Here is a 53,856-nt window from a genome sequence, read left to right on the forward strand (position 1 = left end):
GGCACCAAGACCGTGACGACGCAGACCGTTCGCCCGCCTTGATCGGCGATCTGGACCGACAGAACCTGGCCGCCGCTCTGCGCGGCGGCTTGCGCGGCGGCGGCGGAGCAGCCGCCTTGGGCCAGAAGCTCCGGCCGCTCATAGGTGGCGGCCGGAGCATGCGTCCAGGCCGCCGCCGATCCCGACGCGGACCAGTTCGCGGAGGCAGGCGCGGCCGCCGCCCAAAGCGAAAGGCCGGCGATGAGAAGGGAGAGAGGCGTTCGACGGGTCATCGGCTTTCCCGGTTCATGTCCCTCTTCTTCTAGGCGCCCGCCGCTGAATGTCGAATGAATGTCGGAAATTCGCCTCTTTCCGTCAGCGGATTTCCGATCGCGCCTGGAAGCGCCCGAGGATTGCCACCGCCGCGCCGATCGCCGAGGCCAAAGCCGCCAGTGTGCCGGCCAGTTGGTCCTGCGAGAGCCCGTCCAGTTCGAAGCCGCGCAGCGCCGCGAGGCTCGCGCCCATCGAAACGAGCGCGCCCCAGACCGTCTTGGATTTCCACCAGTCTTTGGTGTCGTTCATATATCCTCCTGAAAGTGCTGTTTCATGCCAATGTTGCAAAAGAGATGCGCCTCGCCTCGCCAGGGCCGACACTGGCGCTGACCTGCGCCACGGCGATGTCGAGCCGTGTGCCGCCGGATGCGAGCACCGCGCGCCAGACCGAAGCCTCGACCCGCAAGGCCGGCTCCCCGGCGTCGAGAGCGAGGTTCGAGCCGCCTTCGGCCGACAGGGTCACGCGATAGGCCTCGCGCTCCTCGCCGAGCGGCATGTCCGCCTCGTCCCAGCCTTCGACAGCGGCTCGGCTGCGGCGAACCCATTGGAGCGACAGCGTTCCGTCCGCGGCGATCCGCCCCGCCAGATGGCAGGGTGACAAGGGCAGAAGCGCGCGTCGGCCGAGCGCAACCGTCTGCCGGTCGGCCGCCTCGTCACCCAAGGGTCGGCCGGAGGGCGCGGCCAGCCAATGCCGCTCCATCCCGAGGCCTGAGACAGCAGTGGGAACCGGCACACAGGCCCCGTCCAGGAGAACGAAAGCCGCGCCGTTCGGATGCCCGGCCCGCATCGCCGCTTCCGTTCCGTTCAACGCGCGCAGCAGATGGCGCAGCCGGAAACGCCCCGGTTCGATCTCTTCGGCCTCGCCGAACTGGATCACTTCCCAGGCCCCCGAGGCCGAGCGGATCGCCGCCCGATTTGCGCCCGCCATCAGCGCCGGCTCCGGCACGGAGGACAGGCCACCGAAAGCGAGTTCCACGACAGGTGCATGGGTGCGGTCGAACACGCCTTCGCGCCCCGCCCCGAGCGGCTGGGCCAGCGCACCGAGCGTCGCGGGTCTCCCGATGCGGGCGAAGCTTTGAAACCCCGTATCCGTCACGGAAGCGAAGAGGTCGAGCGGCACGAAGGGCCGGCTCATGGCCGCCACCGCCGCGCCGCCGATCCCTTCGATCTCGGGCAGGTCCATCCAATGCACCACAGGGCGGGAGGCGAAGGCGGGCTGGACGGAAGCCGGAGCCTCCGCATTCCCCGCCTCCACCGGACGCGGAACGAGACTGCGAAGGCGGGACGCCTCGACGCGTCGCATCAGGCCATCCTCGATCCGCTCGATCCGCCAGACGTGCTCGCCACCCGGCAGACGAACATGGTCCCCCGGAGACAGGCTCAGCGCTGCGGGAGACAGCGCGAAGTTTGCAGTCTCGCGCTCGCCTGTTTCCCGGTCGAGAAGATCGGCGGCGAGCCGCCGGGCCTGCCCCTCCGAGAGAACGATCGGCAGTTCGACGTTGACCTGCTTCGGTCGATCGGCATCGCCGAGGGCCGCTTCCGCCACGCCCGATTGATAGGCCCGCGCCGGGTCGCTGAAGCCGACCAGCACTTCCTCCGCCATCTCGCTCGGCTCGGCTCGGCGAACCTCCAGGGGCGGCGCATCCCCCTCGTCCGCCAGCGCCTCCAGCAAGACGTCCCGCCCCCGCCGCGCCATGGAGCGAAACCGCAGGCGACCGCCTTCCGACCGTGCTTCGACGCCCGCGAGGCGCAGCAGTTCTTCCAACTCGGCCCGCGCCGAGCCCGGCCCCGGCACGAGAAAGCCGCCGAGATCGCCATCGACCTCCGCCGTATCCCCCAACGCGAACCCGTGATCGTGCAAAAGATGATCGATGAGCCCGTCCAGCGGCGCGCGGCCGAGACGGCCGGTCAGCCAATGGCCACGCTCCCAATTGCCGCCATCGGCCCAGACATCGGCCCGGTCTGGAAAGGCGGGAGCCGGCCGCGCGTCCCAACACCAGACATGAATGGCCTCCGGCGGCACCATACGACCGCCATAGATCGGCGACACCGGATTGTTCGCCGCCTCGAAGCCGGCCGCCGCCGGGTTCCAATGGCGCAGATGCGCTTCCAGAAAGCGGCGCTGCGCGAGATCGTCCCGCCCGCCGTTGGAGAAATGCGGCCAGGCGCTTTCCGCCGATTTCGGATCGTAGAAAACATTGGGCTGGTTCGCCCCTTTGTCGATCGCCGGGCAGCCGAGTTCGGTGAACCAGATCGGCTTCGACATCGGCACCCAGGCCGTCGGTTGCGCCTGCTCCACGCCGCCGCGTCGCTCCACATGCGGGTTCGACCACCAGCTTTTCAGATCCTTGGCACGGAAGACCCAAGGCTTGCCGAGCCCGTCGCTGATCGGGCTGCGCTGCCCCGCGCGCCGCGCCGCTTCGCTCGGATAGAACCAGTCGAAATATTCGCCGCTTGCGACCCCCTGCCCCAGCGCCTCCCGATCATAGGGCGACGGCATTTCTCCCGCCGCGTCGCCGTCGCGCCAGTCGGCGAGCGGCAGGTAATTGTCGATCCCGACCGCCCCGATCGCCGGGTCACTCCAGAGCGCATCGAGCTGAAAGAACACGTCGCCCGAGCCGTCCTGCGGCTGGTAGCCGAAATATTCGCTCCAATCGGCGGCATAGGTGACGAGCGTCGCGGGCAGAAGCGCCTTCACCTCCCGCGCCAGCGTCACCAGCCCGTCCACGAAGGGAAAGCGTCCCGCCTCGTCGCGCAGAGACGTGAGCCCGCGCATTTCGGAGCCGATCACGAAGGCATCGACCCCGCCCGAAAGCTTGGCCAGATGCGCGGCATGAAGGATCATGCGCCGGTAGGACCATTCGGGCGCGCCGGCATAGGTGACCTCGCCTCCCACCACGGCGAAGTCCGAAACCTTCGCTTGCCCCAAGAAGCGCTGGATATCACCCCGTGCCGCAGCCGTCCGATCAGCCGAGCCTTTGCGACCCGGTGCCAGATCGAGCGTCATCCGGCCGCGCCATGGATAGGGTGACTGCTCCGCCCCACCATAGGGATCGGACTGTCCATTGCCAGCCGGCACGTCCATCATCAGGAAGGGATAGAGCGTCACCTTCAGCCCGCGCCCGCGCAATTCGGCGATGGCCCGCAGTACGCCCGCATCCGACGGCGTGCCGCCATAGGCCGGCGCACCTTCGATCTGGCTGACGAGACGCGCCTCGTTTCGCGCCGCGCCGCCCCCGCGCCAGGGCACCGTCTCGTCGCGCTGGCGCACCTCGACGCCCGGTCGCACGCTCGCATGGCCGACACGCAGATCATCCGCGAACCAGCTCACCACCAGCGCAGCGCGCTCCAAGCGAGGGCAAAGCGCCGTCAGCTCATCCAGCGAGGCGGCGAGATCGCTCGGGCCGTGCAGCATGTTGCGATTGATGAGCCGATCCTCGCCGGGGCCGACCCGCTCGCGCACGGCCAAGGGATCGAGCCCATGCTCCGTCGCGCCGGGAATGATCGTGATCGCCCGCAGCCCTGCTTCCAACTCGCCGACCGGGCGGATCACCTCGCAGGACATCTGCGGGATGCGGTTGCCCCAACGCTCCAGCGGCAGGCGCTCGAACACGAGGTAGGCGAGCCCGCGATAGGCCGGCGCGTTGCCGCGCCCCTGCCGCGCCTCGATCAGCGGGTCGGGGTCCTGATCCTCCGTCCCCTTGTGCAGGCGAAAGCTGACGAGCGAGAGGTCGAGCTCCTCGCCATCGGCCCAGATGCGCCTGATATGGGCGATCGGCCCTTCGCACAGGCCGATCGCGACATTGCCGAAATAGCTGTAGGTCGTCACCTCGCCGCGCCCGCGCGCGGACCCCTTGCCGCCCGTGCGCTCGGTGGTCGCCACCTCCTCGAAGCGTGTGGTCCAGATCACCTGCCCCGCGATCCGGGCCGTGCCGTAGAGACGCGCGACGCCCGCCCCCTCGTCGGCCTCCATGATGCGGCTCGCCGTCAGGCGCGGCCCCTGCCGCTTCGTGCGTGCGCCGAACAGCGCGCCGTCGATGGCCGAGCCGCCGAGCGCCCCGATGGCCCGCCCCGCCATGGCGCCGAATGGCCCGCCGATCAGGCCGCCGAGCGCGCCGCCGGCCGCCTGCAAGAGGATGGTCGCCATGGATCAACTCCGCTCGATGAACTGGAAAAACCCCGCGATCCGCCCGGCCCAGCCCGGCGTCAGCGGCGAGGAGACGACCGAGGCGCCCTCATAGGCATGGATCAGCCGCAGGCTTGAGCCCGTGCTCTCGTCCAGAATGCCGCAATGCTGCGCCGGGCGGCCGGGCCGCCAGCGAAACAGAACGAGATCGCCCGGCGCGGCCGACGCGCTCTCCACGGGATGAAAGTAGCGACGAGCCGCCTCCATCATCGGGTCACCCTCGCCCACCTCGGCCCAGTCGGTGCTGTAGGGGCCGGGGCGCTCGGGCTCCGCGCCATAGACCTCGCGCCAGACCCCGCGCACGAGGCCGAGGCAGTCGCAGCCGACGCCCGCGCGGCTGCCCTGATGGCGATAGGGCGTGCCGAGAAAGCCGCGCGCGGCGGACAGAACCCGCGCCCGCATCAAGGCACCACCGGCGAGCCGTCATGCAGCCCGTCGCTCTTGGCGATGTTCAGCGCCGCGTCCGCGCCCGGCAGATGCGGGAAGCCGCGAAAGTTCACGCTGTTATCGAAGCGATCCCGGCAGGTCGCAAAGGCCCGGTCGCAGCCGGCCACCAGACGCAGCCGGCTGCCAGCGGCCGGGACCTGCGCGGGCGTCCGCGCGAGGAACGCCAGCAGCGTCCCCGCCTCCGCGCCCTCCGCCAGCCCCCGCAGCGGCACCGCCTCGCCGCTCGCCCCCAAGAGAAGCCGACCCTGCGCAAAGAGCCCCTGATCGGCCCGCGCGATCGGCTCCAGCGGCCGGATCAAGAGCCTTTCTTCATTGCCCGACACGAGGTCGACAAGCCGCGTCCAGGGGCCGAGATCGACGCCGCAGCGCTTATCGCCCAACACGGCGTCGCAGCGCCGACGATAGGTGCGCCCGCGCTGCCGGTCGAGCCGTGCCGCGAGCCCGCGCAACTCGGCACGAAACCCGGCCGGCCCGCACGTTACCTCGCCAAGATCGGCGCGGTCCATCAGGACGTGATGGGCGGGTTCCTGCCAATCGACGCGAAACGTCTCGACACTCGCGCCGTCGAAGAGACCGCGCTCAACCTCCTCCTCGCGGATCGCCTCGTCGGCAAATCCACCCTCCACGGCCTCCGTTCCTGCGCCGAGCCCGCGTGCAGCCTCGCTTTCGCCCGATGTCCAGCCCGTGCGGGCGCGAAACAGCGTGCCGGCGAATCGGAGGTCTTCGTCATGATCGGTGAAGCCGAACACGGCTCCGTCCCGCCGGGTCAGACGCCAGGCGCTTGCCAGCGTCGTCGCCGGCTCTCTCAGCCGGGCTTGAAAGGCGTCGGACAGCACTCTCACGGACGGATCTCCACGAGCGGAATGGATGGGATGTCGCCGGCTTGGAAAGCCGCGAGATTGACGGCAAGATGGTCGATGTCGAAGCGCACCGGCACGTCGAATTCGAAACCCGCCGTGATGGCGCTGCCAGCCGCCGGCGAGGCTTTGAGCGTTACGAGACCCGTCGCCGTGTCGATGTCGGCCTCGACCGGCGCGCCGTTCAATGCCAGTCGAACCGTTCCGGCGACGGGCTTTCGGATCGGCCTCGCATAGGCCCCCTCGCCCTCGCCATAGCGCTTCACGAGTTGAAAGCTTGCGGTCGCGCCGTCCCCGGTTCCGATCCGCTGATCGAGCGCTGTCACCGCCTGCCCCCAGCGCGCGGACGAGGCGTCGAGCGGGTCGCGAAAGCGAAAGCCGACGAGCCGCCCGCGCCGCGCCTCGAAGAAGTCGAGAACGCGCATGAGATCGCCGAGGCTCTTCACGCCCGACCCCGCGTCGTAGCGCCGCCAGGAATGGCGGCCGCGCTGGTTGCGGTTCTCATAGCCGGTGGAGAGGCGCACGATGTCGGTTCGCCGTTCCGGCCCGCCCGAGGTGCCGAAGGCGACCGAAAGCGGAAAGCGCTCCTCGCTGAAAGAGGCGATCCCCATTAGAGCCCCCGCTGCCCGCGCAGCGCAGCGCGCGCCAGCATAGCCTGAAGCTGCGTCTCGGCCTTGCGGAAGCTCGCAGCGTCCGGCGTCGACACGTTGAAGACGACGGATGTCACGCCGCGCCGGCCGCCCTCGACGGCAACGCCGAGCGAGCCGTCCGCGCCGCGCTTCAACGGCATGATCGCCTCCGCCCCGGCTTCGCCCATCAGTCCGACCTGCCCGCCCGCCGGAAAGAAGCTTGGCGCGCGCACGACGCCGCCCTTGGCGAAGGGCACGATGCCGCCCGCCTGCCCGCCGCCCGGTGCAGAACTCGCGCCGCCGGCAAGCCCGGAGAGAACCTGCCCGAACGCGTTGCCGGCCAGTTGCGTCAGCGGTTTCAACGCCGCGTCCAGCGCGATCGCCGAGATGCGTCCGCCCAGCCCCCGCAAAACGCCGTCGAGCGAGCGCCCGCCGCCGACCGCGCCTTTCAGCGCCGTCGAGAGCGCCGCGCCGAAACGGTCGGCGCGGGCGGAGAGATCGGTCAGCGCGCGCTCGAAGCCGCTCGTGTCGGCTTCCACCGCAATGCGCATCGTATCGACGGCGTCCCCGCCGTTTCCAACACTCATGTCATCTCCAGTCGGGATAAAGGGCCAAAAGCTGGTCGAGCCGCTCGCGGCTCGGCGCGGCCGCACGGGTTCGGGAAAAAGGCGCGACGAGGGCGGCGAGTTCGCGCGGCGTCAACGCCCAGAAGTCGCGCGGGCTGAGGCGAAACGTGCCGAAGCAGAGCGCCATCGCCTCGTCCCAGGGAAAAGCCGCCGCGTCCGGCTGCGGCCCGGCCGGCGCGGCGGCGCTCAAGGGCGGGCGGTTGTGTCTCCCCCCAGCCCGAAGGCGGCTTCCAGAAGCGCGCTCGCTGCGCCCACCGCGCCCGCCGCGCCGCCCTCGAAGCGCATCGCGCCGACTTCCGCGTCGCTCACCGCCTCGCCCGCACCGCGAAGCCCTGCGCCGATGATGCGCGTCAGGTCGAAGGCCGACAGCCGACCGGAGCCGAAGCGCGCCGCCAGCGCCGAAATGTCGTCCAGCGCGAAGGCGGCTTCCAGTTCGGCCAGCGCGCCCAGCGTCAGGCAGAGCACGCGCTCGCGCCCGTCGATGGTGGCGGCGACCTCGCCGCGCCTGCGATTGGCCGCCATCACAGCGCCTCGAAACTGAGCGCGCCAGCCGATTCCAGCGTCAGCTCGAAGGCGACCTCGCCATTGTGCTCGCCGGAATATTCGAGCGCCGTCACCTGAAACGGCCCGCTCACCCGGCCGAAATCGGGAATGATCGCCTGAAAGGCCCCGATCCGCCCTTCGAAGAAGAGCTTACGCACCGCCATGTCGGAGGCCGCGTCCTTGAAGATGCCTGCACCTGACAGCGCCGCGCGCTGCACGCCCGCCCCGCCCAGAAGCTCGCGCCAGCGCCCGGCGCTGTCGCTATTGGTCACGTCCACTGTCTCGGCATTGAATGAGATGCGGCGCGAGCGAAGCCCCGCCACGGTCTGAAACGTGCCGCTGCCCTCCGCGTCGAGTTTGAGAAGAAAGTCCTTGCCCCTTTGCGCACCCATGCGAACCGTCCGAATTCGAGCAACAAAAAAGGGCGGCTCGAAAGCCGCCCTCGCGTGAGATGAAACTGAGTGGAGCGATTAGGAGGCCAGCGGCTCCGTCACCGCGCGGAAGCGCATGATGCCGTGATAGGTCGGCGAATCCGCTTCCTGCCGCGCTTCGGCGAATTGAAGCTGGAGATTGACCAGCCGATGCGTTTCCAGCGGCAGCGTCGCGTCGTTCAGCCGTTCGGAGATCGTGTTCATGATCTCGTAGGTTTCCTGTTTCGACCCGCCCTTCGCCCAAACGTGCAGAGTCAGGATGTGCTCTGCCCCATCTTCGGTGCCGGTGGACCAGTCGATCACGGCCGTGCGGCCGAGCGTCAGATAAGGGAAGCTCGCCTTTTCCGGCACGTGGTCGAACACTTTCGGCCCGCCGAGAAGTCTGGTCAGCGCCGGGTCGCCCGTCAGTGCGCCGACGATGGTCGTCTGCAGTTCCGCGCTGGGATGCGACATGCTCCAAAACCCTTCCGATGTCGGCGATCACACCTGATACATTTCATAATATGCCGTGACAGGGCCGCCTGCCATGACCAATTCGTTAATTTTTCGTGAGGGTTCGGACGGCGTATCGGAGGCTGCTGCAAAAGCTGCGGCGCGGCCCTCCTCCTCAATCCGCGCCGCCAGCCTCGCGCGTAGCGCACGCGCCATCGCCCGTCGCAGCGCCTCCTTGCGCAGCGTCGCGCGCACCGCCCCGATCACGCCTCCTCCTCGCAGCGGCAGACAAGCCAACGCCCGGTCTCGTCGGGGTCGTGCAGGCTGCGGATCACGAGCCGCCGCCCGCGCAGGCGAAAGGCCATGCCGCGCTCCAGCCCTGCCCGAAAGCGCAGCGTGACGCGGTGCGTCAGCATGCCGATCCGCTGGCCGAAGCGTTCCTCCATCTCGGCCTTGAGCGGCTCTACCCGCACGGAGGTTTCCGCCACCTCCACCCATGTGTCGCGCGCGCCGCCGAACGCGTCCGTGACCGGCTCGTTGCGCTCGATCGCCGCGCGCTGCGTGAGAAGGCTCGGGTCGAGAAACTGCGTCGCCATGTCAGAGCCTCGGCGCGCGAAAGGGCGACATCAGCGCCCGCGCCAGCGGCGGCATGAAGGCCGGCTGCAAACCGGAGCCGACCGCACCCCGCGTCTCAAAGCTCGCCGCCGCCAGCCTGATGATGGCGAGCTTCAGCGCGTCCGGCACCTCGGCCTTCGCCTGCCCCGCGCGGATTTCGACCTCGACCCCGTTCTGCGCGCGGTGCGCGAGGCCAGGCGGCAGGATCAGCCTCGCGCCGAAGGGCATGGCCTCCAGACGAAATGAGGCGATGTCGAGCGGAGTCGCGACGCCCACCTCGTCATAGCCCACCGCCCCAATGAGCGCACGCACCGGCCGGCGGCGGATCGCGATCTCGTCCTGCGCGGGCTCCACCTCGAAGGCGAGCCGCACGCGCCGCTCGGTCAGGACCAGCCCCGTTTCCGCCTCCACCGCCTGCCGCGCCGCGCGAAGGCAGGTGCCGGCCAGCGCGTCCTCGTCGTCGCGGTCGAGACGTAGGAACGTCTTCAGCTCGGCCAGCGAGACCGGCTCCGTGCTCGCGGTTTCCAGTTCAATCCAGATCATGTCGCGCCAGCCTCCTAACTCCAAAGAAAAAGGCCGGGCTTGCGGCCCGGCCTCCTGCTGTTTTGTCGCTCAGCTCAGTTGGCGGAGAAGCGCAGATATTTCGCTGCGTCGAAATCCTGAATGCCGCCGCCCACGCGCTTGGTCGTGTAGAACAGGACGTAGGGCTTGGCGGAATACGGATCGCGCAACACGCGCACGCCCTGCCGGTCCACCACGAGATAGAAGCGCGAGAAGTCGCCGAAGGCGATGGCGTTCGCCCCGGCCGTCATATCCGGCATGGCCTCGGCCTCGACCACGGCGAAGCCCATCAGGCTCGCCTTGCCGCCGACGGCGACTGGGGGCTGCCAGAGATAATTGCCCTCCGCGTCCTTCAGCTTGCGCACGGCGCTCTGCGTGCGCCGGTTCATCACGAAGGAGGCGTTCTGCCGGTAGCCGGCCTTCAGCGCATAAACGAGGTCGATCAGCGCGTCGGAGCCGGACGCCGCGGCGAAATTGCCGGCCGCTCCCGAGGCCACGGTGCCGACCTTGCCCCAGGCCCATTGGGCTTCCGGCACCGTATCATAGGCCATGAAGCCCTTGGGCTTGGCCGCGCCGTCGCCGGTCACGAAGGCCGTGCCCTCCTGCGTGGCGAAGGCCTGCTCGACCTCCTCGCCGATCCACGCGTCGATATCGACCGCCGTGTCGTCCAGAAGCGCGTTGGTCGCCGCCGGCATCGCGTAGAGTTCCATGGTCGGGAACACGAGTTCGCCGAGCGCGGGCTGCGCCGTCTGCGGCCGCGCATCCGCTTCGCCGACCCAGCCCGTCTGCGCGCCGGCCAGCGCGAAGGGCTTCTTCAGAACCGCCGCAGAGACGGTTCGAATGCCCGCAATGGCGCGGATGGGCGAGACATTGGCGAGGCGTCGGCCGATCTCGGCCTCCGTCTCGGGCGGCACGAGGAAGCCGCCATCGGCGCCGACCAGGCCGGACATGGCCTTTTCCTCCAGCCGGCGCATTCGCCCCTCGTCGCCGGCCCGAACATAGGCCTCGAAGGCGGAGCGATGCTCGCTCGGCAGCGCCTGCCCGCCCTCGCCACCAACAGGCGGGCGCAGGTTGCGCAGCACCAGCTTTTCCATGCGCTTCTCGTGCTCGTCCATCGCCTTGGACAGGCGATCGACCTTTTCCTCCGTCAGCGGGTCGGCGCCCATGCGGCGCTCGAGCTGGCCGAGCCGTTCGTCATTGGCCTCGCGGAAGGCGTCGAAGGCGCGCATGAGCTCGTCGAGCGCATCCGCGCCCTCCGCGCCTGTGCCTGCCTTGGTCTCGATCGCGCCGTTCATCATCGTCTGCATGGAAACTCCTTGAGAGAAGCGGAAAGGGTGGCCTCCGCGATCCGCCGTGCGGCGTCCGCGAAACGGGGAAGGAGATCGCCGCGCGCTTCGCGCACCCGCGCCGCTTCCTGCATGGGGAAGGTCACGATGGAGATCTCCAGAAGGTCGATGTCGAGAAGCAGCCGCCGCGCGCCGCCGTCTCGAAGCGGCCGGCTGTGCCGGGCGCGAAATCCGATCGAAAGCCCGTCGAGCGCCTCCTGGCGCAGAAGGGCGAAGGCGTCGCGCCCCTGCGCCGTGTCGAGCGCCAGACGCCCTTCGGCATAGAGGCCGCGCGCATCCTCCACGAGCTTGGTCCAGACACCGATGGGCTGAGCCGGGTCGTGCTGCCAAAGCATCCGGATGCCGCCCGGCCCCCGCTCCCGCAAGGCGCGGGCGAAGGCCCCTGCCCGGATGCGATCGCCCGACAGGTCCGTCCGCTCGAAGACGCTGGCATGACCTGAAACGAAGCCGGCCGGCCGGTTGTCTCCCGGCGCACCGCGCCGGATGGTCGGCACGCTCCTCACGCGCCGCCCCCGCGCCGCCCGGCGGCGGCCATCAGGCCGTCGGCGAAGCGCTGGAGCACACCGAGCGCCCACCAAGCGCAAAGGCTGGCGGTGGCCGAGCCGATCAGCGCCATCTCCGCCGCGCCGATGCGCTCGGTGAAGCCCAGATGATCGGACAGGGCGAGCCCCGCCGGCCCGCCGAAGACGAGGCCCGTCACCGCGCCCGCCAGAAACCGCACCGCCGCCTCGCGCCGGCCGGCCGGCAGGAGATAGGCGACGGAGATCACCGAGCCGCCCACCGCTCCGGCGAGCTTGGCGATCCAGAGCGTCAGCGGCGAAACCATTTCGCCCGTCATCGTGTCCATGGTTGATCCTTTCGGGAGGTCAGCGGCGGCGCGGCCCATAGCCGACCGCCTCGCGCTTCTCGTCGTCGTCGAGGAAGCCGGCCGCGCCGAGCCGCGCCCAGAGCGCCTCGCGCTCGGCCGAAAGCCCTTCGATCCGGTCGGCGTCGAAGCCGAGCCGCAAGCGCCGGCCGGGCTCGAACCCCGCGCCCAGCCAGTCGCCCAGCGCCGCCAGAAGGCGGGCGAGAAGCGGCAGAACGGTCAGGCGAAACAGGGCGCGGTTGGCTTCCGCATAGTTCGCATAGGTCGCATCGCCTGGGATGCCGAGCAGCATGGGCGGCACGCCGAAGGCGACGGCGATGTCGCGCGCCGCGCCGTTGCGCGCCTCAATGAAGTCCATGTCGCGTGGGCTCAGCGCCATGCTCTTCCAGTCGAGCCCGCCCTCCAGAAGCATGGGCCGTCCGGCGCGCGCCGCGCCGGCATAGCCGCTTTCCAGTTCGGTCTTCAGCCGGTCGAACTGGTCGGACGACAAGGAGCCGCCATCGCCCGGCTGATAGACCAGCGCGCCGGAGGGCCGGGCCGAATTGTCGAGAAGCGCCTTGTTCCAGCGCGTCGCGGCATTGTGCAGGTCGAGCGCCGTCTGCGCGGCCTGAAGCGGCGCGAAACCCTCGCCCTCGCCCAGCGGATGAAACAGCCGGATCGCCAGAACCGGCGCCATGCCCTCCTCGGCCTCGAGGCTCATCCGGCGCAGGCTGGTGCCGGCGCGATATTCCACCGCCTGCGGCCAGCCATCCGCCCCGCAGAGAACGCGCACCCGGTCGGGCCGCAGCGCGTGAAGCTGGCGCGGCTGCCCATCGAGGGTCAGCGCCTCGGCATGCGCCGTGCCCGAAAGAAGGAGATGCCCGCAAAGCGCTTCCAGAAAACCGGGCCCGTCCTGCGCGGGGTTCGGCCGGCGCAGGAGATCGAGGATCGGATGCGTCTCCACCTCCTGCGCCCCGTCATAGAGCAGCACCGGCACCGCTGCCGCCGTCTCGGCCACGAGCCGGACGCAGCGATAGACGATCGGGTTCTGCATGAAGCCGGCGCGCGACAGGCCGGCATAGGAGCGCTCGCTCCATTGCGCCGTCTCCGTCGCCCCGCCGAAGACGAGCGAGCCGCCCGTCGATTTGCGTTCGGGCACGCGCGCGCCCTCGCCGCGAAGGCGCGCCAGCGCCCGCAGCCGTGAAGCCAGTGTCATGATGTCTCCGCTGTGAAAGGATGGGGCGCGCCGTCGGGCAGCGGCCCGGCCGCCTCAAAGGCTGCGAATGCGGGGCATCTGCGCCGGCGCGGTCAGTGCCGTCACGGCCCAGACCAGCGCGTCGAGCCGGTCCGGCGAGCGTCCGGTCGACAACCCGTCCGGCCCGAAATCGCACATCTCGTCTTCCAGCTCGGCCAGACTGCCGACATGGTGGACGCGGTTCTGCTCGTAAAGCGCGGCGACAGGCTCGGCCCGCAGCCACTTGCCGCGCATGGCCCGGACGCTCGACACCGGCACATGGGGCGCGACGGCCTGGATCACCGATGTCACCATGTCGCCGCCCTGGTTCACTTCGACCACGAGCCGGTCGGCCTCCAGCTCGCCGAACAGCGCGACCGCCCGCGCCGCCCATTCCGGCGGCTTCAATCCGCGCCGGCTGCGATCGGCCAAGACATAGACCTGCCCGTCCTCGCCGAGCCCCGCCGCGACGATGCCGCAGGCGTCCGAGCGATGGGTCGCCGTGGCCGGCGGATCGACAGCCACCACCACGCGCCGCAGCGCGGGCGCGACGCGCCGCCGGTTGCGGTCGATCGTGGCGCGGTCGAACAGCGCGTCCTCACGCCCTTCCACAAGCTCGCCGTCGAGTTCCTGCCGTCCGAGCCGCGAGCCGCCATAGCGCGCCTGCATCGCCTCGAAGAAGCCGGGCGCGAGATGGGCGCGGTTCTCAACCGTACGCATATGGGTCACGCGCGTTCCGGGCTCGGCCATCAGGCGTTTGAGAAGCGGCACGGCGCGCGGCGTCGTGGTCAGCGCCATGCGCGGGCTTACGCCCAAGCGCAGGGCCAGTTGCAGATTGTCGAAACAGTCTTCCGCATGAGTCCATTTGGCGAGTTCGTCGCCCCAAGCCGCGTCGAACTGATAGCCGCGCAAAGCGTCAGGGTCTTCCGACGAGAAGATCTGCGCCACCGCGCCATTGGCAAACACCAGCCGGCGGCGCGTTGCCTCGAACACGGGCGGCGTCTCATAGTGTAGCCCGCGCAGCCCGCTCTCGCCCTCGATCATCACCTCGCGCGCGTCGCCCAGCGTTTCGGCCAGAAGCGCGATCCGTCCGTGAACGCGGCCGGCCAGCGGAGCGAGGCCCAGCGCCAGCGCGCGCACCCACTCGGCCCCCGCCCGCGTCTTGCCCGAGCCTCGGCCGCCGATCAGCAGCCATTGTCGCCAGTCGCCGGGCGGGGGAAGCTGTGCCGGCCGGGCGAGCGCGGCCCATTCCGGCATGGCGCGCGCCAGAACGCGCCGGGGCTGGCGACCGATCTCCGCCTCCACCTCCTGCCAGAACTCGCCTTCGCTCAAAGCTCCCAGTGCCTCGTCGCCGCTCAAGCGCCGGCACCCGAAGCACCCAGCCCGTCGAACAGGCTCGCGCCCACCGGCCGGCGCGCGTCGAGCGCGCGCAGGCGCTTCAGCATTTCTTCGCGCAGCCGCTCGGTGGCGGCATCGTCGCCCTCCGCCTGCGCGGTCAGGCCCAACGTCTCGATCTGGCGCAGTTCCAGAAGCTTCTCCAAACTCCGCGTCAGATGGCCGATCGCCTCGATCCGCGCCTTGGTGTCGGCCGGGCGCAATGCGCCGTCCGCTTCCGTTTCACCCTCCGCGCCCCGCTTTCGCTTGGCCGGCCGCGCCGCCTCCAGCGCCGTCATTTCCTGCGTCAGGGCCCGCAGCAGCCGATCCGACAAAAGCTTGCCGGCTTTGGCTCGTCCCGCCATGCCACCCCCTCGAATGCAAAAAAGCGGCCGCTCCTGCCGGAACCGCCGCTTTTGAACCCACTCTCTCGATTGTGTCTGAAGACTACCAGAGCACCGTGACGCAGTCAAGGACTATTTTCCTATTTGAGAATCATCGCCCGATGGCGCACCGGCATAGCCATCGCCTGGGTCCTCGCCCGGCCAGTCGGCCAGATGATCCTCGTAGTCCTCGGGCTCCAACCCTTCCTCGCTGACCGTCTGGCCCTGAACCGAGACGCCCGCCAGATGCACGGTCTCAGGGTCGCCCGAAATCAACGGGTGCCACCATCGAAGATCCCGCCCTTCCGCCACAAGCCGATAGCCGCAGCTCGGCGGCAACCAGGGGATGGAGCGCACGGTCGCGGGGTCGAGCGCCACGCAGTCCGGCACGCTCTCGAAACGGTCCACATAATTGGAACAGCGGCAACTCTCGCCGTCCAGGAGCTTGCAGGCGAGATGAGTCCAGATGATCTCGCCGGTGTCCCAATCCTCCAGCTTGTTCAGGCAGCAGCGCCCGCAGCCGTCGCAGAGGGATTCCCACTCCTCCGACGTCATTTCCTCCAGCGTCTTGCGCTTCCAGAAGGGTATGTTGCTCAAAGACCGCACCTGACGAATTGCTTCATGATTTCCGCTTTCGGCCTTGTTCCGCCACGCAATCTCCACACCTCTTCCCTCAGGAAGGGTCGCTAGGACAAGGCATTCGATTGTCTCTCGAATCGCTTCCTGTAGAATGAGCCGAAGGGCCAGAGAAGCCTGCCGGAGGATGGTGTCGCCCGTGCCCAGACCAGTTCCCCCCAAGCCCGGAAAACGCAAGCTTCCCTTCGGCCTGATCGAGATCGACGCCTGGCTGGACAGCAGCTTGTGGCGGTTTTTTCATGGCATTTCCAGGTTCTGGGAATCGGTCACGATCTTTTCGCGTCGCTTTCGCGTGCGCGGGCCGAACCGGATTGCTGTCGAACTGTGCTGCGAGGCGCTGACGCTCGGCCTCGTCGGCTTCGTCCTGCTGCTGACACTCGCCCAGCCCGCCATGAAGATGACGCGGCATGGCTTGCCCCAGCAGGCGGATTTCTCCGTTCAGTTTCTGGACCGACACGGCAACGAGATCGGCCGACGCGGCATCCTCAAGGCCAATGCCGTTCCCATCGACGAGATGCCCGATCACTTCGTGAAGGCGGTTCTGGCGACCGAAGATCGCCGCTTCTTCGAACATTGGGGCATCGATTTTCTCGGCCTCGCCCGCGCGCTGGGTGAGAACGCGCGCGCCGGCGGCGTCGTGCAGGGCGGCTCAACGCTGACCCAGCAGCTCGCCAAGAATGTCTTCCTGTCCAACGAGCGCTCGCTGGAGCGCAAGATCAACGAGGCCTTCCTCGCGCTCTGGCTCGAAGCCAATCTGACCAAGCGCGAGATTCTCGGCATGTATCTCGACCGCGCCTATATGGGCGGCGGCACCAATGGCGCAGCGGCGGCGGCGGAGTTCTATTTCGGCAAGAATATTCGCGACGTGAACCTGCCCGAAGCGGCCATGCTGGCGGGCCTCTTCAAGGCGCCGACGCAATATGCGCCGCACAACAATCTCCCGGCCGCGCGCGCCCGCGCCAATGTCGTGCTCGGCGCCATGGTGGATGCCGGCTTCATGACCGAGGGCCAGGTCGTCGCCGCACGGCGTCATCCCGCCACCGCCGTCGACCGGGCCTCCGCGCTCCCCGCACCCGACTATTTCCTCGACTACGCCTTCGACGAAATCCAGCGCATCGCGTCCGACTTCCCCCAGCGCACCTTCGTCGCCCGCACCACGATCGACATGGGCCTCCAGAAGCTTGCGGACGAAAGCGTCGATTTTCACCTGCGTCAGTTCGGCAAGACCTATGGCGTGGAAGAAGGCGCGATGGCCGTGCTGGACGACGAAGGCGGGCTCGTCGCGCTGGTCGGCGGGCGCGATTATGGCCTGTCGCAGTTCAACCGCGCGACGCGCGCGCTCCGCCAGCCGGGCTCGTCCTTCAAGGCCTATGTCTATGCCAGCGCGATGGAGAACGGCCACAAGCCGACCGATTTCATCGTCGATGGCCCCGTTCGCGTCGGCAATTGGATGCCGCAGAACTACGGCAATTCCTTCGCCGGCCGCATTCAGATTCAGGACGCCATGGCCCGCTCGCTGAACACGGTCGCCGTCAAGCTCAGCCAGGAAGTCGGCCCCGGCAAGGTCGCCGCGCTCGCCAAGTCCTTCGGCGTCGAGACGCCGCTACGCGGCGACAAGACGATCGCGCTCGGCACCAACGAGGTCACGGTTCTGGATCAGGCCACCGGCTATTCCGTCTTCCCGGCGGGCGGCCTGTCCTCGCAGCGCCATTCCATCGAGCAGATATCGCTCGCCGACGGCACGATCCTGTGGGACGCCCGGCGCGATCTTCCCCCGCGCCACCGTGTCCTCTCCGAACAGGCGACCAAGAGCATGAACGAGATGTTCGTGCGCATTCCCGAGGTCGGCACGGCCCGCCGCGCGCGCCTCTCCATGACCCGCGCCGGCGGCAAGACGGGCACGACGCAAGGCTATCGCGACGCCTGGTTCGTCGGCTTCACCGGCAATTTCACCGCCGCCGTCTGGTACGGCAACGACAGTTTCAAGCCGACCAACAAGCTGACGGGCGGCGGTCTGCCGGCCATGACCTGGCAGCGCTTCATGGAGTCGGCGCATCAGGGCATCGACCTTCGCCCGATCCCCTTCATCGACAATCCCATTCCCGCGCCGGGCTCGATCGAGGTGGCCAAGACCGAAGGTGCGGGGGACATTCCGCGCATCACCCGCCCGAGCCTCGTCAACAATCAGACGCAGAAGGTGCTGGCGGATCTGGAGCGTCTGATGCAGTCGGCCACTCCCGTCCCGCCGGGCAAGCTGGCCTCGGCCGCCGCGCGGAGCACTGCCCGCCCCCAACCCGCTGTCGCCAATCCGTGACGCGTGGTTCGGACAGGCCCATTGCCCTGGCTGGCACAGGCCAGGGCTCTGGCGCGCGGCACCATTCGCGGCGATAAGGTCGGACGATGCGTTTTCTGTTCTTGATCCTTATCGCTCTCGCGATCGCGCTTGGTCTCGGCTCCTACTCGGCCGCCTGGATGATCGATCATTTCGAGGGCACCGAGATCGTCGTGGTCGGCCCTTGGCACGCCGATCGAACCGCCGGCTCGCCCAATGCCGATCCTTATGCCAAGGCGCGTCAGGCGCGTTCGGGCAATCTCACGCTCGGGCTCGGCGAAGGCGTCGCCTTTCGCGCGCGGGTCGATTCCCAAAACCGGGAGTTGCGCCGCGAATGCACATACCAGTTGGAAGGCGCCTATCCGCCCGCGCGCATCGCGACGCTCGCGGCCTATGATTTCGAAGGTCGGCTGATCGAGGCCGGCAACAACCGGCCGAACCACCTCGTCTCGCTCCATTGGATGCGCAACGACCGCAACGAGGCGATCATCTCGGTTGGCCCCGTGGCTCGTCCCGGAAACTGGCTGGCCACCGTCGGAGACGGCGGCTACATCCTGGCCCTCACCTTCTATGACACGCCGGTGAGCACCGATAGCGGCGCCGCGCCGATCGCCATGCCCCATATCGTGAGAACGGACTGCCAGACGAATGGGTAAGCTGCTTCTGGCCATTCTGGTCGGCCTCGTCGGGGCCGGAATCGTCCATATCGCGATCATCTTCGCCATTCCCGGCCAAGCCGACAACGACGCCTGGAGCCGCCTGTCGCGGCTCGGCCCCTTGTTTCAGACCGTGCGGATCGGCTTCGAAGAACCCGAAAGCGATCGGCACGCGGCCTCCCCAGCCGGCTTCGTCTTCGTGGACCCCGCCTTTATCGACGTCGCCTGCCGCTTCTCATTGAAGGATGGACCCGCGCGCCTGTTTTCGGACGAGAAGACGCGCTTCTGGACGGCGTCGATCTACGCGCATAATGGCGACAATCTTTATTCGATCAGCGAGCGCGTGGCCCTCGAAGGCCGGCTCGACCTTCTGGTCGGCACCAGCGAGCAGCTCGATCTCGCGCGCATCGAAGGCTCGTCCGGCGATATTCCGACAGTGCCTGTCGCGGTTGCGGGTCAGGACGGCTATCTCACGGTTCGCGTTCTCGTACCGTCCGAGAGCGAGCGCCCCTTCGTGGATCGTTTCGCCCGTTCGGTTACCTGCCGCCCGGCAACGCCCGAGGAAGCCGGCACCACGGAGCCCTGACGGGGCCAGCGCGTTCTGACAACCTCTTTTCAGGCGGCATGAGATATCAGACGCCTCGTCTCACCGCCGAACCAAAAACCCACGGTTTTCGGAAGCGCGGGCATCTGGCTAAGCTTCGGCTCCCATCCCCATTCCAATTCTTATCGAGCGGGACTGCCGAACGCTCAGCGCGCCTGCAAAGTCCGCTCGGCATCAGCTTCCCTGAGATGAATCAAGCATCCGCTTCGTCCACCGCCTTGAAGCTTCGGCGGGCCAGTGTGCGCTCGTCGCTGCGTACGGGCACGAATTCGGCGATCCGCTCCCGCCGGATGCACGGCAGGATCACGATGTTCCCGCCTTCCGGCCCCCGCCATGGGCGGCCTGCCAGATACGGTCTCGGCGACGGAACGAGTTGATGAACCTCAGCCATGTGTTTCCCCTCCTTGATTGAGCCTGACGTCCACTCCTTCCAACGACGCCATGACCTGTGACGGAGCCCCTGGATCGGCGGGCTCATCAGTCGAACCGCCCGTCCTCGAGACTCGATTTATGTCCCGCCGATCGGGAAGCAACCCGACGATTGGCGGGGCAAAGCGCGAGACTGAACCCAGCCTTGCAGGCCCGAAAGATCCCCGCCTTTGCTGATGTCGATTACACGTTTGCAAGGTTAACAGGTTGCTAAGAATTTTGCTCTAATCCTGACGGTTGCATGGCCGCCACACCCTACCCCCTCGGAGCACTATGAAGGACGCAGCACCGCGTATCTTCCGATCCCTTGAACGCCAGTTCGGCCAGGGGGAATTCGACACCGTCGTGGCTGCCGCTGTGGCGACCTTCGGCTCGTTGCGAAATCCGAGCGCCGCGCAGGTGGAGGATCTCAGCCGCCTCGTGGTTCCGCTCTGGAACCGCATCCGAACCGAGACCAAGCGCAATCTGGCGGCTTCCCTGTCCCATGCCGGCCGTGTGCCGCGCTCGCTCGTGGAGCTGATGCTGGAAAGCCCGGTCGAGGTGTCGGCCCCCTTCCTCGTGTCGAGCCCGGTTCTCAGCGAAGCCGATCTGGCGACGCTGGCCGCTTCGCCCGACGAGCGCGTGGCGCGGCTGGTGCGCAACCGCGATGCGCGCGGCATCACCCCGCCGCCTGTTTCCACCAAACCGCAGGTGCAGGTCACGGCGATGCCGCCCGCCGCGCCTTCGCTATCCTCCGAGACGCCCGCGCCCATCCAGGAACCAGAGATCGAAGCGCCTTCGCTGGCGGCCGACTTCCTGTCGGAAACCCCGTTCAACGCCCGCACGCCCGCTCCGGGCCGGCGAATGCCGCCCCGCAACGCGGACGAGGCCCGCGAGCTTCTGCGTCGTCTGGCGACCGCCGGGCGCGGTCCGGCCAAGCCGCAAGCAGCCCCCGATCTGACGGATCTGATGAACGCCGCCTTCTCGCGGGAAGAGGTTCTGTTCTACGAGATTCTGACCGAAATCTTCTCGCTCGAAACCTCCATGCTGGAGCGCATCGTCTCCGAGCCGACGGGTGAAACCTTGGCTGTCGCGCTGAAAGCCTTGAAGGCCAGCCCCGCCGACGCCTTGAGCATTCTCATGCTCCTGAAGCCGGCTGTCGGGCTGGATGTCGCGACTTTCGATTCCATGGCCCGCTTCTATAAGGCGCTTCCCGCCGAAGAATGCCGCAGCCTCATCGTCACCGCGCGCCACGCCCCCCTCACCTCGCCCGAGGTCTACCGCAATGTCGACAACACGCGGCGCGATTTCGGCCGCCGCATCGCCCGCCCGTTGAACCGCGAGGCGAAGGGCTGAGCCGGATTTGAGACGGAAGGCAAAGTCCTGCTCTTTGATGATGCGCATGCGCCCCGGCATAAGATCGGAGCGTCATCCGACCCTCATGGTCCGGGCATCATAGGAGAGCGTCACGCATGGGCGGCGTTGATCAGCAGGATAGCGCGGAGGTCTCCGGCAACTGGCCCAATATCCCCAGCGCCTTCCCGAAGGAAGCGACGGACGACGCTCTGACAAGCCGGACGGTGCGCAAATACGCATCCATCGCATCGACTGTCGTGTCCACAGGTCTTTCCGCGACCAGCAACGCCAAGCATCTGGCTCTGGTGGGCGTCGGCGGCTTGGCGATCGGCGGAACAGCCGGTGTCGGTCTTCTGGTGGCTGGCGGCGTCATGACGGCGGCAGGCATGGCCACATCGGCCGTTTCGTTCAGCAGCACGATGGATCATCTGGAAGGCCTGAGCGACATCGAGCTCACGCACAAGATCGGCCGCAAGAAGCACGCCTGCCGATGCCTCGCCCATCACGAGACGGGCGTGCAGGATCACGCCATGATTCTGAATACGGTCTTGCCCTACATCATCGCCAAGAAGAAGGTCAAAGCCGGCAAGAAGGCAGCCGGCATGGTGGGCCTGTCATTAGTGACGGCCGCTCATCGCCTCGGCAAGGCCGTGTACAAGGGCGTGAAAGGGACAAAGGGTAAGAACCGCAGCCATTACGCCAATATTCTGGCGCGCCACGTCGTGACACATGAGTGCGATCTAGTTCGCAGCATCGTCACCGAATTGTTTTCAGCCGAGGACTACAAAGCGATCCGCCAGATGGGCTCGACATTGGCGGGGGAATTGATCGCAGGGAAGATGAAATCCGTCTGAGCGCGTATCCTACGCGCCGATAGGCGGCGTTTGGCGACGGGCCTGAGATTCCCTGCGGCCAGTCCCCGGCGGAGGATCGGCGAGGGATTCTCGTCGCCCACGAGGCGCCGAAGGCAGTCGATGCCGGCGGCATCGGCGAGGATCGGCAACGAAATGGGTGGCGGAAAGCACCGCCGAGCCGACCCGGGGGAATTTTCGGACAGGCTCTGAAGCAGCTGCCGAACCGTTGGAGGTGATGTCGCCTATACCTCCGAGCGCATGAGAGCGGTTTCGATCAGGTCTTCTTGCGCCTCCGCCCTCCTATGCCTCGCGAGGGCTCACGCCTACCCTTCCTCTTCCACCAGCATCAGATAAACCTCCGGCGTCTCGGTCTCGATCTCCACCATCCAGAAGTCGGGATCGAAGCGGGCTTCGCGCTCCAGGCGCTGGCGCAGCGCATCGTCATCGCTCGCCGCCTCGCGCAGGAAGCGTCTCTCGCCGCCTTCGCCGGCCATGGTCTGCGGCGCGGGGCCGAAGAGTTGCAGCGCGCCCGATCGCCCGCGCACCGCCACGAAGATCGCGCCCGCCGCCTCCGAGCCGCGCCGCTCGACGGCGGCGAAGCCGCCATCGGCAAAGACGCGGCGCAGAAGCGCCGCGACGAAGATTTCACTGGTGAGCCGCATGGGACCGCCGTCAGCGCGACGCCGAAGCGCCGGTCTCGTTCAGCCGGTCCAGCACCTCGCGGCTCGGCTCGCCCGTCACCTCCAGGCTTTCCAGCGCCTGAAAGGTGCGGATCGCCGCGCGCGTGCGCTCGCCCATGATGCCGTCCGCCTTGAGATCGGCGACGCGCGCTTCGGCGAGCTTGGCCTGGATCTGGCGCACCAGATCCGTGTCTGGCCCCGCCCCGATGCCCCCCGTGGCGGCCGGATCCACGGTGCCGCCCGCAGCCAGCCGCGCGATGGGATCGTCGCTCGCGGACGGCGGGTTGGCGGCCTGCCGGAGCTGGCTGAGAAGCAGCGGCGTCGCCATGCCATCCACCTTCAGCCCGCGCGCGGACTGGAAGTCGCGGATCGCCATGTCCGTCGCCTGACCCGGCCGGCCGTCGATATCGGCCTTGTAGTAGCCTTGCTGGGACAAGAGCACCTGCGCCTCGCGCACCAGCGGAAACGGCATGATGCGCGGATCATTGGCCACGGCGTTCGAGGGCGCGGCGACGGCGGCACGCGCGGTCGGCACGGGCGCGGCCTGCGCCGCGCCGGTCAGGCGTGTTTCGGCCAGCCGCGTCGTCTGGGCTCCGCGCGTTGCGAGCATGGGGTGAGGGTGACGCCCCGCCTGCCGGTTCAGCGCATTGTCGGCCACGATTCCGGCCAGCGTCGAGAACAGCGCGAGGCTGGCGAACAGAACCGGCCGGGCCGCGACGATGCCGGCCCCGGTGCGAAGCACGCGGGCTCCGACGTGGCCGGCCGCCGCGCCAAGGCCCGGGCGCTTGTCAGGCCGAGCGGCGGGTCGGGAAGGCTTGCGAGGAGAGACTGGCTTTTTGACGGGCATGGGTCAGGGCAACGACATTTTCGGATGGGGTTTCACCGGCGCGCGGGCGCTCGGCACAATCGGTGGGGATGCGCACCGTAACGGTGGTGCCGCGTCCCTCCAGGCTCGAGATCTCCATGGTTCCGTGGTGAAGTTCGGCAAAGCCGCGTACGAGCGACAGGCCAAGGCCCGTTCCCTCGTATTTGCGGCTAAGCCCCTGAGAGAGTTGCACGAAGGGACGTCCCAGGCGCGCGATGTCGCAAGACGCGATGCCGATGCCCGTATCCGTCACCTGCATCACCAACTCGTCGCGCTCGACCCGAGCGCTCAGGCACACCGTGCCTTCGTCCGTGAACTTGACGGCATTGGCCAGAAGATTGACCAGAATCTGCTGGCACGCCCGGCGATCGGCCGTGACGGTTTCCGCCTCGGGCGCGGTGCGCAGCACGAGCCGCAGTTTCTTGCGCTCGACCTCGCAGCCGACCAGTTCGGCAGCCGCCGCCGCGACATCGGCGACGACGAAGGGCTCCATCGAAAGCTCGTAGCGCCCCGCCTCGATCTTCGAGACGTCGAGCAGCCCGTTGACGATTTCCAGAAGATGCTGGCCCGAGCGACGGATCAGGCCGACATAATCCTTCTGACGGGGGTCGGGAAACGGCCCGAAGGTCTCGCCCTCGAGAAGCTCGGAGAACCCGATAATGGCGTTGAGCGGCGTGCGCAGCTCATGCGACATGGCGGCCAGAAACGCCGTTTCCATGGTCGGCGCGGCGGGCTCGGATGCTTGTGTCTCCTCCGCCTCGGCTTCCAGAACCTCCAGCTCGATGCGCAGGAGATCGCCGAGCTTGCCGCGCACCGGCTCCAGCCTGATAGCGTGGCTGCGGAACGAGCCGGGTTCGGCGCCATGAAGGCGCAGGCGGAGGTTCATTGCGTCGCTGCCCTGGCGCAGGCTGTCCAGAGCCTTCAAGAACAGAACGCGATCGAGAAGGTGCAGCTGCTGGCTGAAGGCGGTCCCCGCCTGGGCTCCATCGAGCGCACGCCCCTCGCCGTCCAGCATCACGCAAGCGCGAGGGCGCACGATCTCCGCACCCGCCTTGGCGCGAAGCGCAAGACGGTGCAGGACGAAGGCGACATAGGCCGTGATGAGAGGCAGCGCGACGACCGTGCCGGCAAAGCCCCGATCCGTCGGGCCCAACCCGTGCAGGGACAGGAAGCCCACGAGACCCGCGCCCAGAAACACGGCCGGCAGCATCAGGCGAAACAGGAGACGCTGGTGCGCCAGCCGCGCCTCGACCGGGCCGACCAGCAGAAGGCAGAGCGGCCAGAAACTGTCGATCTCCACCGCGAGAAGCGAGAGCATGGCCGCAACCAGCGTGTAAAGCCCAGCGGTCGCCAGATCGGTTTCGCCCGTCGCCGCAATGGTGACGGCCGCCATCAGCGCCGCGAAGCCCAAAACGAGCGCGCAGGCGATCGGCATGATCCCGAAGCCGGCCACGCCCAGAAGCGGGGCCGCCATGGCGCAGACAAGGCCCGACATCACGAGCCCGCCACAGATCGAGGCAAGACGGCGCTTGGCGCGCATCGTCGCCGCCGGCACATCGATCATCATCTGACACCGGGAAGCCCAGGCGCTGCCCACGCGGCGAAAGGCACCCGAATGTCCTTCCGTCTGCGCGTATTCCAATGGAATCATCACCGATCCACACGTCCCGGTCGGGGCATCGGGCGTCGTCATGACACCGCCGAACCGCACTTCAACATCCGTCGATCTTGGCTCTTAACCTTTTAAGGAAGCCATAAATTGGGGGTCGGGATCGCCGTTTCGGCGCTCCAAAGCCCGATCCCCGGCGAGTTCTCGAAACATGGTTAATGGTGAATTAACAATGCTTTTCCCTGCGATTACAGCCACTTGAGAATCGCATCCCGTCCGGTTCACCAAGCCCTACCCCCAGGTTTTCCGGCAGCACCCCCTGCAATTTGAAACGGATTCGAGTCAAAAGGGAGCGACCGGATCATGTGCCGGAACAGGGTCTTACGGGTCGTCCGTCCATGCGCTTCTTGATCAAGATCGCCTTCCTGATCGGCCTGATCGCCCTGTTCCTGCCGGGGCACAGGGACAAGGATGGCGCGAGCGACCCCGGCCTTTCGCCGGTGGTTCTTCTTTATGGCGTGCAGCAGGCCTTCTCGGATCTCGGCGGCTTCTGCGACCGATCGCCGGCGGCCTGCGCCAGCGCGCGGGATGCGGCGAGCTTCGTTGTAGCTCGGGTGCAGGAAGGGGCCGTGATCGGCTATGGCCTGATCCGCGAGAAGATGGCCGGCGAAAAGCCCGCGCAGCCTGCCCCGAATGACCCGCCCGTGCCGCCGCGCGCCTATACGCCGCCCGGCACCGCCCGCCCCAACGCCTCGATCACGACCGGCAGCGTCGCGCCTGGTGCGCCGGCGGCCCTGTCCTTCGCCGCGCCCGAGCGCCCCGCGCCCACGCCCATCGCGATCCGGCCCGCCCTGCAGACGCCTGCGCCCAACGCGACCGCCGCGCGGCCGCTGCCGCAGCCCTATCGCAAGCCCGTTCCGGCTGATGCCCCCGCAGCCGCCAAGGCGCCCGAATCCAAGACGCCGGCGATGTCCCAAGCGGCGAAGACGGCCGAGGTCGCGCCGCCGATTCCCGACCGTGTTCCGGGCAGCCCCAAGCCGTTTCGGATGCCGGCCATGGCGGGCGGGGCCGACGAGCCGCTCCATCCCGTGCCGCAGGCGATTCTGCCGCCTGAGCGCGCGCCGTTGCCGCGCTTTGCGCCCCGTGCCTGACAAGCCAGTCCCCTCTCCTTATATGGAGGCTTGAAGAGCGGTACGCGGCAGGGAATCGACCATATGAGAACGATCGAAGACATCCAGAGCGATTTCGAGCTTCTGGACGATTGGGAAGATCGCTATCGCTATGTGATCGAGCTGGGCCGCGAGCTGCCGCCGCTGGCGCCCGAAGACATGAACGAGGCGACCAAGGTTCCTGGCTGCGTCAGCCAGGTCTGGCTGACCAGCGCCAGCGACGGCGCGAGCCCGCCGCATTTGACCTTTGCCGGCGCGTCGGACGCCCATATCGTGCGCGGTCTCGTCGCCATCGCGCTGGCGCTTTATTCCGGCCGCAGCGCGCCCGAGATTCTCTCCACCGACGCCGAAACCCTGTTCACGAGCCTCGGCCTGAAAGAACACCTCACGCCGCAGCGCTCCAATGGTTTGCGCTCCATGGTGGCCCGCATCCAGCGCGACGCCAAGCTGGCGCTGGACGCGGCGGCCTGACATTCATCAGCTGGAGCCGGCCTTCCAGCCGCGCAGCCGGCCGCTCCCCTCCCCTGCCTGATGAACGAGGCCATAGTGCCGGGCGAGCGCGCCGAGCCCGGCCTTGAGCAGGAGCTTGGCCGAGCGCACGGGCCAATGGCGCTCGCGCTCCACCTGCTCCGTGCCTTTCAGGAAGCAGCAGATATCGATCAGCACGCCCGATAGTTCCGGGCCGACGGCCTGCAGCGCGACCTGAACCCGCCACCGGCAATCCAGCGCCGCGTCGGACAGATCGGCCTCGCCATTCCGGCTGCCGCCGCCGGGCATACTGTCCCAGCGCTGGGTGACCGAGGGCATCATCGCGCCGCGCGTCCAGTCGCGGCGCAAGCGCTCGCCGGCCTCCGCCTCAGGCCCCGAAAGCCAGGCTTGCCCATCGGCCCCCTTGCGGGTGGCCAGCCGCGCCAAAGGCGATTCGTCGTCGATCTTGCGCGCGCCCATCAGAACCCCTCCCCATGTTCGCCTGGCAGCGTCAGCTGGCGGCAGGCGCGCGACAATTGCTCCATGCGCGTCAACAGCCGATCGAAATCGGGATCGTCACGTTCGTCCTCGATCCGCTGCAAGGCATAGGCGACGCTCGTTCGATCCCGCCCGAACCCTTTGGCGACGAAGACCAGCGGCAGCTGAAAGGCGACATGGGCGAGGTAGATCGCCGTGTGCCGAGCATGGGCGATGTCGGCGCGCGCCCGGCGCGGAGATAGGATGTCGGGCGCGGCAATACCGAAGAAGGCCGAGACGATCTCGGCCGACACCTGGCATTGCAGCCGCTGCTGCTGGGGGGGAATGGGCAGGAAGCGAGGCAGCGGTCGCGGACCCGGATTCGGCCGATGGCTTTGGGGAGGCATGAATGTCCTCTTTGGAATCACAAGGCCGAAGGCTAAGCCATGCCCAGCGCATGTAGGATTATTTTCTTATATGTTCTCTTTTTGTTCTAGCATCAAACCCAGATCCGCCAAGGGTTTGAGACCCGCTTTTCCACAAGCGCAGAGCGAAAAGCCGGCGAACTTATCCCCCGATCGGCCGATGGCCTCACCTTCGTGGGACATCCCGACCCCGGAGACAGTCCCATGCTGCCCAAATCCAACTCTTCCGCCATCGCGCGTTTCGAAGCCGAGCTTCGTCAGGCGGCGCGCGTCTTTGCGGCCCGCGATCTCGCTCGCCCCGAAACCGGCGAAGCGGCCGCGCTCGCCTTTGCGCGCCGCGTCGGGCTCGTGTCGCTGAAGGAAAACCATTTGAACGAGATCGGCACGGATGTGCGCGCCAAACTCGCGGCCCGTCTGGAAGAGGAGAACGCACGTCTTTTGCGAGCAGCCCGCCGCCAAGCGCCCGGCTATGATCTCAATCGCCATATGGCCATACGCCGAGCCTTGAACGCACTCGTCGCGGGCTGCGCCGCCCCGGCCTTGGCCCAGCCAACGCCCGACAAGCCGCTTTCGGGCCGCGAGTTGAACAGCCGTTTCCGTGCCCATGCGCGGCGGCGACCGGCTCACCCCGGTGAGACAGCGTCCGGCGCGAGCCGCGTCAGCAGCTCTTCGAGATCGCCGGCGATGGCCCTGTCGCTGGCCGCCTGCATGGCGCGGTAACGCCGGATCACCTCCAGCCCCAGCGCGGTCAAGGCCGCGCCGCCATGCCCCGCGCCGCCGCGATGCATCTCGACCAGCGGCGCGTCGAACGTGGTGTTCAGTTCCTCCACCAGCGTCCAGGCGCGCTTGTAGCTCATGCACATGCGCCGCCCGGCCGCGGCGATCGAGCCGGTGTCCCCGATGCCTTCCAGAAGATCGATCCGCCCCGGCCCGACGATCCGCTTCTCGCCGAAGACGAATCGCAGGCGCGTGACATGGGAGGCGGTGGGTTTTGGCGTAGTCTCGTCCATGCGGGGCTGCTCGCGGTGGGTCTGCGGGTCGCCAAGCTAACGAGTGTCGCCGCCCCTGCCCAGACCCGCCGCCGGGCTCAGTCGTTGTGGACCCGGTAATGCAGTTTCACGATTCCGTCCTGGCCCGCCTCGCAGGAGAGAAGCTCCAGCTTGCGCGAGCCGCGCCAGTCCGGCCTGATATCGAAGAGGCTCGGCGCGTCCGGCCGCCCGTCCGTCAGCGGCAGGACGAACTGCACGATCTCGTCCACCAGCCCGGCATTCAGGACCGATCCGTTGACCCCGCCCCCGCCTTCCAGAAGCAGGCGCTGGATGCCGAGATCGCGCGCCAGAATGTCCATCACCTTGGCAAAGTCGATCTCGTCCTTGCCGCCGAAGATATAGGACACGCCGCGCTTGCGCAGGAAGGCGAGATAATCGTCGGACACCCCCTCCGCGAGAATCGCGACGAAATGCTCGCCGTCGATATGGTCGCGCTTCCAATTCAGCTTGCCGGTGCGATCGACGGCAATGGCGAACTTGCCCGCCTTCGGCTGAGCATACCAGTTCGTGCGCTCGATCGGCTGGGTGGCGAGCCCCCGCTCCCATTCGCCGCCCGCGTCGAAATCCTCTTCCATCGTCACGCGCCCGACCAGCCAGGCATCGCCCTGGAGTTCTTCATGAGCCGATTCGAAGATGTCGGACGGAGCGTCGATCGCCCAGTCCTGCGTGAGGACGCGGCCGTCGATGGAGGTCATCATGAGGCAGAGAATATGAGGCTTCACAGAGGATCGCTTTCCAGAACACAAGTGAAAACGAAAACGCCGGCCCGAAGGCCGGCGTTCCCGAACTCGAAAGGCCGACGGCCGATCAGGCCGCCTGCTTCGTCTCGGCCAGCGAGGCCATGTCGATCACGAATCGATAATGAACGTCGCCCTTCACCGTGCGGTCGAAGGCTTCGTTGATCTCGGCGATCTTGATCGTCTCGATGTCGCAGGAAATCCCATGCTCGGCACAGAAATCGAGCATCTCCTGCGTCTCGGCGATGCCGCCGATCAAGGAGCCCAGCACCGTCTTGCGGCCGAAGATGAGGTTCACGCCGCTCACCGGCGGGTCGAGCGGGCCGATCACGCCGACGATGATATGGGTGCCGTCGCGCTTCAGCGTCGCGATATAAGGGTTCAGGTCGTGCGGCACGGGCACCGTGTCGAGGATGAAGTCGAACGTACCGGCGAGCGCCTTCATCTCTTCGTCGTTGGTCGAGAGCACGACATGGGTGCAGCCGAGTTCGCGCGCTTCGGCTTCCTTGGAGGCCGAACGGGTGAAGAGCGTCACCTCCGCGCCCATGGCGACGCCGAACTTGATCGCCATATGGCCGAGGCCGCCGAGCCCCACCACGGCCAGCTTCTGGCCCTTAGCAAGGCCGACATGCTTCAGCGGCGAATAGGTCGTGATGCCCGCGCAGAGCAGCGGGGCTGCGGCGGCGAGATCGAGATTCTCGGGCATCCGCAGAACGAACTTGTCGCGGACGATGATCTGATCGCTATAGCCGCCATAGGTCGGCTGCCCGTCGCGACGATCCTCGCCGGCATAGGTCGGCGTCATGCCGTTCTCGCAATATTGTTCCAGCCCCTCGGCGCAGGACGGGCATTCCTGGCAGGAATCGACCATGCAGCCGACGCCGACTTTATCGCCGACCTTGTAAGTGCTGACAGCCGATCCGACCTCGACCACGCGGCCGACGATTTCGTGGCCCGGCACCAGCGGGAAGGTCGCGACGCCCCAGTCGTTATGGGCCTGATGGATGTCGGAATGGCAGACGCCGCAATGGGTGATCTCGATGCGGACATCATCCTCGCGCAGGTCGCGCCGCTCGAAGCTCCAAGGCTTCATCGGGGCGCCGGCTTCCGTGCAGGCAAAACCGTAGCTGGGTGTCATGGTGCAATCCCTTCTGGCGCATCGGCTGTCTCAACCGGTCGCGCGCGAAATATATGCTGCGATCGCTGCGCGGCCAGTGCAAAACGAAAGCTTGGCTGACGACCCCGGCCCCGCGCGTCTGTTCTCCACGGCTATTCCTGCATTCATGCCGCTTGTGGCGTTCGCCATTGTTGGCTAGCGATCAACCATCAGGCTTGGGAGGCATTCGCCTATGATCGTGGTTTTCGGCTCGTTGAACGTCGATTTGGTCTGCCGGGTCGAGGCGATTCCCAAGCCCGGCGAAACCGTGCTCGCGCCGCGCTACGAGCGGATGCCCGGCGGCAAGGGCGCCAATCAGGCGACGGCCGCCGCGCGTGCCGGCGCGCAGACGCTGTTTGCCGGCGCGGTCGGGCGCGATTCCTTCGGCGAGGAAGAGGCCGCGATCCTGGAGCGCGAAGGGATCAACGTGTCCGCGCTCGCCCGCGTCGAGGAGGCGACGGGTTGCGCCTTCATCACGGTCGCGGCCGATGGCGAGAACGCCATCACCGTGGCGAGCGGCGCCAACCGCCTGGCCGACGCGGCGAGCCTTGCCTCGGTCTGGGCCAAGGCCCCCTCGGCCCTCGTGCTCCAGATGGAGCTGCCCTTTGAGGAGACTTTGCGGGCGGCGCGCGAGGCGCGCGACCATGGGGTGCGCGTGGTCCTCAATCTCGCGCCCGTGCCTGTCGGCGTCGATTCGGCTTCGCTGCGCGCGCTCTTTGCCGCGAGCGACATTCTGATCGTCAACGAGCATGAACTGGCCGAATCGGCGGCGATCCTGTCCGTTTCCGGCGCGGATGCCGACAGTCTCGCCAACGCTCTGGCCGTGGAGGCGGGCATCACCGTTCTCGCCACGCTCGGCGGCGACGGCGCGCTGATCGCGACGGGCCAAGGCGTGAGCGAACGTTTCCGCGCGCCTCGCATCGAGCCGGTGGACACGACCGGCGCGGGCGACACGCTCTGCGGCGTTCTGGCCGCCGGTCTCGACGCCGGCCTCTCCCTATCCGATGCCACGCAGCGCGCCGTCGCGGCCGCTTCGCTCGCCTGTCTCTCGTTCGGCGCGCGCAGCGCCATGCCGAAGGCGGAGGCGATCGACGCGTTCCTGGCTGGGGGGCAGGCCTGATGGCGGGAGCCTCCAAGCCGCGTATCGCCTTTCTCGGCGAATGCATGGTCGAACTCTATCACCGGCCCGGCGACGAGGTCGGCGTCATGCGCCGCACGGTCGGCGGCGACACGCTGAACGCCGCCGTCTATTGCCGCCGCGCGCTCGGCGAGACCGACGCGGCCGATGTCCATTACGTGACCCGCGTCGGCGACGACGCCTTCGGCCTCGAAATCCCTGCCTTCATCCAGGACGAAGGCGTCGAGACGGAGCATGTCGAGATCGCCAAGGGCGAGACGACCGGGCTCTACGCCATCTCGCGCGACGACAAGGGCGAGCGGTCCTTTTCCTATTGGCGCTCGGCCTCGGCCGCGCGCCGCCTTTTTGCCGAGGCCCGCGACGAGGCACTGGAAGCGGAGCTCGAAACGTTCGACGGGCTCGTCTATTCCGGCATCTCCCTCGCCATTCTCTCCCCCGAAGGACGCGAGCGGCTTCTGGCACTCGCCGGCCGCATGAAGGTGGCGGGCCGCATCGTCGCCTTCGACGGCAATTATCGCCCTCGCCTTTGGGCTTCGAGGGAGGAAGCGGCAGAGACCATCGCCCGCGCCCATGCCCATGCCAGCCTCAGCCTGCCGGGTCTCGACGACGAGCAGGTTCTCTATTGCGATCCGGATGCGACCAGCGCTGTGCGCCGCCTCCTCGCGCTCGGCGCGACCAGCGCCATCGTGAAATCGGGCGGCGAACCGGCCCTTCTGGGTGACGCCACGGGCCTGCGCGAAGTCGCGGGCGTGAAGGCGCCGCGCATCGTGGACACGACCTCGGCCGGCGACAGTTTCAACGGCGCGGCGCTCGCCGCTCTTGTCAGCGGCGCGAACCTGGAAGAGGCCGCGCGCGCGGGCCATCGCATGGCGAGCGCCGTGATCGGCGAATATGGCGCGATCGTTCCGCGCGAGGCGACATGGTGGGCCGAGGGCCCGCGCCAAAACTGAACAAACCAAAGGCGCCGGATCGCTCCGGCGCCTTTTCTCTTTGTGCCGGGCCGATCACTCGGCCGCGATGCGATGTCCGTTCGTCGGCAGGCCGGCGAGGATCTTGTCCAGCGTCATCGGATAGTCGCGCACGCGCACGCCGCAAGCGTTGTAGATCGCGTTGGTCACCGCCGCGCCGACGCCGCAGATGGCGAGTTCCCCGATTCCCTTGCCGGCCAGCGGGCTTGCCGCATGGTCGCGCTCCGGCATCAGAACCACTTCGAGCTGCGGAACGTCCGCATTCACCGGCACGTGATATTCGGCCAGATCGTGGTTCACGAGAAGGCCGTTGCGCACGTCCACCACCAGCTCTTCGGTCAGCGCCGTGCCGATGCCGAAGATCTGCCCGCCATAGCACTGGGACGTCGCCGTCTTCTCGTTGAGAATGCGGCCCGCCGAACCGACCGTCAGGAGCCGACGCACGCGCACTTCGCCGGTGACGGCATTGACGCCGACCTCGCAGAAATGCGCGCCATAGCTCGCCTGATGGGTGTTCTGAGACGTCTTGCCCGGCTTGAAATTGCCGGTCATCACGATCGGGCCATCGGACAGGACCTGCGACAGCGGCGTCTGGCGATTGCCCGAGATCACCGTTCCGTCCTTCAGCGTCATGTCCTCGGCCTTGACGCCGAGCTTCTTGGCCAGCGCCTCGACGATGCCCTCGCAGGCCGTGTAGACGGCCGAGCCCGAGGAGTTCGCGCCCCAGGAGCCGCCGGAGCCTGGTGCCTGCGGCAGGCGCGAATCGCCGAGGCTTACCTCGACATTCTCATGCGGCAGACCCAGCATCTCGGCCGCGATCTGCTGCAGGATCGTGTAGGTGCCGGTGCCGATATCGGTCATATCCGTCTCGACGCTGGCATGGCCGCTGCCGAGCAGCGTGACGCGAGCGGACGCTTGCTGGAGCATGTTCTTGCGCGAGGCCGCGGCCATGCCCATGCCGATCAGCCATTCACCCTCGCGCCGCGCGCCGGGCTTGGTCGAGCGGTTCGCCCAGCCGAAGCGGCGTGCGCCCTCGTCCATGCAGTCCACCAACATGCGCGAGGAGAAGGGCAGCCCGTCCTGCGGATCGACCTCTGGCTCGTTGCGCTTGCGGAACTCGATTGGATCGAGCCCCAGCTGCTCGGCCATCTCGTCCATGGCGTTTTCGAGCGCCAACATGCCGACCGCCTCGCCCGGCGCGCGCATGGAGGAAGAGAGCAGCAGGTTCAGGTTCACCTTGCGATGCGTCACCTGCCGATTCTCGCCGGCATAGAGGAAGACCGTGGAGATGCCGGCGGGCTCGAAGAACTCGTCGCCGCGCGAATTGCTGGTGATCGTGTCATGGGCGATCGCCTGGATGCGCCCGGCCTTGTCGGTGCCGAGTCGCACACGCTGGATCGTGTCGGAGCGGCGCGAGGTCGCCTGATAGACCTGCTGGCGGGTCAGCATCACCTTGACCGGCCGCCCCAGCTTGCGCGACGCCATGGAGGCGAAGACGCTTTCCGGCCCGATGCCGAGCTTGCCGCCGAAACCGCCGCCGATATAGCGGTTCACCATGTGAACCTTGGACGCGGAGATACCCAGCGCCTTGGCCAGCTGGCTCACATTGGTGGATACCAGCTGATAGCAGCCATAGAGCGTCAGCTCGCCATCCTTCCAATCCGCCACGGCGGAATGGGGCTCCATGGCCGAATGGCTCTGGCTCGGCGTCGTATAGGTGACGTCGAACTGCACCTCCGCCTCGGCAAAGGCCTTGTCGAAATCGCCGCGCTTCACCGTCGAGGGCATGGCGCCCGAGCCCTTGGGCGGCTCGTAGGCGTTCTCCTTCTCGGCCTCGAGGTCGTAAACGCCCTCGACCGGCTCGAACTCGACCTCGACCAGACGGGCGGCATCACGCGCGATCTCGAAGCTTGTCGCGACGACGAGGCAGATCGGCTGGCCGTAATGCACGACCTCGCCCTTGATCGCGGCCGGCATGTTGTCGTTCGGATCGGCCGAGGCGCGTGGGCCATCGTCCTCGTAGATCACGTCGAGCACGCCCGCCTTGGCGAGCGCGGCCATCGTGTCCACGCGCTTGATGCGCCCCGCGCCGGTGCCCGCCGTCACGACGAAACCATAGGCGACCTCAGGCCCGGTCATGTTCTCGTAGGCGTAGCGCGCCCGGCCGGTGACCTTCAGCGGTCCCTCGAACCTGTCGATGCCCTTGCCGATGACATTCTGAACGCCCGCGTCGAGACGGGTCTCACCGACCGGCTCGTTCATCTTGAGATTGAACGTATCCATCAGCTCTCTCCACGCGTTGCGTCATGCAGAACGGCCGGCAGGGTGCGGCGCGTCAGCTCGATCTTGAAGTCGTTGTCGCCGAAGCCCTTGGCGTCCTTCAGAAGGATGTCGGCGGCCTTGGCAAAGAGCTGATCGCTGGGCGTCTCGCCCTTCAAGGCGTCCTCCACCGCCGCGTCGCGCCAGGGCACGGTGCCGAGCCCGCCGAAAGCGAGCTTTGCCTCGGCGATACGCCCGTCTTCCATCCGCACGATCGCGGCGATAGAAACGAGCGCGAAGGCATAGGACGCGCGGTCACGCACCTTGCGATAAAGATGCACGCCGTCCACGGGCTTGGGCAGGCGCACAGCGGTGATGAGTTCGCCGGGCTCCAGAATCGTCTCGATCTGCGGGGTGCCGCCGGGCAGGCGATGAAGCTCCGCGATCGGAATGTCGCGCGTCGAGCCGTCGCTTTTCTGCGTCTCGATCACGGCATCCAGCGCCCGCATGGCGACCGCCATATCGGAGGGGTGGGTCGCGATACAGGCTTCCGAGGTGCCGAGAATGGCGAGGATGCGGTTGAAGCCTTCGCGCCCGTCGCAGCCCGAGCCTGGCTGGCGCTTGTTGCAGCGCGCCGTCGTCTCGTAGAAATAGCCGCAGCGCGTGCGCTGGAGAAGATTGCCGCCTGTCGTCGCCTTGTTGCGAAGCTGGCCCGATGCGCCCGCCAGAAGAGCGCGGGAGAGAACTGCATAATCGCGCCGGACGCGTTCGTCGGCCGCCAGCTCGCTGTTGGTGACCAGCGCGCCGATGCGCAGGCCCCCATCCGCCTCTTCGATCGATTTGAGCGCGAGGCGGTTGATATCCACCAGCTTGTCCGGCGTCTCGATCTGGAGCTTCATCAGGTCGAGAAGATTGGTCCCGCCCGCGATGAACCGGACACTGGCCTCGGCGGCGATATGGGCGGCCTCGCGCGGATCGCTCGCGCGCTGATATTCGAACTGTTTCACGCCGCGTCCCTCCCCTTGGCGGTGCGGATCGCGTCCACGATGTTGGGATAGGCCGAACAGCGGCAGATATTGCCGCTCATGCGCTCGGAAATCTCGGCGTCGGTGAGATCCACCTCGCCGTCCAGCGTCTCGGTCACGTGGCTCGGCCAGTTCTCGCCGGCCTCCTTCAACATGCCGACGGCCGAGACGATCTGGCCCGGCGTGCAATAGCCGCACTGATAGCCGTCGTGATGGAGGAAGCTTTCCTGCATCGGGTGCAGATGGCCGGGCTCACCCAGACCTTCGATCGTCGTGATCGCATCGCCCTCGTGCATGATGGCGAGGGTCAGGCAGGAATTGATCCGCCGGCCGTTGACGAGAATCGTGCAGGCGCCGCACTGGCCGTGGTCGCAGCCCTTCTTCGTTCCCGTCAGCGCCAGATGCTCGCGCAGAGCGTCGAGCAGCGAGGTCCGGGGGTCGAGGTCCAACTCGTGGTCGGCTCCATTGACGTTCAGTCGCATGACCGATGCCGCTCCTTGTAACGTTTCCAGATTGGACAACGCAGCTAGGGCGGCTTGGGTGCATGGAAATCCGCGACGCGGGTCGTCGGGGGTGACCTTTTGTCTTCAAACGCTTAGGCGCGACCGAACACAGACGCTTAGAAGCCGTCCGTCAGCTCGCTCGGGGCGGGCTGCGTGCGGCCCGGCGGCAGGGCGAGACGCCCGCCGGTCATCGGCTCGGGCGCGCCTGTCGTGGTCGGGAAGCTGATCGGCAGTCCGCGCAGCGAGCGCACAGCGAGATAGGCGAAGCATTCGGCCTCCACCGTGTCGCCGCGCAGGCCCAGCGCGTCGGCATTCTCGACCTCGACATGCGCGCGCTCGGCGATCTCGCGCATCAGAACCGGATTGCGCCGCCCACCACCGGCGACGACGAGGCGTGTTGGCCGATGCGGCAGCAGATCGAGCGCGCGGCCCACCATGCCGGCCGTCACGGCGGTCAAGAGCGCCGCGCCGTCCTCGGTGGATAGGCCCTCCGCCATGGCGGCGGAAAAGTCGTTGCGGTCGAGCGATTTCGGATAGGGCCTCACACAATAGGGGTTGGCGAGAATCGAGGCGAGTCTCGCCTCGTCCACATGGCCCTTGGCCGCCGCCACGCCGTCGCGGTCCATCTCGGCGCCCAGGCGCCGGCCCATCCAGTCGTTGAGCGGAGCATTGGCCGGGCCTGTATCGAAAGCCTGCATCGAACCATCGGCCGCGACCCAGGTCACATTGGCGACGCCGCCGAGATTGAGAAAGGCCGTCTCCTCGCCCGCGCCGATCCGCCGCAAAAGCGCGCGGTGATAGAGCGGCGCGAGCGGAGCCCCCTGCCCGCCCGCCGCGACATCGGCCGAGCGGAAATCATAGACCACGGGAATGCCGAGCCGACCGGCCATCAGCTGGCCGTCTCCAAGCTGGCGCGTCGCGCCCAGCCGCTCGGGCGTGCGCGCCCGGTGCAGGACCGTCTGGCCATGAAAGCCGATCACGCCGACATCCTCGGCCGAGATGCCCTCATCCTCCATCATGGCGGCGATGGCATCGGCCTGGGCGATCGTCAGCGCGCGCTCGGCCTCTGCAAAGATCTCCGGCTCCGGCCCTTCAAAGCCCCATTCGGCGGCCTCGGCCAAGGTTTCCTTGAGAAGAGGACGGATGTCGCGGCGATAGGGGGCGAGCAGGGTCGGGCCGAATTCCTCGATCCGCTCGCCATCGGTGCGCAGCATGGCGATGTCGACATTCCCGTCCAACACCGTTCCGGTCATCAGACCGATCGCCCAGATCGCCATGGCTGCCCTCGAATCACTCACGAAAATGCTGCATGTGATGGCAGGCAGGCTTCGCGCCAAGCTGACCTGACGCTTTTCGCGGTGAGAGCCAAGTCACGTCTAGCTAACGATCGCGCGATCCGTCACCCGCCGCCAGGACGTTCCGTCGCTGAAGGCCAGCACCGCGCCGCCCGCCTCGTCCGAAACATGGATAATCTGCCCCGCGCCAGCGGAGGCCGCCGGCAGGGACGCCTTGGCGTAGCTGCCGACGCGCAAGGCTCCGCCGAGGTCGAGTGCGCAGACCGGCGCTTCGCTTCGCCCGATAGCGACACGGCCCGAGCCGGCCGCAACGCGCACAGCATCGCGAAAGCTCGCCCCATCGGCCGAGACGCGAATCGTCAGGTCGTCGGAGCCCGTCAGGCCGATCTCGGCGCGGCCCGACCAGTTGGTCTGGAACAGGACCGAGGCCGTGCGGCCGTTGGCGGCCTTGTTGATGATCTTTCGCGCGTCGCCGCTGCCGGGCGTTCGGGCATCATGCGTCAGAAGTTCGCTATCGGCGGCGACGGTGAGGCGGTTCGTGCCGGTCGCATCCGCGTTGATGCCCAGCCGATCCGCCTGCCGTGGGCGGAACGGGCGGTCGGTCCAGCCGGCTCCATCGAACAGAAGAAACGCACCGGTATCCCCAACATAGGCCACCTGCCCCCCGACCGGGCTCACCTCCACGAAGCCGCCATCCTCGAACAGGGCGAGCGAGCCCGCTTTCATCGCCGCCCAGCGCGCGCCCTTGGCCGAGGACGGCAGAATGTAAAGCTCGCCCTCCTTGGCGCTGGCCGGCTCCTGCGCCAGCGTCGCCGAGACGACGGCGGTCTGCACGAGCACATCGAGCCGGCGCATCGCGTCGTTCACGGTGACGTGCTTTTGCGCCTGCTGCGGCAGAACGAAGGGAAGGTCGAGGCGGGGCGAGGCAGACATGGCGGCGCGTCCTTGGCACGGGTTTCATCGCGCCGAGCTTAGGTTCGCGCCGTCAGGGCGGGGATAGATGGGGGATAGTTCGCGGAGAGTTTCGCCTCAGCGTGGCTCTACCTCGTCCACGATCTGCACCGCATCCGGCGCACCGGACACCGCAGCGGCCCCCGAAGCCGTGGTCGAGACGGCCAATTTCTGCTCGCGCAGGAAAATGAACACGCCCGACGCCGTGATGATCGCCGCGCCGAGAAGCAGGCTGACCCTCGGCGTTTCCCCAAACAACACCACGCCGAACAGAATCGCCCAGACGATCAGCGTGTACTGATAGGGCACGACGACGGAGGCCGGCGCGATCAGGAGCGAGCGGTTGACGCAGACATGCGCCACCATGGACACGATGCCGAGCAGGCAGAGAAAGCCGAGGTCGAAGGTGCTCGGATGCACCCAGCCGATCGGCGCCAGCACCATGCCGGCGATCAGCGCGGCACTTGTCTGCCAGGCGATCAGCGTCACCTCCCCGCTCTTGGCGAGAATGCGCGTCGAGATCATCAAAAGCGCGTAGCAGAAGCTCCCGCCGACCGCGATCAGCGCCGGCCAGCCGGCATTCACGAGGTCCGGCCCGAGCGCGACGAGCACGCCCACGAAACCGCAAAGCACCGCGCTCCAGCGCACCCAGCCGACGCGCTCCTTCAGAATCAGGGCCGACAGCGCCGTCACGTAGATCGGCCCGGCCAGATAGAAGGTCATGACATTGGCGAGCGGAAGATAGCTCAGCGCCCAGTAGAAGAAGCCGACCTCCAGCGTCGAGCCCAGAGCGCGCGCGATCTGGAGCCTCGGCCGCGTTGGCCGGATTACGCGGCCCCAGCCCTCACGCTGGACGAAGGGGGCGACCACGATCAGCGCCGCGATGCTGCGCAGGAGCAGAACCTGGCCGACCGTATAGGTGCTGACCAGCCATTTGCCCATCGCGTCGTTCACCGCGAACAGGAATACGCCCAAGAGCATGAAACCGACGCCCAGAAGCGCGTTGGACGAGGCGGGAGAGGAAGCGGGCTGCGAACTCATGACGGACGGACATCCAGGCGGGCACGTGCTTCGGGCGTGAAGCGCAGGTTGCGCCTATACCCCCGGCGGCACGGTTCCAAGTGGAATCGCGACCTCGATCGGACGCTGCTTCGTTAGCCGTGTTCGGGCGGCTCGGCGCGGGCCTCGCGGAAGGCGCGGCTGAGATAGGGCGAGCCAACCAGCCCGAACCGCCAAGGCTGTTCCACGCCCTTGGTGATGCCGATTCGCGGCCCCGTCACCAGCCGGAGCGGGCCGACCGGCGCCGTCAGGCGAAAGGGTGGTATGGACAAGTCGAGGCCATCCTGACCCCGATCGATCCCGAGCGCCTGCGTCAACCGCCCTGGCCCCGAGCACAGGAGCTTTGGCGCGTGCGTCCCCCTCCGCTCGGCCATCACCTCCAGTCCCGCCAAAGGCTCCAGCGCCCGAATCAGAACGGCGCTGCCGCGTGTCCCGGCATCGCAGACGATATTGAGGCACCAATGAATGCCATAGGAACGGTAGACATAGGCGCGCCCAACCGGGCCGAACATGGCGCGGTTGCGCTCGGTCTCGCCGCGAAAACTATGCGAGGCCGGATCGTCCGCCCGGTAAGCCTCCGTTTCCACGATGCGCCCGCCGACGCCCCGCCAGAACAGCGCCGCTCCGATCAGCCGCGCGGCCAGCGTCACCGCATCGAGGGCCAGCCATTCGGCCGGGAAAAGAGGAGCATCAGCGGCGTCGGACATGCGGGCTCGGATCGTTCGATGGGCATTGCCTGCAAGTCGGCCTCCCTTGCAGAGCTTTCAACCCGATCTTCTCCGATCGAGAAGCGAAGGAAGCGTCTTGACAGGAAGCGCCATCGATCCGTATATGCCGCCCATGCTCGAACGGCCCAACGGCCACGGGCGCTTGCGGCGATACGCCGCTTGTTTTGAAGTGGCAGTGTAGCTCAGCTGGTTAGAGCGTCGGATTCATAACCCGAAGGTCGGTGGTTCAAGTCCACCCACCGCCACCATTCAACCCCCGTATCCTGCTTATCCATGACAAGATGATGCGAGTTCATGCCGATCGCATGTGCTGAATCATCTGGCATTTCCCCACCCGCGCGGCCAATAGAGACTCATGCGATGCCGCGCGAAGGCGCGGAATCGGTGCAGATGCAGCGCATGAGGACATCCAGCATGACCATTCGGATCGCCGTGATCGGCTGCGGCCAGTGGGGGCAGAACCACGTTCGCACCCTCAAGGAAATCGGTGCCCTCGCCGCCCTGTCGGACGGCAATCCCGAGCGGGCCGCCGCCCTATCCGAGCGATTCGACGTTCCGGCGCGCTCTACCGACGACATTCTGGCCGACGAGACGATCCAGGGTCTCGTCCTCGCCCTGCCCCCGCGCCTGCATGGGCCGACGGCGCGGCGCGCCTTTCAGGCTGGCAAGGATGTGCTGATCGAAAAGCCGATCGGGCTCGACCTGTCGGATGCCAAGGAGACCGCGCGGGTCGCCAAGGCCGAGGGCCAGCTTCTCATGGTCGGGCATGTCCTGCGTTTTCATCCCGTGTTCGAGGCTTTGGATGCGCTCGTGCGCGCGGGCGCGATCGGCGAGCTGCGCCATATCCTCTCGACCCGCCTCGGGCTCGGCCGGTTCCTCGGCATGGATGCCGTCTGGGATCTCGCGCCGCACGATCTGTCTCTGGTTCTGCATATGGCGGGCGGCGCGCCGGAGTGTGTCGAGACGCTGCGCCGCACCGTGCTCAGCGACGAGACGGACGCCGCCGATATCGCGCTTCGGTTCGCGAACGGCCTGACCGGCGAGATCCACGTCTCGCGCGTCTCGCCCTATCGCGACCGCCGCTTTTCGGTGATCGGAACGGAGGGGATGCTGACCTTCGACGATCTGGCGCCGGAAGGGCAGAAGCTCGCGCTCTACCGACACAAGGTCTGGCGGGACGGCGCGCATTTCGCCTTCCAGGGCGCCGACGCCGATTACCAGCAGACCGAGCCCGGCCTGCCGCTCGACCGGGAACTGCGCCATTTCATCGACTGCATCGCGACGCGCGCCGAGCCGCGCACGGGCGCGGCGGAAGCGGTCGAGACGGTGCGTATCCTGAACCTCGCCTCGCCCCGCGCGCCGACGGCCTGACGCGCCCTCAGGCGGCGCGAGACGCCGCCGATACGGGCTCGGTGCGCGCGATGACGCCGCCGCCCAGAACCTGAACGCCGGCCCCTTCGCCGTCGTAGAAGACGCAGGCCTGCCCCGGCGAGACGCCCTCTTCGCCGGCGGCGAGTTCCACGAAGACCTCACCGCCACCCAGCCCGAGCCGGGCCGGCGCCGGCGGGCGGGTGGAGCGAATCTTGACGAAGAGCGACCGCTCACGCGCGGCTGCCTCGTGCAGCGGCTCGCCGCCCAGCCAGTTGACGTCGCGCAGCGCCAGACGGCGAGTGGCCAGAGCCTCGCGGGGGCCGACGGTGACGGTACGCGTCCGGGCGTTGATCGCCACGACATAGAGCGGCTCGCCGGAGGCAAGACCCAAGCCCCGCCGCTGGCCGATCGTGAAATTCACGATGCCGGCATGTTCGCCGAGATGACGCCCGTCCACATGCACGAGATCACCCGGCGCGCCCGCATCGGGCTTCAGCTTGGCGATCACATCGCTATAGCGCCCCTTGGCGACGAAGCAGATGTCCTGGCTGTCGGGCTTGGATGCGACACCCAGATCGAAGCGGGCCGCGATCTCGCGCGTTTCCGGCTTGGTGAGACGGCCGAGCGGAAAGCGAAGGAAATCGATCTGCTCCTGCGTCGTCGCATAGAGAAAATAGCTCTGGTCACGATCGAGATCAGCCGGGCGATACAGGCTGCGGTGCGCCCCGTTCAGCCGCGACTCGATATAATGGCCGGTCGCCAGAGCGTCGGCCCCCAGATCCCGCGCCGTCGTCAAAAGATCGCGGAACTTCACGGTCTGATTGCAGGCCACGCAGGGAATCGGCGTTTCGCCGGCCAGATAGCTTTCCGCAAACGGATTGATCACCGACTGACGAAACTTGTCCTCGTAATCGAGGACATAGTGCGGAATTCCCAGAATCTCGGCCGTGCGCCTTGCATCGGCGATATCCTGTCCCGCGCAGCAGGCGCCGGCGCGCTTGGGCGTCGCGCCGCCATCATAGAGCTGCAAGGTGATTCCAACGACGTCGTATCCCTCCGCCTTGAGAAGGGCGGCGGTGACGGACGAATCGACGCCGCCCGACATGGCGACGACAATTCGTGTCTCGGCGGGCGCCTTCGGAAGATCGAGGCTGTTCAGCATGGCGAAGACTCTCGCGAAGTTCCGCGCGTGGCGGCCAGTCAAAGCCCGTATGTAAAGGCTGCGACCGCCCCTGCCAACCGCCTGATCGGGAATGGCTTTTCACCCATTCCGAGAGACCGCCCAGGCAGGCCATCCTTGCGCCGGACTTGAGACAACCTCTTATCAAAGTGTTTCAAGGGGCTTAGCGGATTTTTTAGATGCTCAGGGCTAACTTACGACAGCGATTAGGTCTTTGCGTGAGTGTAGAGAGTTCAATGACCGATCAGGTTAGACCAAGAGTGAAATACGTCATCGGGCCCGACGGCAGCCCCCTGACGATCGCCGATCTGCCGCCATCCAACACGAGACGTTGGGTGATCCGTCGCAAGGCCGAAGTCGTGGCAGCGGTTCGTGGTGGGCTTCTCAGCCTCGACGAAGCCTGCTCGCGTTATACGCTGACCGTGGAAGAGTTCCTGTCCTGGCAGGTGTCGATCGACAGTCACGGCTTGGCCGGGCTGCGCACGACGCAGATTCAGGAGTACCGCAAGAAGGCCGATCTCCACTAGGGAGACGAGCCCCTTCCCTCATGATGAGGCAGGACGACGGGACTGGCGAAAGCCGGTCCTTTTCGTTTTTGCCCTCGAGGGTTTTCGCATGTGACGTGCGACGAAGTCCTCGGACGGCGGTTTTGCACGGCCTTCGTCTCGCTGGTGTTTAGAGTCGCAAGCTTGCTTCAGGCTTGAACACGAAAAAGGCCCGCGCCGGAGCGCTAGGCCTTTGTAACGCGATCGAAGGCTCGATTCGAATGTCAGGCGACGGCGGAGCGCCGATCATCGGTCGATTCGCGCTGTTCGAGTTTTTCGGCATTGGCGTATTCCGCCTCCGCCTCTTCCAGCGAGATCCGGGCGGCGTTCATCTGAATGCGCAGGTCGCCTACGGAATTCATCAGATTGTCGCGGCGGGTCCGGGCGGCCTTCGCGAAGGTCGGATAGGCGAAATGGGCCATATCCGTAATGCCGGACTTCTTTTCTTCGTTGCTGATCTGAGCGTCCAGTTCGGCCGCCATGCGCTCGAATTCATTGAGCATCAGTTGGAGCTGCTCCACCTGCCGCCGCTTCTCCGTCACCTTGAAGCGGCTCAGGCGCATGATATTCTCACGTTTCGGCATCACGCTTCACTCTCCTCTTCCATAGGGCCTCTCACATGTGGCCCCGTGACGCGTCGCGAGGTGAGGTTTCGGGCAAGCCTCGAAAGCTAGCTTTAACCACCTGTTTACGCGCACCGTTAATCATATGGGGCGAGGATTTAAGGCCCAGTAAATCGAACGGTTCAAACACACGTCTTCTTTGTTTCTCAGCTCGCAGTTTGTGGCTTCAAGGTAACACCGGCGATCTTAAGCAAAAGCTGCCACAACAATTCGACAGGAAGCCAGAAATTGAAGCGATTGTTAACCATTCGATGCGAAGCTCGATCCAGCAGAACACGAACTCCAACCTCGTCGGTTTCAAGGCGATCGACTGGGCTGACGCAGAGGAATAGATGATGCGCGTTCTTTTGATCGAGGATGACAGCGCGGTCGCGCAAAGCATCGAACTCATGCTGAAGTCCGAGAGCTTCAACGTGTATACGACCGACCTGGGCGAGGAAGGCGTAGATCTCGGCAAACTGTATGATTACGACATCATCCTGCTGGATCTGAACCTCCCCGACATGTCCGGCTATGAAGTTCTTCGGACGCTTCGTCTGGCCAAGGTCAAGACGCCGATTCTCATCCTGTCCGGCATGGCGGGAATCGAGGACAAGGTTCGCGGCCTCGGGTTCGGCGCGGACGACTATATGACCAAGCCCTTCCACAAGGACGAGCTGGTTGCCCGCATCCATGCGATCGTGCGCCGCTCCAAGGGCCACGCTCAGTCGGTGATCGTGACCGGCGATTTGACGGTGAATCTCGATGCGAAGACCGTCGAGGTCAACGGCCAGCGCGTCCACCTGACGGGCAAGGAATATGCCATGCTGGAGCTGCTTTCGCTCCGCAAGGGCACGACGCTCACCAAGGAAATGTTCCTGAACCATCTCTATGGTGGCATGGACGAGCCGGAACTGAAGATCATCGACGTCTTCATCTGCAAGCTGCGCAAGAAGCTGGCGACCGCGACCGACGGCAAGAACTATATCGAGACAGTCTGGGGTCGCGGCTATGTGCTGCGCGAGCCGGACGCCGATACCCGCGCAGCCTGATTTCTCCAGGTCTGCCGCCAACAACAAAGCCCGTGAGCCCATGAGGGGCCGCGGGCTTTTTGCTGTGCCCGCTCATGGGTCCGTCAGCTTCGGAAGGGTCGCATGCGACGGCCTTTGCGCCCTGCTTCGAGCGCACGCGTGCTGGCAGCCGGCGTGGAAGGCGAGACGACTTCGAACGCCATCGACGCCCCGTTCCAAGCCTCGCACCCGAATCACGCCGTCCGTTTTCGTCAGGACAGGCCTTCATCGCTTGGGAGCTGCCGGAGCCTCAAGCGGCCACGGGGAGATAGGGCTGGACCCAGGCCGTCAGCGTCGCGCGATCGAAGGGACGAAACAGGAAACCGCTGGCGCCCGCGCGCTTGCTGCGGGTCATCAGTCCGAGATTCGATTCCACCAGCGAAACGAGAATCGGTGCTCTCGGCACCGCGCCGGCGCGCAAGGTTCGCAGCGCCACATCGACCGGCATATCGGGCATGGTGGCCGACAGGAGAACCAGATCGAACCCATTGGTTCTCTGATCGAGAGCCGCCAGCGCCTCGTTCATGTTGAGGGCGCCCACCGTCTCCGCACCCAGGCCGGATAGAACGCGGCTGGCGACCTTCAGGACGATGTTGTTCTCGTCGATCACAAGACAGGAGGGCATGGCGCGGGACTCTCGGCACGGGGGCAATACCCCACCCTAGAGCCTCGCGCTTTTCCGTTCGGTTCCCAAACGCGGCGAAGGAAGCGTAAAGGAAACCGGAAAAATGAGGGCGATCAGTTGCGCTCGACGCTGAACACCGCCGTTTCGCCTTCCTGCGCCAGGGTGATCGTCGCCCCGCACTCGCGAGCCAGAAGAAGCGTATAATATTGCTGGACGCCATGGGCGTCGATCGGCTCGGCCATGGTCTCGCCGCCGAGCAGCGCGCGGAAGGTCGCCGGCACCCGCAAGGGCTTGCCATTGGCCGTCAGAGTGATGCGAAGGCGCGGCTCCAGTTCCTCGACGCGCACCGTGACGGTGCGGCCGCGCGGCACGGAGGCATTGGCGATCACGATCAGATTGAGAACCAGCTTGGCGACGTTTTTCGGAACATAGGCGCGCTGGCCTTCCCAATGGAGTTCCGCCTTTTCGAAGGACATGAAGCCTTCGGCCACCGTCTTGGCGTCGCCCATATCGATCTGGGCGACGGTGGAGCCCGACGAGCCGTAGGCGATGCGAGCGAACTGGAGCTTGGCGACGGCGCTCTGCGTCGAACGCCGCACCAGGGCCATGGCCTCGGGATCGTTCGGCATCTCGTCCAGAAGTTCCAGACCGGCCTGCACCGCACCGACAGGAGAGATGATGTCGTGGCACAGACGGCTGGCGAGAAGAGCGGCCAGATCCGCAGCGGACAAGTCGGGCAGGTGCGTCATCTCGGCTCCGTGCGTCCTGATGGTTAAAATTGTCTGATACGCCGCCTAACATGTGGCGGGCCGCCACACGAGGGCGGATCGCGGCTTCCTCCCATTTCCGCCGCTCGCGTGCGGTAACGGCAACAGGCGAAGCCCACCGCGCGGATGCCGCTCTTCGTCGTTCGGGCGCTCCGCACACGGCTTTTGCGCTTTTGTTCCGCCATCTTAGGATTTCGGAAACCATGTCAAATCTAGGCTGTGCCGAACATGCGCAGCCGCACGCGCCCGCTCGTTCCGAGGGATACGATCCATGCAGCGCCTCCTCCGGCCACTTCGCCTTCTCTCTCTCGCCGCTCTGACGATGGGAGCCACTCTGTCGCCCCCCCTTCTCGCGCCGGCCTCGGCTCAGCAGAAATCGGGTGGTGGCTATACGATGCAGGAGATCGTCACCGAAGGGCACCGCTTCTTCGGCGCGACCGCAGGGGGCCTCGCCACCGTCATCGAGCGGGCCTTCCAGGAGCGCGGCCTGCCGAACGGCTATATTCTCGGCGAGGAAGGCTCGGGCGCCTTCATCGGCGGCCTGCGCTACGGCGAGGGCACGCTCTTCACCAAGAACGCGGGCGAGCATCACGTCTATTGGCAAGGTCCGTCGATCGGCTTCGATGCCGGGGGCGACGGGGCGCGCACCATGATGCTGGTCTATGATCTGCCCTCGGTGAACAGCCTCTACGGACGCTATGCCGGTGTGTCGGGCAATGCCTATCTCGTGGGGGGCGTCGGCATGACCTTGCTCCAGCGCGATTCCATCACGCTCGTTCCGATCCGCACGGGCCTCGGCGCGCGTCTGGGCGTCAATATCGGCTATCTCAAACTGACGCCGGCGCCGACCTGGAACCCGTTCTAAACCGCTACCCGAAGCCAATCCGGCTGCCATATAACGACGTCTAGTCAATGCGGCGGGGCTCGGCGTAGAAGGCCTCGGCCGGCTGCGTCGCGGCCTGCGCCAAGCCCATTCGTTCCCTTTCCGAGGGATAAGGCCTGCGCGCCGGGGAGCGCTGGGATAGTGATGATCGCGACAGCCCTTATCTTTCTGCTCGGCGCGCTGACGGCGACCTTGATCCTTCTTCTGCTGATACCGCTCGTCTGGCGGCGGGCGCAGCGGCTGGCCCGACGCGAATTCAATGCCACGATCCCCACCAGCGTAAACGAAATCCGCGCCGAGATGGATCTGGTGCGCGCCACCTCCGCCTTCGACATCCGGCGCGAGGAGCGCCGCGCGCAGGAACTGATGGAGCAGGCCGTGCGCGAGCGCGGCGAAGCCGGGCGGGTGATCGTCGAGAACGGCCACCTCGTCACGCGCGGTCGGGAGCTGGAAGGCCATCTTGCCGAGCGCGACAAGACGATCGCCAAGCTCGAAGAGCGTCTGCACACCGTGATCGCCGAGCGGGACGAGCTGGTGCAGCATCGCCACGACCTGCGCGCCAAGCTTCAGGCGCGGGCCGAGGAGATGGAAGCGCTGGCTCTGCGCCATCAGGCTCTCAAGGAACGCTCCGACGAACAGCGCCGGCATATCGCGGCGGCCGATGCGCGCGTGGTGGACCTGTCGGAGGCGCTGCGCGCCGCGCGCGAACGCGCGCCTGCACGCGCCTCGCAGCCCGAAGGCGCAGTCCCTCCAGTCCCCGCTCCGATCGCCGCCGTCGAGCCCGACGCGGCGCTCGCGGCCATGGCGACGTCAAACGCCCGCCCCAGCGGCAGCGCCCGTCTTCGAGCCGTGTTGCAGAGCAATCAGGCGACCACCGACATCAAGCCTGGCCCGGAGCGCGGCGATGGGGGTGAGAACGCCGAGATTCGCGAGCGGATCAGCGACATCGCGGCGCGCGTCATCCAGAAGGAAATCGAGGCCGAAGGGCCGAACTCGCGCTTGCGCGAGATGATCGAGCGGCCCGAGCCTCCGCGCGAAGGTGGCGTGCCCAGCCTGGCAGCCCGCGTCCGCTCGCTGCTCTCCGACACGCCCGCAATCTCGCAGACGCCCGTTGCGAACGCGCCTGCCATGGCGGCGACATCGCCTGCGGAACCCGACCCCGCTCCGGCGGTCAGCTCGGCTCGAACCGCCGGGAAAAGAAATGGTGGAGGGCGATCGCGGCCGAAATCGAGACGTTGAGACTGTCGAGACCGGGCGCCATGGCGATGCGCAGCGAGCGTACGTCACTGAGAAAGGCAGGATCGAGCCCCTCGCCTTCCGTGCCCAGAAACAGAGCCCGCGCCCGGTGGGTGCCCAGTTCATGCAAGGCGATGTCGCCGGCCGGCGACAGGCACAGGCATTCGAAGCCCAGGCCCGCCAGCCAGGCGTGAATGGCCCGCACCCCCTCCATCCGCCGAAACGGGATGGTGAGGACCGAGCCGACGGAAACGCGGATGGATTTGCGATACAGCGGGTCGCAGGCCGTCTGGTCGAGGATCACGGCACCAACCCCGAACGCATCGCCATTGCGAAACAGCGCTCCCATATTGTCGTGGTTCGACAGGCCGCAGGCGACGACCACCAAGCCCTTGTCACGCTGGATCGCGGATAGACGGGCGTTCCAGTCCGCGTCGGTTCCCGGCTCGGCGGCGACGCCATAGGCCAGAACGCCGCGATGAACCGGAAAGCCGGCGATCGCGTCGAAGACTTCCGAATCGGCCACATAAATGGGCACGTCCGACCCGAAGCTCGCCAAGCGTGGCTCCAATCCCGCCAGGCGATTGCGCAGGATGAGAAGCGCGCCCGCCCGAAAGCGCTCCGAGCGCGCGAGTTGGTCCAGCACCACGCTGCCTTCCGCCATGAACCCGTCCCGCCCGCGCAGGTCGCGGTCACGCACATCGCGAAAAGGCTCGATCCTTGGATCGGTGGCGTCGAAAATCTCGATGATGGAGGGCATTGGCTGTGCCGTCTTCCCTTGTGCTGCGACAGGGCGACGCGCCTTGGCCGGAGCCGAAAGGCGGGTGCCACGGCAAGGCTTGTCCTGTATGCCGGGGCGCATGTCCACTGCGCCTGCCGCCATCGGCGAAACCGCCCTGTATCTGCCGGTCAAACGCTTTCTCGAAACGCTGGGCTTCAGCGTGAAGGGCGAGATCGGTTCTTGCGATCTTCTGGCGTTGAAGGACGGCGAGCCGCCCATTGTTGTGGTCTGCGAGTTGAAGCTTCAGTTCAATCTCGAACTCGTGCTGCAAGGCGTCGACCGCGCGCCCATGGCCGACGAAATCTGGCTGGCCGGCCCTTTGTCGGCCCGCGGCAAGGGGCGCGAGGGCGATCGGCGTTTTCGCGATCTGTGCCGGCGGCTTGGCTTCGGCCTGCTGGCGGTGGATGGCAACGGCAGCGTCCATGTTCTCCTGTCGCCTGAATCCCCCGCTCCCCGCCGCAATGCCAAGCGCCGCTCGCGCCTCGTCTCCGAGCATCGACGCCGACGCGGCGATCCGGCAACCGGCGGTGCCACCCGCCAACCAATCATGACGGCGTACCGGCAGGAGGCGCTGCGCTGCGCATTAGCGCTCAAAACCGGCCCAAAGCGGCCGAAGGACTTGCGGCCTGCCTGTCCCAACGCGCAAAAAATCCTGCATCGCAATGTCTACGGCTGGTTCTCCAGCCCCGCGCGCGGCACTTACGAGCTGACGCCGGCCGGCTTCGAAGCCTTGAAACGCTGGCCGCAGGAGGGAGATGGGATCCCGAACGAAGCGCCGGCCAGCGCGTTGCAGGAGCCATGATCTTCTTCACCGCCGACACACACTTTTCCGATCCGCGCATTCTACGTCTGGACAAGCGCCCCTTTCCCAACCTCGCCGCACATGACGACGCGCTGACCGAACAATGGAACGCGGCGGTCGGACCGGAGGACGAGGTCTGGCATCTCGGCGATTTCGCCAAGGGAACGGCTGATGAGAAGGCCGCCCTTCTCGCTCGGCTCAACGGGCGCAAGCATCTCGTTGCGGGCAACAATGACGACGAGGCGACGCTGAGCCTCACCGGCTGGAGCAGCGTCTCACCCTATCAGGAATTGGTGGTGGACGGCCGAAAGCTGGTGCTCTGCCACTACGCGTTTCGAACCTGGAACGGCAGCGGCAAGGGCGCGCTCAATCTCCACGGCCATTCGCACAGCAAGCTGATGCCGATGTCCGGTCAGTATGATGTCGGAGTGGACGTGTTCCCGTTTCGGCCCGTGACGCTCGGCGACATTCTCATATCGCGACGGAGACGAAAGCCGGAAACGACATCAGTTGGCGAACTTTGAGGAGATGTTCCGCAGCGCCTGCACGATCGAGGCCGGCGGATAAGGCTTGGCGAAGAAGAGCCCGTTTTCCGGCAGGTCTTCGTCCGTCACCTTCACATGGCCCGAGGCGATGAAGATCGAGACCGGAGGCCAACGGTCGCGCACCGCTTGGGCAAGCTTCAATCCGTCCATGGAACCCGGCATATCGACATCGGTGAAGAGGACGCGAATGTCGGAATGACGCTCCAGAAGGCGGATCGCCTCGTCCGCGTTCGACGCCGCATAGGCCTTGAACCCTGCCTCCTCCACGAGATCGACCGCGTCCCACAGCAGAAGAGGTTCATCTTCCACGACGAGCACGGCGAAATGGTTCGGGTCGAAGGATTGGGCCATGATGAGAAAATGCTTGGAACGGGGCTCTGGTTCAGGACGCAGTGACGGACGATAGAAGGATTTCAAACTGAGCCTTCAAAGGCGTAAACACGGTGCTGTCGCAAGTCCCGCGAGGGATCTTTCAAACAGGAATATGAGCAGCCAACCATGCGCCTCCCAGGAGGAGCCGGCCCGATCTTCGCGGTGTCGCGCATGGGCATCCTCCCCTTTTCAAACTTCTGCCTCCGTCGCTCTCACGTTTGACAACGGGCGTGATCTAATCGTGATCTTTCGCGAAGCGACCATCTGCCTTTCACGTATTCGTGAGAGTCAGAGAGAAGGTGAGGATTCCAGCCCCTCGGAACAAGAGGCTGACTTGGGATCGAAGACGGGATTGTCGGGGACGAAACTTTGCCGACCATCATCACGCGGACGGCCGCGTCACGAGATAGGACGCCACGCAGACAAGAATGAGACCGATGGTCCAGAGCGCGAGAGCCGGCGCACCGCTGACGATCAAAAGCCCGTAGCTCAGCGCCATCGAGCCGACCGCAAGACATTTGGCCTTCACGGGCACGGCGCGCCGCTCGCGCCAATTGCGCAAGGTCGGCCCGAAGCGCGGATCGCGCTCCACGCGCGCGGCCCATTCCGGAGAGCCACGACCGAAGGCCCAAACGGAGAGAAGGGCAAAGGGCGTGGCGGGCAGGCCCGGCAGCACCACACCCGCGATCGCCAACCCCAGGCAGACAAATCCCAATGTCCGATAGGCCAGTCGCGCAGCCCGGCCGACGACATGGGTGGACGTGTGGGTGGCAGCATTTGCGCAAACCGCCTCGTCGGCCAGCATGGCGAGCGCTGGCGCGGGATTGTGATGGGGGATCGTTTTCTCCGCCAGCATACGCCTTCCGTTCCTTTCCGCGCGCCGTTCGTCCCGCTTGGCTCCGATCCATCGAACCATGCAGAGGAACAAGCTTGGAAGGCGTTTCGACCGAGGGAGGTTCCTGTTTCGTGTCGAAGCCTATGAATCCTGTTCGGATTTTGAAGACGATTTCGCGAAAAAGAAGGAGACGGGGTCGATTTCGCTCGTTAACCTCCCTTGCGTCATCTGCCCTCACCGGGCCAGCCAAGAGGATGTCAACGTGGAGTTCACGCTGCTCGCTTCCGTCGCAACCGCCTGTCTCGGCGCATCCGCGCTCGTCTGGATCGCCCGCTCACGCATGGAGACCGCCCGCGTAGCGGTGCGAGCGCGCAAAGCCCGCCGCTGACGCGGCGAGCCACCCAGGGCGGGAAGGGCACGGCGCGATCGGTTCGGTCGCCCGGCGTGGTAGGCATCCCATATGGGACGATGCGGACGTGCCGAAGCGGCCATCGGCTCACCGGCTATGGGCTGCAGTGTGTTTCCTCGATATAGTCCGAGTGGAATGGGCTGAGCACGCATAGCCGTCGAGACAGGCGCGGCTAGGCGACCGGCCTATTCTCTTGTCTCTCGTGGAAACGCGTGCGAGCCGAAACCTCAGCCGTCGAGCACAGCGCCAGACCTGGCGCGCCGGAGCCCGCCCCGTGCGTCCGACTCCGCGAGATATGGCGAGCGAGCCTTGATCGGCTGTCGCCCATCGCAATGATGACGGACACGAGCACAAGTCAAACCGCAGACGGTTTGGCTTTCGTCGATCGCTGGTTTTGAAGATATCAAACTGGTACGCCCAAGGGGAATCGAACCCCTGTTTGCGCCGTGAGAGGGCGCCGTCCTAACCGCTAGACGATGGGCGCGAACCAGTGAAGGGCTGTATAGCGGCAGCGGGCTCAGGCCGCAAGCCCTATTTCAAATGGGCTCACAAACCTGCCGCCCTATGGCAAACGGCAGGCGACATGCCCCGGCCCGATAGGCATTCGGCGGCTTGCCGTCCCCAAAAAGGCATAAGAAACGAGCGAAACCGCAGCCGGTCGTCGGCAGGCGGCAACGACCACAGCCAGAAACGAGAGCGCAGAAGCGTGGCGCGTCCGAACATCAAGGAAGGAGAGGATTTCTATTGGTACGCCCAAGGGGAATCGAACCCCTGTTTGCGCCGTGAGAGGGCGCCGTCCTAACCGCTAGACGATGGGCGCGAACCAATGAAAGCCGTATAGCGGCGGCGACCAGGAGCCGCAAGCCCTTTTTAGGGCGCGGGAGAATTCGTGGCGCCCAAGTCGGCGCGGATGGGATAGCGGGACACGACCTCCCCCGTCGCGCGGCTGACGAGAAGGATCTCCTGCGTTCCGCCGGATTCGACCCGTAGGAGGATCGCGTCCGCGCCGAGGTTCGTTTCGAGAATACGGGCATCGGCCGGCAGGTGGATCGGCGCGCCGCGCTCGGCCAGGGCCGTGACGGTCGGACCCGAGCTGCGATAGACAACGGCGCTCAGAACCGCGATAAGACCCACGAACAGCACGGCGATCGACAGCGCCAGAAGCCGCACCATCTTGCGCCGGATCTTTTCGAAGGCCGGGTCCAGGGGGGGCTGCGCACCCGTCTCGTCGTTCATGACTGTCTTGTCCGGTTTATCGTGGGAGGTTGCCATTCCGGCTGTTGGTACAAGCGGATCGGAAGCGGACGCAAGCTGCTTCCTCGTCTCGGAGGAAGATGCCGGCAAGCGGCTCGACCAGTTTCTGGCCCAGGCGCTGGATGGCGAACTGTCGCGCTCGCGCATTCAGTCGCTGATCGAAGCAGGTCAGGTTTGCGTCGGCGAAGCCCCCGTCCTCTCTCCCAAGCGGCGAATGCAGCCGGGCGAATCCGTGTCGCTCGAAATGCCCGAACCCGAGGCGCCCGAGCCCGAGCCCGAGAACATCCCGATCACGATCCTTTATGAGGATGCCGATCTCGTCGTAATCGACAAGCCGGCCGGGCTGGTCGTG

63 protein-coding genes, 3 tRNA genes and 1 pseudogene (1 of these 67 only partly in view) are annotated in these 53,856 nt (G+C 66.7%); 19 read left to right on the forward strand and 48 right to left on the reverse strand.

Annotated elements, in window-relative coordinates; genetic code table 11:
- The 21 genes and pseudogenes from AUL28_RS04205 to AUL28_RS04305 form a co-directional block, all read right to left on the reverse strand.
- A pseudogene (locus AUL28_RS04205) lies at positions 1-272 on the reverse strand (hypothetical protein); the annotation flags it as partial.
- Between the two features lie 82 nt (positions 273-354).
- Positions 355-561 (reverse strand): hypothetical protein, encoded by a 207-nt coding sequence (locus tag AUL28_RS04210; protein WP_058600711.1) that lies wholly within the window; start codon positions 559-561, stop codon positions 355-357.
- Between the two features lie 22 nt (positions 562-583).
- Positions 584-4,459 carry a baseplate multidomain protein megatron gene (locus AUL28_RS04215; RefSeq protein ID WP_062230780.1) on the reverse strand — a complete coding sequence of 1,292 codons (3,876 nt, stop codon included), beginning with the start codon at positions 4,457-4,459 and terminating at the stop codon, positions 584-586.
- 3 nt (positions 4,460-4,462) lie between these two features.
- A complete protein-coding gene (locus tag AUL28_RS04220; protein WP_062230781.1) occupies positions 4,463-4,900 on the reverse strand; it encodes an NlpC/P60 family protein in 438 nt (145 codons plus the stop codon).
- The gene (locus tag AUL28_RS04225) at positions 4,900-5,787 is read right to left on the reverse strand and encodes a DUF2163 domain-containing protein (protein ID WP_082640244.1); all 888 of its coding nucleotides are present in this window, start codon (positions 5,785-5,787) and stop codon (positions 4,900-4,902) included. Before AUL28_RS04225 ends, AUL28_RS04220 begins: the two co-directional genes overlap by 1 nt.
- On the reverse strand, positions 5,784-6,407 hold the full coding sequence (locus AUL28_RS04230) for a DUF2460 domain-containing protein (protein ID WP_062230840.1): 624 nt from the start codon (positions 6,405-6,407) through the stop codon (positions 5,784-5,786). The genes AUL28_RS04225 and AUL28_RS04230 overlap by 4 nt, the downstream gene beginning before the upstream one ends.
- A 5-nt stretch (positions 6,408-6,412) precedes the next feature.
- Positions 6,413-7,018 carry a phage tail tape measure protein gene (locus AUL28_RS04235; RefSeq protein WP_244493409.1) on the reverse strand — a complete coding sequence of 202 codons (606 nt, stop codon included), beginning with the start codon at positions 7,016-7,018 and terminating at the stop codon, positions 6,413-6,415.
- 1 nt (position 7,019) lies between these two features.
- Positions 7,020-7,247 (reverse strand): phage tail assembly chaperone, encoded by a 228-nt coding sequence (locus AUL28_RS04240; RefSeq protein ID WP_058600715.1) that lies wholly within the window; start codon positions 7,245-7,247, stop codon positions 7,020-7,022.
- Positions 7,244-7,579: a gene transfer agent family protein gene (locus AUL28_RS04245; protein ID WP_062230783.1), complete on the reverse strand. Its 336-nt coding sequence runs from the start codon at positions 7,577-7,579 to the stop codon at positions 7,244-7,246. Before AUL28_RS04245 ends, AUL28_RS04240 begins: the two co-directional genes overlap by 4 nt.
- Complete coding sequence (locus tag AUL28_RS04250; protein ID WP_062230784.1) at positions 7,579-7,992, reverse strand: phage major tail protein, TP901-1 family; 414 nt, start codon at positions 7,990-7,992, stop codon at positions 7,579-7,581. Before AUL28_RS04250 ends, AUL28_RS04245 begins: the two co-directional genes overlap by 1 nt.
- Positions 7,993-8,070: 78 nt before the next feature.
- Positions 8,071-8,484: a DUF3168 domain-containing protein gene (locus AUL28_RS04255; RefSeq protein ID WP_062230785.1), complete on the reverse strand. Its 414-nt coding sequence runs from the start codon at positions 8,482-8,484 to the stop codon at positions 8,071-8,073.
- 27 nt (positions 8,485-8,511) lie between these two features.
- Complete coding sequence (locus AUL28_RS04260; protein WP_062230786.1) at positions 8,512-8,730, reverse strand: hypothetical protein; 219 nt, start codon at positions 8,728-8,730, stop codon at positions 8,512-8,514.
- Positions 8,727-9,059 carry a phage head closure protein gene (locus AUL28_RS04265; protein ID WP_062230787.1) on the reverse strand — a complete coding sequence of 111 codons (333 nt, stop codon included), beginning with the start codon at positions 9,057-9,059 and terminating at the stop codon, positions 8,727-8,729. The genes AUL28_RS04260 and AUL28_RS04265 overlap by 4 nt, the downstream gene beginning before the upstream one ends.
- 1 nt (position 9,060) lies before the next feature.
- Positions 9,061-9,621, reverse strand: coding sequence for a head-tail connector protein (locus tag AUL28_RS04270; protein WP_062230788.1), 561 nt, complete (start codon positions 9,619-9,621; stop codon positions 9,061-9,063).
- Between the two features lie 74 nt (positions 9,622-9,695).
- Entirely contained in the window at positions 9,696-10,946 is a 1,251-nt protein-coding gene (locus AUL28_RS04275) for a phage major capsid protein (protein ID WP_062230789.1), read from the reverse strand.
- Entirely contained in the window at positions 10,934-11,479 is a 546-nt protein-coding gene (locus AUL28_RS04280; RefSeq protein WP_244493410.1) for an HK97 family phage prohead protease, read from the reverse strand. Before AUL28_RS04280 ends, AUL28_RS04275 begins: the two co-directional genes overlap by 13 nt.
- Before the next feature lie 5 nt (positions 11,480-11,484).
- Complete coding sequence (locus tag AUL28_RS04285; protein WP_058600937.1) at positions 11,485-11,832, reverse strand: DUF6107 family protein; 348 nt, start codon at positions 11,830-11,832, stop codon at positions 11,485-11,487.
- Positions 11,833-11,851: 19 nt separating this feature from the next.
- Positions 11,852-13,045 (reverse strand): phage portal protein, encoded by a 1,194-nt coding sequence (locus AUL28_RS04290; RefSeq protein ID WP_062230791.1) that lies wholly within the window; start codon positions 13,043-13,045, stop codon positions 11,852-11,854.
- A 54-nt stretch (positions 13,046-13,099) separates the two neighbouring features.
- Complete coding sequence (locus AUL28_RS04295; RefSeq protein ID WP_062230842.1) at positions 13,100-14,356, reverse strand: DNA-packaging protein; 1,257 nt, start codon at positions 14,354-14,356, stop codon at positions 13,100-13,102.
- Positions 14,357-14,418: 62 nt separating this feature from the next.
- On the reverse strand, positions 14,419-14,802 hold the full coding sequence (locus AUL28_RS04300; protein WP_062230792.1) for a hypothetical protein: 384 nt from the start codon (positions 14,800-14,802) through the stop codon (positions 14,419-14,421).
- A 111-nt stretch (positions 14,803-14,913) separates the two neighbouring features.
- Positions 14,914-15,417, reverse strand: coding sequence for a YcgN family cysteine cluster protein (locus AUL28_RS04305; protein ID WP_082640255.1), 504 nt, complete (start codon positions 15,415-15,417; stop codon positions 14,914-14,916).
- A gap of 166 nt (positions 15,418-15,583) precedes the next feature.
- On the opposite strand from AUL28_RS04305, the gene AUL28_RS04310 reads away from it, so the two are divergent.
- The 3 genes from AUL28_RS04310 to AUL28_RS04320 all read left to right on the forward strand — a co-directional run bounded on the left by AUL28_RS04310 (position 15,584) and on the right by AUL28_RS04320 (position 19,030).
- Positions 15,584-17,770, forward strand: a complete 2,187-nt coding sequence (locus tag AUL28_RS04310) for a transglycosylase domain-containing protein (protein ID WP_062230793.1) — start codon at positions 15,584-15,586, stop codon at positions 17,768-17,770.
- Between the two features lie 86 nt (positions 17,771-17,856).
- Complete coding sequence (locus tag AUL28_RS04315) at positions 17,857-18,444, forward strand: DUF1214 domain-containing protein (protein WP_058600726.1); 588 nt, start codon at positions 17,857-17,859, stop codon at positions 18,442-18,444.
- Complete coding sequence (locus AUL28_RS04320; RefSeq protein ID WP_058600727.1) at positions 18,437-19,030, forward strand: DUF1254 domain-containing protein; 594 nt, start codon at positions 18,437-18,439, stop codon at positions 19,028-19,030. The genes AUL28_RS04315 and AUL28_RS04320 overlap by 8 nt, the downstream gene beginning before the upstream one ends.
- A gap of 211 nt (positions 19,031-19,241) precedes the next feature.
- Here the strand turns inward: AUL28_RS04320 and AUL28_RS04325 are convergent, their stop codons facing one another.
- On the reverse strand, positions 19,242-19,439 hold the full coding sequence (locus tag AUL28_RS04325; protein ID WP_062230794.1) for a hypothetical protein: 198 nt from the start codon (positions 19,437-19,439) through the stop codon (positions 19,242-19,244).
- A gap of 311 nt (positions 19,440-19,750) precedes the next feature.
- Between AUL28_RS04325 and AUL28_RS04330 the strand changes: the two genes are divergently transcribed.
- Positions 19,751-20,812 carry a hypothetical protein gene (locus tag AUL28_RS04330; RefSeq protein WP_062230795.1) on the forward strand — a complete coding sequence of 354 codons (1,062 nt, stop codon included), beginning with the start codon at positions 19,751-19,753 and terminating at the stop codon, positions 20,810-20,812.
- A gap of 116 nt (positions 20,813-20,928) precedes the next feature.
- The gene (locus AUL28_RS04335; RefSeq protein ID WP_062230796.1) at positions 20,929-21,666 is read left to right on the forward strand and encodes a hypothetical protein; all 738 of its coding nucleotides are present in this window, start codon (positions 20,929-20,931) and stop codon (positions 21,664-21,666) included.
- A 323-nt stretch (positions 21,667-21,989) separates the two neighbouring features.
- Here the strand turns inward: AUL28_RS04335 and AUL28_RS04340 are convergent, their stop codons facing one another.
- The 3 genes from AUL28_RS04340 to AUL28_RS04350 are packed head-to-tail and all read right to left on the reverse strand — an operon-like array spanning position 21,990 to position 24,862.
- Positions 21,990-22,328, reverse strand: coding sequence for a DUF1491 family protein (locus AUL28_RS04340; protein ID WP_062230797.1), 339 nt, complete (start codon positions 22,326-22,328; stop codon positions 21,990-21,992).
- A gap of 10 nt (positions 22,329-22,338) precedes the next feature.
- Positions 22,339-23,088 carry a peptidoglycan-binding domain-containing protein gene (locus tag AUL28_RS04345; protein ID WP_062230798.1) on the reverse strand — a complete coding sequence of 250 codons (750 nt, stop codon included), beginning with the start codon at positions 23,086-23,088 and terminating at the stop codon, positions 22,339-22,341.
- A 46-nt stretch (positions 23,089-23,134) separates the two neighbouring features.
- Positions 23,135-24,862, reverse strand: a complete 1,728-nt coding sequence (locus AUL28_RS04350) for a sensor histidine kinase (RefSeq protein ID WP_062230799.1) — start codon at positions 24,860-24,862, stop codon at positions 23,135-23,137.
- 356 nt (positions 24,863-25,218) lie between these two features.
- Here AUL28_RS04350 and AUL28_RS04355 point away from each other — a divergent pair, with 356 nt between their 5' ends.
- Positions 25,219-25,971 carry a DUF5330 domain-containing protein gene (locus AUL28_RS04355; protein ID WP_062230800.1) on the forward strand — a complete coding sequence of 251 codons (753 nt, stop codon included), beginning with the start codon at positions 25,219-25,221 and terminating at the stop codon, positions 25,969-25,971.
- A gap of 63 nt (positions 25,972-26,034) precedes the next feature.
- Positions 26,035-26,460 (forward strand): SufE family protein, encoded by a 426-nt coding sequence (locus tag AUL28_RS04360; RefSeq protein WP_058600735.1) that lies wholly within the window; start codon positions 26,035-26,037, stop codon positions 26,458-26,460.
- Between the two features lie 6 nt (positions 26,461-26,466).
- Here AUL28_RS04360 and AUL28_RS04365 read toward each other — a convergent pair whose 3' ends face one another.
- From AUL28_RS04365 to AUL28_RS04390, 6 genes are all read right to left on the reverse strand, one after another.
- On the reverse strand, positions 26,467-26,937 hold the full coding sequence (locus AUL28_RS04365) for a DUF6456 domain-containing protein (protein WP_062230801.1): 471 nt from the start codon (positions 26,935-26,937) through the stop codon (positions 26,467-26,469).
- Complete coding sequence (locus tag AUL28_RS04370) at positions 26,937-27,341, reverse strand: helix-turn-helix domain-containing protein (RefSeq protein ID WP_062217064.1); 405 nt, start codon at positions 27,339-27,341, stop codon at positions 26,937-26,939. The genes AUL28_RS04365 and AUL28_RS04370 overlap by 1 nt, the downstream gene beginning before the upstream one ends.
- Before the next feature lie 66 nt (positions 27,342-27,407).
- Complete coding sequence (locus tag AUL28_RS22525; protein WP_156419888.1) at positions 27,408-27,845, reverse strand: hypothetical protein; 438 nt, start codon at positions 27,843-27,845, stop codon at positions 27,408-27,410.
- A 137-nt stretch (positions 27,846-27,982) separates the two neighbouring features.
- A complete protein-coding gene (locus AUL28_RS04380) occupies positions 27,983-28,369 on the reverse strand; it encodes a winged helix-turn-helix domain-containing protein (RefSeq protein ID WP_062230803.1) in 387 nt (128 codons plus the stop codon).
- A gap of 77 nt (positions 28,370-28,446) precedes the next feature.
- Positions 28,447-29,130, reverse strand: coding sequence for a dihydrofolate reductase family protein (locus tag AUL28_RS04385; RefSeq protein ID WP_082640247.1), 684 nt, complete (start codon positions 29,128-29,130; stop codon positions 28,447-28,449).
- An 85-nt stretch (positions 29,131-29,215) separates the two neighbouring features.
- Entirely contained in the window at positions 29,216-30,283 is a 1,068-nt protein-coding gene (locus tag AUL28_RS04390) for an NAD(P)-dependent alcohol dehydrogenase (RefSeq protein WP_062230804.1), read from the reverse strand.
- Positions 30,284-30,494: 211 nt separating this feature from the next.
- Here AUL28_RS04390 and AUL28_RS04395 point away from each other — a divergent pair, with 211 nt between their 5' ends.
- Both AUL28_RS04395 and AUL28_RS04400 read left to right on the forward strand, forming a co-directional pair.
- Complete coding sequence (locus AUL28_RS04395) at positions 30,495-31,421, forward strand: ribokinase (RefSeq protein WP_062230805.1); 927 nt, start codon at positions 30,495-30,497, stop codon at positions 31,419-31,421.
- Positions 31,421-32,389 carry a sugar kinase gene (locus tag AUL28_RS04400; RefSeq protein WP_062230806.1) on the forward strand — a complete coding sequence of 323 codons (969 nt, stop codon included), beginning with the start codon at positions 31,421-31,423 and terminating at the stop codon, positions 32,387-32,389. The genes AUL28_RS04395 and AUL28_RS04400 overlap by 1 nt, the downstream gene beginning before the upstream one ends.
- Before the next feature lie 54 nt (positions 32,390-32,443).
- On the opposite strand, the gene AUL28_RS04405 is transcribed toward AUL28_RS04400, so the two are convergent.
- The 7 genes from AUL28_RS04405 to AUL28_RS04435 form a co-directional block, all read right to left on the reverse strand.
- The gene (locus AUL28_RS04405; protein ID WP_062230807.1) at positions 32,444-34,690 is read right to left on the reverse strand and encodes a xanthine dehydrogenase family protein molybdopterin-binding subunit; all 2,247 of its coding nucleotides are present in this window, start codon (positions 34,688-34,690) and stop codon (positions 32,444-32,446) included.
- Positions 34,690-35,673: an FAD binding domain-containing protein gene (locus tag AUL28_RS04410; protein ID WP_062230808.1), complete on the reverse strand. Its 984-nt coding sequence runs from the start codon at positions 35,671-35,673 to the stop codon at positions 34,690-34,692. Before AUL28_RS04410 ends, AUL28_RS04405 begins: the two co-directional genes overlap by 1 nt.
- Entirely contained in the window at positions 35,670-36,173 is a 504-nt protein-coding gene (locus AUL28_RS04415; RefSeq protein WP_082640248.1) for a 2Fe-2S iron-sulfur cluster-binding protein, read from the reverse strand. The genes AUL28_RS04410 and AUL28_RS04415 overlap by 4 nt, the downstream gene beginning before the upstream one ends.
- A 137-nt stretch (positions 36,174-36,310) precedes the next feature.
- Positions 36,311-37,471, reverse strand: coding sequence for an anhydro-N-acetylmuramic acid kinase (locus tag AUL28_RS04420; RefSeq protein ID WP_058634393.1), 1,161 nt, complete (start codon positions 37,469-37,471; stop codon positions 36,311-36,313).
- A 99-nt stretch (positions 37,472-37,570) separates the two neighbouring features.
- Positions 37,571-38,422 (reverse strand): DUF2793 domain-containing protein, encoded by an 852-nt coding sequence (locus tag AUL28_RS04425; RefSeq protein WP_062230809.1) that lies wholly within the window; start codon positions 38,420-38,422, stop codon positions 37,571-37,573.
- Between the two features lie 96 nt (positions 38,423-38,518).
- Positions 38,519-39,481, reverse strand: coding sequence for a DMT family transporter (locus AUL28_RS04430; protein ID WP_062230810.1), 963 nt, complete (start codon positions 39,479-39,481; stop codon positions 38,519-38,521).
- 113 nt (positions 39,482-39,594) lie between these two features.
- The gene (locus AUL28_RS04435) at positions 39,595-40,206 is read right to left on the reverse strand and encodes a DNA-3-methyladenine glycosylase (protein WP_062230811.1); all 612 of its coding nucleotides are present in this window, start codon (positions 40,204-40,206) and stop codon (positions 39,595-39,597) included.
- Between the two features lie 192 nt (positions 40,207-40,398).
- On the opposite strand from AUL28_RS04435, the gene AUL28_RS04440 reads away from it, so the two are divergent.
- Positions 40,399-40,475: transfer RNA gene (locus AUL28_RS04440), tRNA-Met, on the forward strand.
- A gap of 166 nt (positions 40,476-40,641) precedes the next feature.
- Positions 40,642-41,598 (forward strand): Gfo/Idh/MocA family protein, encoded by a 957-nt coding sequence (locus AUL28_RS04445; RefSeq protein WP_062230845.1) that lies wholly within the window; start codon positions 40,642-40,644, stop codon positions 41,596-41,598.
- A gap of 7 nt (positions 41,599-41,605) precedes the next feature.
- Here the strand turns inward: AUL28_RS04445 and mnmA are convergent, their stop codons facing one another.
- The gene (gene mnmA / locus AUL28_RS04450) at positions 41,606-42,760 is read right to left on the reverse strand and encodes a tRNA 2-thiouridine(34) synthase MnmA (protein ID WP_062230812.1); all 1,155 of its coding nucleotides are present in this window, start codon (positions 42,758-42,760) and stop codon (positions 41,606-41,608) included.
- Between the two features lie 254 nt (positions 42,761-43,014).
- On the opposite strand from mnmA, the gene sciP reads away from it, so the two are divergent.
- Positions 43,015-43,305 carry a CtrA inhibitor SciP gene (sciP, locus tag AUL28_RS04455; RefSeq protein ID WP_026358527.1) on the forward strand — a complete coding sequence of 97 codons (291 nt, stop codon included), beginning with the start codon at positions 43,015-43,017 and terminating at the stop codon, positions 43,303-43,305.
- 242 nt (positions 43,306-43,547) lie between these two features.
- Here the strand turns inward: sciP and AUL28_RS04460 are convergent, their stop codons facing one another.
- Entirely contained in the window at positions 43,548-43,907 is a 360-nt protein-coding gene (locus tag AUL28_RS04460; RefSeq protein WP_058600785.1) for a flagellar FliJ family protein, read from the reverse strand.
- A 374-nt stretch (positions 43,908-44,281) separates the two neighbouring features.
- On the opposite strand from AUL28_RS04460, the gene ctrA reads away from it, so the two are divergent.
- Positions 44,282-44,977: a response regulator transcription factor CtrA gene (ctrA, locus tag AUL28_RS04465; RefSeq protein WP_058600945.1), complete on the forward strand. Its 696-nt coding sequence runs from the start codon at positions 44,282-44,284 to the stop codon at positions 44,975-44,977.
- 268 nt (positions 44,978-45,245) lie between these two features.
- Here the strand turns inward: ctrA and AUL28_RS04470 are convergent, their stop codons facing one another.
- Together AUL28_RS04470 and chpT are read right to left on the reverse strand one after the other, a co-directional pair.
- Entirely contained in the window at positions 45,246-45,620 is a 375-nt protein-coding gene (locus AUL28_RS04470) for a response regulator (RefSeq protein WP_058634415.1), read from the reverse strand.
- A 113-nt stretch (positions 45,621-45,733) separates the two neighbouring features.
- Positions 45,734-46,369 (reverse strand): histidine phosphotransferase ChpT, encoded by a 636-nt coding sequence (chpT, locus tag AUL28_RS04475; protein ID WP_062230813.1) that lies wholly within the window; start codon positions 46,367-46,369, stop codon positions 45,734-45,736.
- 289 nt (positions 46,370-46,658) lie between these two features.
- Here chpT and AUL28_RS04480 point away from each other — a divergent pair, with 289 nt between their 5' ends.
- Both AUL28_RS04480 and AUL28_RS04485 read left to right on the forward strand, forming a co-directional pair.
- A complete protein-coding gene (locus AUL28_RS04480) occupies positions 46,659-47,252 on the forward strand; it encodes a DUF1134 domain-containing protein (protein ID WP_058600788.1) in 594 nt (197 codons plus the stop codon).
- A gap of 162 nt (positions 47,253-47,414) precedes the next feature.
- A complete protein-coding gene (locus tag AUL28_RS04485) occupies positions 47,415-48,509 on the forward strand; it encodes a hypothetical protein (protein ID WP_062230814.1) in 1,095 nt (364 codons plus the stop codon).
- Here the strand turns inward: AUL28_RS04485 and AUL28_RS04490 are convergent.
- Entirely contained in the window at positions 48,442-49,266 is an 825-nt protein-coding gene (locus AUL28_RS04490) for a TrmH family RNA methyltransferase (protein ID WP_062230815.1), read from the reverse strand. The genes AUL28_RS04485 and AUL28_RS04490 overlap by 68 nt on opposite strands.
- A 100-nt stretch (positions 49,267-49,366) precedes the next feature.
- Between AUL28_RS04490 and AUL28_RS04495 the strand changes: the two genes are divergently transcribed.
- Positions 49,367-50,089 (forward strand): DUF2161 domain-containing phosphodiesterase, encoded by a 723-nt coding sequence (locus tag AUL28_RS04495; protein WP_192843395.1) that lies wholly within the window; start codon positions 49,367-49,369, stop codon positions 50,087-50,089.
- A complete protein-coding gene (locus AUL28_RS04500; protein WP_062230816.1) occupies positions 50,086-50,613 on the forward strand; it encodes a metallophosphoesterase family protein in 528 nt (175 codons plus the stop codon). The genes AUL28_RS04495 and AUL28_RS04500 overlap by 4 nt, the downstream gene beginning before the upstream one ends.
- On the opposite strand, the gene AUL28_RS04505 is transcribed toward AUL28_RS04500, so the two are convergent.
- Entirely contained in the window at positions 50,596-50,985 is a 390-nt protein-coding gene (locus AUL28_RS04505) for a response regulator (RefSeq protein WP_058634421.1), read from the reverse strand. The two genes, AUL28_RS04500 and AUL28_RS04505, sit on opposite strands and share 18 nt — an antisense overlap.
- A 403-nt stretch (positions 50,986-51,388) precedes the next feature.
- Positions 51,389-51,862, reverse strand: coding sequence for a YbaN family protein (locus tag AUL28_RS04510; protein WP_244493411.1), 474 nt, complete (start codon positions 51,860-51,862; stop codon positions 51,389-51,391).
- Between the two features lie 58 nt (positions 51,863-51,920).
- Between AUL28_RS04510 and AUL28_RS04515 the strand changes: the two genes are divergently transcribed.
- Complete coding sequence (locus AUL28_RS04515; RefSeq protein ID WP_062230817.1) at positions 51,921-52,229, forward strand: hypothetical protein; 309 nt, start codon at positions 51,921-51,923, stop codon at positions 52,227-52,229.
- 430 nt (positions 52,230-52,659) lie between these two features.
- Here AUL28_RS04515 and AUL28_RS04520 read toward each other — a convergent pair.
- The 3 genes from AUL28_RS04520 to AUL28_RS04530 form a co-directional block, all read right to left on the reverse strand.
- Positions 52,660-52,734, reverse strand: a tRNA-Glu gene (locus tag AUL28_RS04520).
- Positions 52,735-52,995: 261 nt separating this feature from the next.
- A tRNA-Glu gene (locus AUL28_RS04525) sits at positions 52,996-53,070 on the reverse strand.
- Between the two features lie 50 nt (positions 53,071-53,120).
- Positions 53,121-53,486, reverse strand: coding sequence for a hypothetical protein (locus AUL28_RS04530; protein WP_062230818.1), 366 nt, complete (start codon positions 53,484-53,486; stop codon positions 53,121-53,123).
- Here AUL28_RS04530 and AUL28_RS04535 point away from each other — a divergent pair.
- Positions 53,485-53,856, forward strand: partial view of an RluA family pseudouridine synthase gene (locus AUL28_RS04535; protein WP_082640250.1) — the 5' portion only. Its footprint extends 702 nt past the window's final position; only the first 372 of its 1,074 coding nucleotides appear in the window; it begins with the start codon at positions 53,485-53,487; the stop codon falls past the right edge of the window. The genes AUL28_RS04530 and AUL28_RS04535 overlap by 2 nt on opposite strands.

Source organism: Aureimonas sp. N4 (assembly GCF_001463925.1).
In the GTDB taxonomy this organism is placed as follows: domain Bacteria; phylum Pseudomonadota; class Alphaproteobacteria; order Rhizobiales; family Rhizobiaceae; genus Aureimonas; species Aureimonas ureilytica_A.

Coding starts and splice junctions, on each gene's coding strand:
- AUL28_RS04210 (WP_058600711.1), bottom strand. CDS start 561: ATGAACGACACCAAAGACTGGTGGAAATCCAAGACGGTCTGGGGCGCG.
- AUL28_RS04215 (WP_062230780.1), bottom strand. CDS start 4,459: ATGGCGACCATCCTCTTGCAGGCGGCCGGCGGCGCGCTCGGCGGCCTG.
- AUL28_RS04220 (WP_062230781.1), bottom strand. CDS start 4,900: ATGCGGGCGCGGGTTCTGTCCGCCGCGCGCGGCTTTCTCGGCACGCCC.
- AUL28_RS04235 (WP_244493409.1), bottom strand. CDS start 7,018: ATGAGTGTTGGAAACGGCGGGGACGCCGTCGATACGATGCGCATTGCG.
- AUL28_RS04245 (WP_062230783.1), bottom strand. CDS start 7,579: ATGGCGGCCAATCGCAGGCGCGGCGAGGTCGCCGCCACCATCGACGGG.
- AUL28_RS04250 (WP_062230784.1), bottom strand. CDS start 7,992: ATGGGTGCGCAAAGGGGCAAGGACTTTCTTCTCAAACTCGACGCGGAG.
- AUL28_RS04255 (WP_062230785.1), bottom strand. CDS start 8,484: ATGTCGCATCCCAGCGCGGAACTGCAGACGACCATCGTCGGCGCACTG.
- AUL28_RS04265 (WP_062230787.1), bottom strand. CDS start 9,059: ATGGCGACGCAGTTTCTCGACCCGAGCCTTCTCACGCAGCGCGCGGCG.
- AUL28_RS04270 (WP_062230788.1), bottom strand. CDS start 9,621: ATGATCTGGATTGAACTGGAAACCGCGAGCACGGAGCCGGTCTCGCTG.
- AUL28_RS04275 (WP_062230789.1), bottom strand. CDS start 10,946: ATGCAGACGATGATGAACGGCGCGATCGAGACCAAGGCAGGCACAGGC.
- AUL28_RS04285 (WP_058600937.1), bottom strand. CDS start 11,832: ATGGACACGATGACGGGCGAAATGGTTTCGCCGCTGACGCTCTGGATC.
- AUL28_RS04290 (WP_062230791.1), bottom strand. CDS start 13,045: ATGACACTGGCTTCACGGCTGCGGGCGCTGGCGCGCCTTCGCGGCGAG.
- AUL28_RS04300 (WP_062230792.1), bottom strand. CDS start 14,802: ATGGCGGGACGAGCCAAAGCCGGCAAGCTTTTGTCGGATCGGCTGCTG.
- AUL28_RS04310 (WP_062230793.1), top strand. CDS start 15,584: ATGGTGTCGCCCGTGCCCAGACCAGTTCCCCCCAAGCCCGGAAAACGC.
- AUL28_RS04315 (WP_058600726.1), top strand. CDS start 17,857: ATGCGTTTTCTGTTCTTGATCCTTATCGCTCTCGCGATCGCGCTTGGT.
- AUL28_RS04320 (WP_058600727.1), top strand. CDS start 18,437: ATGGGTAAGCTGCTTCTGGCCATTCTGGTCGGCCTCGTCGGGGCCGGA.
- AUL28_RS04325 (WP_062230794.1), bottom strand. CDS start 19,439: ATGGCTGAGGTTCATCAACTCGTTCCGTCGCCGAGACCGTATCTGGCA.
- AUL28_RS04330 (WP_062230795.1), top strand. CDS start 19,751: ATGAAGGACGCAGCACCGCGTATCTTCCGATCCCTTGAACGCCAGTTC.
- AUL28_RS04335 (WP_062230796.1), top strand. CDS start 20,929: ATGGGCGGCGTTGATCAGCAGGATAGCGCGGAGGTCTCCGGCAACTGG.
- AUL28_RS04340 (WP_062230797.1), bottom strand. CDS start 22,328: ATGCGGCTCACCAGTGAAATCTTCGTCGCGGCGCTTCTGCGCCGCGTC.
- AUL28_RS04350 (WP_062230799.1), bottom strand. CDS start 24,862: ATGATTCCATTGGAATACGCGCAGACGGAAGGACATTCGGGTGCCTTT.
- AUL28_RS04355 (WP_062230800.1), top strand. CDS start 25,219: ATGCGCTTCTTGATCAAGATCGCCTTCCTGATCGGCCTGATCGCCCTG.
- AUL28_RS04360 (WP_058600735.1), top strand. CDS start 26,035: ATGAGAACGATCGAAGACATCCAGAGCGATTTCGAGCTTCTGGACGAT.
- AUL28_RS04365 (WP_062230801.1), bottom strand. CDS start 26,937: ATGGGCGCGCGCAAGATCGACGACGAATCGCCTTTGGCGCGGCTGGCC.
- AUL28_RS04370 (WP_062217064.1), bottom strand. CDS start 27,341: ATGCCTCCCCAAAGCCATCGGCCGAATCCGGGTCCGCGACCGCTGCCT.
- AUL28_RS22525 (WP_156419888.1), bottom strand. CDS start 27,845: ATGGCGATTGAGATCATAGCCGGGCGCTTGGCGGCGGGCTGCTCGCAA.
- AUL28_RS04380 (WP_062230803.1), bottom strand. CDS start 28,369: ATGGACGAGACTACGCCAAAACCCACCGCCTCCCATGTCACGCGCCTG.
- AUL28_RS04390 (WP_062230804.1), bottom strand. CDS start 30,283: ATGACACCCAGCTACGGTTTTGCCTGCACGGAAGCCGGCGCCCCGATG.
- AUL28_RS04395 (WP_062230805.1), top strand. CDS start 30,495: ATGATCGTGGTTTTCGGCTCGTTGAACGTCGATTTGGTCTGCCGGGTC.
- AUL28_RS04400 (WP_062230806.1), top strand. CDS start 31,421: ATGGCGGGAGCCTCCAAGCCGCGTATCGCCTTTCTCGGCGAATGCATG.
- AUL28_RS04405 (WP_062230807.1), bottom strand. CDS start 34,690: ATGGATACGTTCAATCTCAAGATGAACGAGCCGGTCGGTGAGACCCGT.
- AUL28_RS04415 (WP_082640248.1), bottom strand. CDS start 36,173: ATGCGACTGAACGTCAATGGAGCCGACCACGAGTTGGACCTCGACCCC.
- AUL28_RS04420 (WP_058634393.1), bottom strand. CDS start 37,471: ATGGCGATCTGGGCGATCGGTCTGATGACCGGAACGGTGTTGGACGGG.
- AUL28_RS04425 (WP_062230809.1), bottom strand. CDS start 38,422: ATGTCTGCCTCGCCCCGCCTCGACCTTCCCTTCGTTCTGCCGCAGCAG.
- AUL28_RS04430 (WP_062230810.1), bottom strand. CDS start 39,481: ATGAGTTCGCAGCCCGCTTCCTCTCCCGCCTCGTCCAACGCGCTTCTG.
- AUL28_RS04435 (WP_062230811.1), bottom strand. CDS start 40,206: ATGTCCGACGCCGCTGATGCTCCTCTTTTCCCGGCCGAATGGCTGGCC.
- AUL28_RS04445 (WP_062230845.1), top strand. CDS start 40,642: ATGACCATTCGGATCGCCGTGATCGGCTGCGGCCAGTGGGGGCAGAAC.
- mnmA (WP_062230812.1), bottom strand. CDS start 42,760: ATGCTGAACAGCCTCGATCTTCCGAAGGCGCCCGCCGAGACACGAATT.
- sciP (WP_026358527.1), top strand. CDS start 43,015: ATGACCGATCAGGTTAGACCAAGAGTGAAATACGTCATCGGGCCCGAC.
- AUL28_RS04460 (WP_058600785.1), bottom strand. CDS start 43,907: ATGCCGAAACGTGAGAATATCATGCGCCTGAGCCGCTTCAAGGTGACG.
- ctrA (WP_058600945.1), top strand. CDS start 44,282: ATGCGCGTTCTTTTGATCGAGGATGACAGCGCGGTCGCGCAAAGCATC.
- AUL28_RS04470 (WP_058634415.1), bottom strand. CDS start 45,620: ATGCCCTCCTGTCTTGTGATCGACGAGAACAACATCGTCCTGAAGGTC.
- chpT (WP_062230813.1), bottom strand. CDS start 46,369: ATGACGCACCTGCCCGACTTGTCCGCTGCGGATCTGGCCGCTCTTCTC.
- AUL28_RS04480 (WP_058600788.1), top strand. CDS start 46,659: ATGCAGCGCCTCCTCCGGCCACTTCGCCTTCTCTCTCTCGCCGCTCTG.
- AUL28_RS04485 (WP_062230814.1), top strand. CDS start 47,415: ATGATCGCGACAGCCCTTATCTTTCTGCTCGGCGCGCTGACGGCGACC.
- AUL28_RS04490 (WP_062230815.1), bottom strand. CDS start 49,266: ATGCCCTCCATCATCGAGATTTTCGACGCCACCGATCCAAGGATCGAG.
- AUL28_RS04495 (WP_192843395.1), top strand. CDS start 49,367: ATGTCCACTGCGCCTGCCGCCATCGGCGAAACCGCCCTGTATCTGCCG.
- AUL28_RS04500 (WP_062230816.1), top strand. CDS start 50,086: ATGATCTTCTTCACCGCCGACACACACTTTTCCGATCCGCGCATTCTA.
- AUL28_RS04505 (WP_058634421.1), bottom strand. CDS start 50,985: ATGGCCCAATCCTTCGACCCGAACCATTTCGCCGTGCTCGTCGTGGAA.
- AUL28_RS04510 (WP_244493411.1), bottom strand. CDS start 51,862: ATGCTGGCGGAGAAAACGATCCCCCATCACAATCCCGCGCCAGCGCTC.
- AUL28_RS04515 (WP_062230817.1), top strand. CDS start 51,921: ATGCAGAGGAACAAGCTTGGAAGGCGTTTCGACCGAGGGAGGTTCCTG.
- AUL28_RS04530 (WP_062230818.1), bottom strand. CDS start 53,486: ATGAACGACGAGACGGGTGCGCAGCCCCCCCTGGACCCGGCCTTCGAA.